Source organism: Entomohabitans teleogrylli (assembly GCF_001484765.1).
GTDB classification, from domain to species: Bacteria; Pseudomonadota; Gammaproteobacteria; order Enterobacterales; family Enterobacteriaceae; genus Entomohabitans; species Entomohabitans teleogrylli.
The window spans coordinates 1-57,501 of sequence record NZ_KQ947376.1 but is presented as its reverse complement, the minus strand read 5'-3'; the positions used below and the strand labels follow the sequence as shown (position 1 = coordinate 57,501).

The following is a 57,501-nucleotide window of genomic DNA, read 5'->3' as shown; positions in this document are numbered from 1 at the left end:
TACTGCGCACGCCCTGCGGGCTTTGTACCGGCACCAGCATGCCTCCCTGCTGTTCACAATGGACCGCAGCAGGATTAGGCATCCCCACCGATGGCGGCACAGGATCAGGCGAATCAGGCCCTGCGGAGTGGCAACCCGCCAGTAATACGGCGATAAACAAAGGTAGATATTTCACATCGCGCTCCTCAAAAATCTGGTCTCTGTCTGGTATACAGCATATTGACCACATCGCCACGCCCCTGTTCCCGGAATTCTGGCGTTGAGGTAAAGTTAAACCCTGCTTCAACTGCGTGCGGCCGGATGAGCACCTTCACATTTTCTCCATTATCCCCCCATGTTCTGTGCGTAAAGTAGCGCCTTGTTCTCCCTATTTCCCGGAGAACATCATTCCATAATCAACGAGTTTGACTTTGGCCCCCATCCCCCTGATCGGGGCCGCTTTTTTCACTATTCACCCAATACAAATCTCCGCCGGTCCGCTATCATTTCCTGCCTTTATAGTGAGGAGATTCTGTAATGCGAAAAATAACAATTATTGCGATTATCGTCGCCCTTGCGGTGTTTGCCTGGGACTACTTCGGAAAGTGACGTGATGCTTAGCGAGATACAAATACGCGCCGCCAGCCGGGATGACGATGATAGATTAATCGCACTCTGGCAACGCTCGGTCACTGCGACTCATCTCTTTTTGACCCCGGAAGATATTGACGGCCTGGCTCCCGTGGTTAGCTCCAGCCTTCCACTGCTGAATGTCTACGTCGCCGAAGACAGCAGTGTGATATCAGGATTTATCGCTATGGATGGCGAAAAAATTGAGATGCTGTTTATTGACGATTGCGCCCGCGGTAAAGGAATCGGTCGTTTGCTGCTGGATTTTGCCCGTCGTCAGTCTCCACAATTGAAAGTCGACGTTAATGAGCAAAACCCCCAGGCCAGAGGATTTTATGAGCACTACGGTTTTCATATCATCGGTCGTTCGTCCTGTGACGGGCAAGGCAATCCCTTCCCTCTGCTGCACATGGAATTAGGATAATTTATATCTGGCGCCTGCCGCCACGCAGGCGCCCGCAAAAATCCTTACGATTAAGGCGTTTCCATTATCGGTAATATCATGCCTTGCAAATACTTCTTTTGCTCATTTACATCATACAAATAAATTATTATTCGGTATTTCCTTATCAATGCAAAAAAATCTGAAAAGGATCAAATTTATACATTTCTTTAACATAAAAAATGCCCAATCCCGCTATACTTCTGACATACTTTGAAACAGTTTCCCCCTCTCTTTCCACGTCTTGTGGAATATTCTTATAAAAAGGAGATTTACCGCTATGTCTGTCTTTAACTCACCACAGCTACGCTATAAGTTTATTTACCTGACCAGTAACCCCTATCATGGTGTTGCCGTTGAATACATCCACAGTCAAACTTACAGCAATTCAGCCCTGCAGAAATTCCTTGGCGACGGGCTTCCTCTTTTTCTGACAGATAATTTGTTAAATGTTTATTTCTTCTGCCAGATACAGCAACTCTCTCAGGACATTCCCGGAGAACCGCGGCTCGATAAAATTACCATACAAATGAAAAACAGCGAGTTCAGAGGGAAAAGCCTGGATAATATATTGTTTTTTGTTGATATTTTTAATGCTAAAAACAACGCATTCCTTAGCCTTGACAGCATCAAATGCATCACCGGCGCAGAGCGGGCCATCCGCCAGTTTCTGAAACACTGCCTCTCCAGCCTGAAGAATGTTCAGGATCACTATAACAAACATCTGGTATTTTCAGCCCGGGAACAAAAAATTGGTTTTTTATTGCTACACGGTTTTTCTACCAGAGATATAGCAAGCAAACTAAATGTTAGTGATAAAAGCATTTATCGCGACAAAGAATTATTTCTTAAAAAGATACAGGAGCAGAGTAAAAGCTATGCCCGCTGTCCTCGCCGCACGGCGGCGCTTAACAATTAAAATAATTATCTATATAAATCTCATTTTCAACACCAGGGTTGCCCTCTTTATATTGCTATAGCAAAAAAGTCTACCCGGCGTGTGATATCAGCCAGGAGTCTGTTAATGTAAATGAATATCATTATCAGACTCTTTTTATTCATAAATGCAGAAAATTCTATATAATTATGTTTAAATTGATACAACCTGAATGCTGACTTTCATTTCTTTAAAAAAGAACAAGTAAATAAAGTTTACCTCAGTCATTATTACTCCACCAAAAAAATAGCCAATTAATTAACTCAGCACAATATTTAGAGAATTTCATTTGCTCACCAATTAAGGATAAAGGGAGTCATAGCCTATGATTGCATTTAACTCTCCCGGCTTGCGTTATAAATTTATCTTTCTTTAAAAAAATTACTACAGTGCTATTGCTATCGAATCATTGTATAAGTCAAGATATCAACAGTCTGCGCTCAGACAGGGGTTCAATGAGGATTTCCCGCTTTTCTTTATCGACAGCCTGAAGAGTATTTACCATTTCTGCGACAGCCCGGGTAGTATAACAAACCCGACGCTAAAGTCCGATCTATCTCTGTATGTGCGCTATGAAGGATTAAGAGAGGTCACTAATCTTCTGTTCTTTATTGATATTTTTGACATGAGGTATTCGTCCATTACTACCAGAATCACTTCCAATTTTTACCCATGATAAAGCCATGGGGCAATATCAGGGTTGTAAATTACGCCATCGGGCATAGACAGGCATGTTTATTTTTTGATACTGATGCGGTGTAGTATTTTCTACTTTATAAGAGGCTTTAAGCCAGGCATCGTTTGATGCAATCACTATGGTTCGCGAAACAGGTTCAATCAACGACATTTGCCGCAGCAATACATTAAGGCATTACGCGACGATCTGGCATGACTCCGTTCATATCCGCGGGGTTTCAGGGCAGGCAGCGAACAAAAGAGAGATCGTAAGCCGTTGCCAGCAAAGACAAAAAAATCACCATATGGGTAATCACACGAATCGTTTTGTCCATTGATACCTCCACAGTTCGTCAGACTGGCAGGTAGTGTACGACACTATTATGGAGAAACAATGGATATGGAGAACAACGAGCAAAATGCCGCATTCGCGGCATTTACGATCGATAACAAACTTCATCTCATTACCAAACTTACCAATATCACCAGAAATAAAACACGGAAAATCAATTTGTTGATTTCTGGCTGACACGCAAACGGCTGGCACAGCTTCTATTGATAGTTAATAGTAAATTCAACCGCCGAATCAGCCTTCCCCGCCGACATGGCAGTGTTACCGTTAATCAACCCATAACGGGCTTTCAGCGGTATAGTGTAACCAGAGATACGACTTAACAGACTGAGCCCGCTATCCGCTGCGACGCCTGAAAAAGAGCTGGTCAACACATTAGCGCCAGAGGCATTCTGGATTTCCAGGCATGCGCCTCCGGCCATGTCAGATGATGAGGTAAGTTTCGCACATTTACCGCCGCTGGCCAGGGTTTCATAGCCTTCAACAGGGTTCAGTAATACTTTTATCGCATTCGTTGTATCAGGCATTCCGGAAACCGGCTCCACCCCTTCCCCCAGCCACTGGTTAGTAGCAGAAGTAGGCACTTTGGTAGTCCTGTCATAGCGGCCGTACATAGGTGGGCAGCTCAGCAAATTGACTGAAAAATCCACCCAGCGAGTATTGACGACACTGCCGTCAATAGCATTTTGCCCCATAGGTACAACGACATCCGGCGTCTCGCAAGTGCCAGCAACCACATTAACACTCCCCGCAATATGAATTCTCAATCCATATTCTTTATTGACGCCCTGTGCTTCAGGCGCTTCACGATACATAATGATGGGTGGTAACGAGACAGGAACATTCCATACACCAGCCGGAATATCGCCGGTTTTAACGAAAACAATATCCAGAAAATAGTTGTTATAGTATCCAGCAGCCCCCTGCAAAGAGGACTGCGCGATGATAGAACCTGTCATTGAATAGGGGAAAGCGTAATTCCCGCCGGTACTTGTCGCCCAGATGATTGCCACCCCAATACCTGGGATCCCGGTATTATAAGCATTATGACCGGAATATGTCCCGGTAATAGCCGGCAGTGCACCTTCGGTAGTCCAGTATGTATATACCGGAGTTGTTTCCGTAGATTCGCTGTCTGTCCGGCAGTAAAACCCCAGTGGGGTAGGATCTACCATTTTGACTGTCTGGCGGAATAATACGCCACCAACCGGGAGATCTCTTAACGCGCTGATATTAACCCCTTCCGCTACCACTGGCGCATTGGTATCCAGAAAATCGGTACGCTGTGACCAGCTTCGGGTGCAAGTGATTGTCGCATGCAGCAATGATGACCACCCTGTTATGATTAATAAAAACACCACCGTGAATAGTTTCATATTTTCTGTCTCATCATTCCATCGATTTATACAACCTGGGATCGCCTGCGATGCTGGTTATCGTCCTCCGCCACAGTTATCTGAGCTTGCTACATTTCTGGCAAACGCGGATTAAGAATACGTTTTGGCGTGTTCATTTAGTCACGATAAAGAGTTCTCTTATTCCTTCGCAATATGGCGAACCACGTTATTCTGGCCATGGCATATCAGGGCTTAGATCAAAAATTCGTCAGATAAAATTGTATCAATAATTCGTCATTACCAGATGCAATGCATTATTAAAACTCTAATTAAGGAAAGGTAGAACAAATTTCCATAATTAATAGCGGCTGAATTTGATGTATCTTATCTGCATTTTAGGATTAATCAATAGTGATTCCCGCCAATCAATCAACCGAAAACGATGGAACAACCATGAAGTCCTTCCGTTTCCTTTCTATAACAATACAATTACAACACATTGATATAAAACGAAAATATAAAAATAAAGCCCCAAAAAAAGCCCCTCAGAATCCAAATAATGCAGAGCACTCCCACCAGAGAATCACTTCAATAAGTCACCACGTTGCAGATGATTACATCAATCAAAATAAAGAAAGCGATATTTAAAATCACCATGTGTTTTATGCTAAGTGATAAATTTTAATATTTTATTTAAAATAGAAACTCAGTATTTTTCGGAAAAATTCTTAACCGGATAATAAATGTTAAAAGGTAAATAATTCCTGGAAATAAATTAGTCGCAAGAGAATATCAGGCACTTATTGCAGGGAGAGGTAAGAAAAGGGATTAATTTTTATCACTACCGTCTATGTGGATTAAAAAATATTGACGCAAAGAGCATCTTTCCAGCCAACGGGAATCGCCCGGATTCAATCTATGCCGTTCATCACTATTACTGTCGTAGTGTTTATACACTGCCTGGCCTCCTGACAGGATAGCGCGCCCTGTAAAAACAGGGCGCGCTGCGATGATTGAAGGTTTAACACAGGGTGTTGAAATTCATCCAACCGCAACTGACCATATCAATACAATGAAACTTCGCCCACCGGTCGGGTTTTGAAGCGCCGGTGAACCCACAGATACTGCTCAGGGGCGCGCATGATCTCTTTCTCTATCACATGGTTGATGTACCCGGCAGCCTTAATACCATCTTCTTTCGGATAGTCCGCCATCGTTTCACTGATATGCAGACGGTAACCTTTTTTATCCTCTTTACGCACCATGCTGATGCAGAGCAAATCAGCGCCCGAGAGACGCGATAGAACCCAGGTTCCGTTGGTGGTGGCGGCGTGGGAAACCGAAAAGAAAGGCGCAAATACGCTGCCCTTTGGACCATAATCCTGATCGGGAGCAAACCAGACAGCCTCACCGGCTTTCAGCGCCTGAACCAGGGCACGCAGATTATTACGATCAATCATTGCCTTGTTGGAACGCAGTCGCCCTTTAGTCTGCACCCACTCCATTAACGGGCTATTATGTGGGCGATAAGTCGCCATCATTGGTCGGCATAGCCCCATCACACGCCCGCCCAGTTCCAGAGACATGAAGTGTATCCCAACCACCATCACGCCTTTTTTCGCGCTCAGCGCACGAGTGAGGTTGTCATAACCTTCGACATCAAACCATTTTCTCACCCGGGCATCGCTCCAGAACCACGCCATCCCCGTCTCGATCAGCCCCATCCCGAGTGAACTGAAGTTCTGCTCAACCATTTTTTCCCTGGTGGTCATATCCATATCGGGGAAGCAGAGCTCAATGTTTCTGAACGCGATTCTCTCCCTTCTTTTCAAAAAGAATCTTGACGCTTTGCCGAGGGAAGAACCAATAAAAGAGAGAACCGGGTAAGGCAACTGGACCAACAGCCAGAGAACCCCCAGACCAAACCACGTCAGCCAGTTTTGCGGACGAAGCAATTTTTTGTCGAATTTTTTAGACATCATTTTTCCTTGAACCATGGCAGCCAGGTAACGCGTAAGGAAAAACGAGTCCACTCATCAGTCTCTATGCGGTACGTATGAACGTCAGACAGCATTGCAGACTATAGATTCCCACTTTGTCGCTTTTATTGCTGTCGGAAAAATAAAAAGCGCTGGAGGAGAGTCTGGAACGCGGTAACCTTCTGAATAACATCCTACATTTGAAAAAGCGCAATAGTGTATTTATTTGTAAGAATAAGAAAATTCCAGCGAACTTTCCTATACCAGAAAATATCACCACTGGGTATCTGGTTAATCCTGATAACACTTGACATAACTGTCATTATCTTAAAACTTTGCAGGATTTTACAAAATGCAGCAAAGATCTCCCTTGCTATTAATAAAAACTTCATTTTTGAACAAGCGTCATGGTATAGCGGATTTAACGTAGTTGAAACCCTTACCTGACAAAGGGGCACTGGCGCGTTTTCCGGTCCTCGGCAAAGGACAAAATCAGCGTTTCCTTTACATACTTTTAGTAAATACTCATACAGCGAAATGATTATATCATCTAATATCCCAGATATCACAGCCCACCAGCCCCGGGTATTAAAATACATGATATCCTGTCTGTTTTCCTGTTGGCTGGAATTGTATCCATCCACTACCCCGGGAATGCATCATGAAAGGTGCATTTAACCATTATATAGCAGCTCCCCGGTTGCTTTTGGCAGGATATTATTAAGCCATCATAAAGCCGTAGTTAATATTGTGAGATTCTAAAAAACACCTGGTAGTGAGCGCGTTTATGCGCTTATCTCCCTGAGTAAACCTCTTTCGCCAGCATTTGCAATATCGTCTTGAGCCATTTCGTTGCGCCTCGTTCACCACTGCGCTTATGTGAATAAATCTTTACTTCAAACGGGGGGATATCAAACGGCAATGCAAAAATCTTGATATTCGCTGCCGCAATTAATTTCTCAGCGGCAAAACGCGGAATTGCCATCAGCAAGTCGCTTTCGGCAATAATAAATGGCGCACTAAGCATGGACGGCGTTTTGATGGTTGTTTGTCGTGTATAACCCATCTGCTCAAGCTGTAAATCCACAACCCCCTGCTTCTCATTCCAGGGCGTTACCACCAGATGGCGGGCGGCGAGATAATCCTCCAGCGTCAGTTGTGTTCGGTTTTTGTTACTGATGACGACATACTCATCTGCGAACCAGGTGATCTCTTCCAGTTCCGGATGTCGAATATCATCCGAGGCGCTGAATCCAAGCGCCAGGTCCACTTCCCCCGCCAACAGTTCTGTTAACGCCAAACTGTGCGGCAAGTAGAGTAACTCAAAACGCAAACCGGGTGCTTCATGTTGTAGTTTGTGCATGAGGGCCGGAAAAATACAAAACGCAGTAAAATCGGTAATCGCCATCTGTAAACGCTCTGTACTACTGGAAGCTTCAAACTCCGGCTGCGGCGTCAGCTCCTGGTTAAGGAGTTTCAGCGACGAAGCAATTGAAGGCGCGAGCTGTGTAGCATATACGCTGGGACACATACGGTGGCCTTCCCGGTAAAATAGCGGATCATTAAGGGTGATACGTAGCCGGGACAGCGCATGGCTGAGCGCCGATGTGCTCATCGCCAGCTCATCCGCCGCCAGCCGAACGGAACGATGACGATAAATCGCATCAAAAACAGGCAGGAGGTTCAAATCAAGACGTCTCAGTACAGGATGCATAATATTCATCATTTAGTGATTTCATTGCACTTAATTCGCCTGACAATAACCCTTATGCTTAACACCATCAATGTCTACACCATACAGAAATGACAGGAAAGTTAATGAGCATGACGATTCGCCAGGCCCGCCCGGAAGATGCTGCGGCAATTTACGATATGATCTATGAGCTGGCGGTGTATGAAAAAGCGCCGGAAGAAGTGGTCACAACACCCGATGAGATCCGGGAAACCCTTTTTGGCGCAGGCAGTAAGACCGAAGCATTGATCTGTGAAATTGAAGATAAAATTGTAGGGTATGCCGTTTTCTTTACCAGCTATTCCACATGGCTTGGACGTAACGGTATCTATATGGAAGATTTGTACATTTCTCCTGCTTATCGCGGTAATGGTGCAGGAAGGGCAATGCTGAAAAATATCGCACAGTGTGCCGTCGAGCGACAGTGCGGCCGTCTTGAATGGAGCGTGCTGGACTGGAATCAGCCCGCCATTGATTTTTACCGGAGTATTGGTGCGTTGCCGCAATCTGAATGGGTACGCTATCGCCTTGATGGTGAAGCGCTGCTGAAATTTGCCGAATAGCGCCTTTACAGGCCCCCGCAGGAGTGGCGTTTTGTGATCTTCCCGGCAATAGTGGATATGCAACTCAGTGAGTGAACTCTCAGGCAGAGCCATCTCTCCCCACTAAACCGTGCCGGGCTAAACTGGAGTAACCGGTCTGTTTTTGATCTTGCCGGAAGGAATATCCACCATGAAAAAGACCCGTTATACCGAAGAACAGATAGCACGAGCTGGTCTGCCACCCAAACGAGCATGCGCGCTATCGCTATTGCACTTAATCGTGGCCTTTCGACGATCTCACGAGAAATTCAGCGCAATCGTGTCAAACGCGATTACAAAACCGTTGACGCTGATAATCCTGCCAACAGGATGGCTAAACGACCAAAGCTGTGCTTGCAGCCTGCCTTTATGCAATACAGAGCACCGTAGGCGCCATGTTTGCTTTCCCTGTTTCGGGTAAGAATAATGGTTTCATTAAATCATTATTCTGGCTGATTTTTCATCATTTCAGGATACTTACAATTAAAGAAACTCATCTTTATGCTGATATCTGTATTCCTGAGTGATGCCGGTATAACCATAAGAAGCGGCTTTGCAGTCAATGACATGTACATTTGAATGTGGGTGTAAATTACCGATAATGCTGTTCATTGCCTCATAAACAGCTTTCTGATACTCCGCTTTTTGCTCTTTAGTACACGTTTCATCAACCACTGTGACTTCAAGTCTGAATGAGTTCCTCCCCCAGTCTGTGAGGCTTTTCCCATCAATAAACCAGTCATCGTAATCGACATACCTGACGATGACCATGGTATTAGCTTTGCTTTTGTTAAAAATCCTGCAAGTTAAATCTGTCGCTAAATCAACACATTTCTGAGTGAGTACGGCGTTTTTATCGCCTGATAATGTCAATGTGATTCCGGGCATTTTTACCTCCAGCGCTTCAGTTCTTTCTGGTTTTATCAGATGGTTATTTTTTGATCAATAAAGTTCTGACCCTGGCAGCAGATAGCGCCAATATGCTGGTTATGACGTTGTACGAGTATAAACACATACAATCTCCTGGCTAAAAACGTGTAAACTACCTTTGGTATATGAAAGACACGAGGAAATCATGGTTGTTAAGCGGTTAAGAAAAGAGGACCGACGAGCACAGTTGCTTGAGGTTGCGCGCGGGATCGTACGCCAGCAGGGCACCGAAGCGCTGACGCTCGGCTATCTGGCGGAACGGGCTAACGTCACTAAGCCGATTACCTACGATCACTTTGGCGATCGTGAAGGATTATTGATGGCGTTATATCAGGATTACAGTGATGCCCAGATAAAAAAATTTCGTGAAACCTTGAGTATCGATAATCAAACGCTGGAAAAGACAATTCACTTTTTCAGCGTTGCCTATATTGATTGCGCCATCAGCAGCGGGCCCGAAACCGGCCCCATTGCCGCCGCCCTTTCCGGTTCCCGGGCACTACTGGAATTTCGTGAGATCTGTGTCGCCAACTGTGCGGACTGCCTGCGTGCGGTGTTATCTCCCTACATTACCCTGAAAAGCGTTCGGGGAGAGGCGGCGCTAACGGCCATTATTGGCGCGGCGGATGCGCTGAGCACAGCCGCCAGTAATGGTGCTCTCGCCCGTAATGTTGCGGAAGATATGCTTAGCGGTACGATTTCCGGGATCCTGAGCGCCTACACTGACAGCTCAAAATAATCACTGCAGACAGATTGACAGATAAGTTACCAACGGTAATATATAAGTTACTAATGGTAAGTTAACGTCCGTCCTGAGGTTATTATGTCTAAAACAAATGCAGTAAAAAATGTGCTGATCGTAACGGCACATCCGGTCGCCAGTTCATTATCCCATTTTCTGACAGCGCAAATTGCAGAACACCTGCGTGAACAAGGCGCCCAGGTAGAAGTTGCCGATCTCCACGCTGAAGCCTTTATGCCTGCCATGTTGCATCCCGATCTTGAGGTTTATCATGGCAATGCCAGTGCGCTTCCTGCAGATATCCTGCGTGAGCAGCAGCGCATTGATCGCGCTGATATGCTGGTATTTGTCTTCCCGGTATATTGGTGGTCGGTACCTGGCTTGCTGAAAGGTTGGTTTGATCGTGTACTCACCCTGAACTGGGCGTACAAAATGGCAGAAGATGGCGGGATTACTGGCAATATGCGCGATATCCCGGTACGCCTTGTTGCGACTGCGGGTAGCGACCTTAAAGGCTTCGATAAACACGGCTATTCGCAGGCGATCCAGACCCAGGTAGTTGAAGGTGTTTTCGGTTTTTGCGGCATGAAGGACGTCAAGCTCGATATCCTCTATCAGGCAGATTCAGCCACGCCAGAGCAGGTTGAAAATTTTCTGAAAAATCTCGCCATCATCGTATAAACAATCCCTATTAACCGTACTGCAACGCGATCCTGCGAGCATTAAAAACGTCCGGGAGAGCTGAAAGAAAGGGCGTTATTCATATAACGTCCGATTCTGGCACAGGCTGTGTGAAAACTCGGTTTTTGCAGTATCTGAGTATGATCTTACCCAGCATTAGTGGACACACGACTAAGTGAGTAAACTCTCAACCAGAGGTGACTCATGACAAAACCATCATCAATCAATAAGAAGCCACGTAAGCAACACACGCCTGAATTTCGCAACGAAGCTTTGAAGCTTGCTGAGCGCAGCCGCAGCCCGGGAACTCAGCCTGTATGAATCACAGCTTTATGCCTGGCGCAGCAAACAACAGCAACAAATGACTTCGTCAGAGCGTGAAAGTGAACTGGCTGCGGAAAATGCCCGCCTTAAGCGCCTGTTGGCTGAACGTGATGAGGAGCTGGCCATTCTCCAGAATGGCCGCGACATACTTCGCGAAGCGCCTGAAATAAAGTATGTCTTCATCGAAAATCATCAGGCTGAGTTCAGCGTCAAAGCCATGTGCCGGGTGCTGCGAGTTGCCCGCAGCGGCTGGTATGCCTGGCGTCTGCGCCGCCATCAGCCAGGTCCACGCCAGCAGTTCCGGCTCATCTGTGATGCTGCTGTCCGTCAGGCCTTCACTGAGGCAAAACAGCGTTATGGTGCGCCCCGTCTTGCTGATGAACTGCCGGAGTACAACATCAAAACCATTGCCGCCAGCCTGCATCGTCAGGGATTACGGGCGAAAGCCACCCGGAAGTTCAGCCCGGTCAGCTACCGTGAACATGGTTTTCCTGTATCGGAAAATCTGTTGAATCAGGAATTCAGTGCCAGTGGTCCGAATCAGAAGTGGGCAGGTGACATCACGTATCTGCGCACGGACGAAGGCTGGTTGTATCTGGCTTGTGGTCGCGGGCCGTTATTGGCTGGTCAATGTCGCCGCGTATGGCAGCACAACTTACCTGCAATGCACTGCAGATGGCACTCTGGCGGCGTAAACGCCCGGAAAATGTCATTGTTCACACGGATCGCGGTGGCCAGTACTGTTCATTGGATTATCAGGCCCTGGTGAAACGCCATAATCTGCGTGGGGGAGTATGAGCGCAAAAGGCTCCTGCCATGACAATGCTTGCGTGGAAAGCTTCTTTCATTCACTGAAGGTGGAATGTATCCACGGGGAACGCTTTGCCGGCCGGGAAATAATGCGAACAACAGTGTTTAATGATATCGAGTGTGATTACAATCGCTGGCGTCGCCACAGTGCGTGCGGCGGTCTCAGCCCGGAACAATTTGAAAACCAGAACCTCGCTTAGAAGCGTGTCCATATTACGCGGGTAGGATCAGCCCGTCTCTGACCAAATAGACATGTTCGCGCTACAGTCTCACCACAGCGATCGCTGTTTTCAAAGGATGAGACTCATGACGGCATACGGAACGGAGTTTTTCTCAATGAACGACGTAAACCAACCAGGATCCCTCAGGACGTTATCGACCGTCGTCTTACCACATGTCTTGCAGCCACCCGGCTTGAGATCTCTGACAACCGCGGAGGCTTTTTTACCGTACCGGCAGTCGAGTTCAACAGCCCAGAAGCGATCCTCGTATGACTGCATAAATAAATTCCTGAAAGTCCAGGAAATCGCCAGCATCCCCTGTGGCTCCCGCATTATGGTAAGCCTCACGTACGGCCCCAAAAAGCCTCTGTCGCGAAGTGATTTTTTGTCTTTATGTGCATTCTGGTTTATAGTGCTTTTCATTTTTGACTGGGTGTCAAGATGAAAATAATTTTTACTATGGATGTGCCTGTTGGTTATGGGGGTATGGAAGCGGTGACATCCAGGGTAGTCCGGCTATTAAATTCAACTGACAATATTGAAGCCTCAGTTTTTCTGTTTGATGAAGGGGAAGAACAGGATCGGCAGTGGTTACATGGCATTTCATACACTATACATAAATCATCAATTCGTAATCATAAGTTAAGACGGATTGCGCATGCCTGTGCTTTAGCTCGTTATATTATTAAGGTAAAACCTGATATTATTATTACATTGAACACCATTCCTTGTCTGATCTCCAGACTGGCAATTCGTTTTTCTTTACAAAATATAAAGCTGTTGTCATGGATGCATTTACCTCCGTTGGATCGCTATCGCCCTTATTATTTAATGAAGGCTGATTATCATCTGGCGATTAGTAGTGAGATTAGCCGTCAGTTGATGGAATTAGGTGCAGTGGGAGAAGATATTGCGATTGTATTTAATCCGGTAACTCATAGTGATGTCTGGGCAGAAAAAGCGCCAGTGGCACGTTTTATTTATATCGGACGAGTGCATTTCGAGGATCAGAAAAGATTAAAGGACCTGCTGTCAGCGTGCGCTTTATTGAACGGAGAGTGGCATCTTGATGTGATTGGCGATGGTCCCGACCGGGAACAGTGCCAGGCCTATGCTGTCGCTTGTGGGGTGAATCAAAATATCACCTGGCATGGATGGCAACAAGATCCCTGGCAATATACGCGGGAAAATGTCGGGAATGTTTCTGCTTTGCTGCTTACCTCGGCTCATGAAGGTTTTCCTTTAATACTGCTGGAGGCTTTATCCCGGGGTATCTGGTGTATTAGTTCTGATTGTGTCAGCGGTCCTGGCGAAATAATTCAGCCAGGGTTAAATGGCGAGCTTTTCCCTCCCCGCGATACGACAGCTCTGGCCCGTAAGATGCAGGACATTATTGAGGGATGCCAGTTGCCGCCGCCAGCTGTTATTCAGGAAAGCGTCGCCCGGTTTTATGATGAGAATTACCTGGCGCATCTGCTGACGGTTCTTAAAAACGTGGTTCACCAAAAATAATCCTCTGAACACGTGCCCCATCTGCTATCTGGCGATGGGGCGTGTAGTATTTACTGACCGGTAATAAGGCGGTTGATCGATTGATAAACACCCTGCGGCTGAATCGCCATATTATAATTAGTTCTGGATTTTAATACCTGCTGATTTTTTCCGTATCCGCCAGTTCGCGCGCTACGTTTTCCAGGCTCATGCGCGACATCACATCAACGTACAAAAATCCCTTAGCCCGCGGTACTTCATGGGGCGTTCCCCACGGAAAACAGGCGATCGAATTGGTTGAAATCTTCAGGAGTTTTATGATTTTTGGCCAGTTTGTCAGCCTGAGCCTGCAATTGTTTTTCATCCATAAAGCAACCCGCTTTTGATGTTGTATTGAACATATCGAAATCAGGCAATTGCACAAATTTATGTACAGGCTCAACATTCTGAAAGGCCACTTCTTAGCGCGGGCCTTCTATCAATGCTCAGCCCATGCCGTGAACACCAGCGGCGAACCATAGCCAGATCGTCGGTATTCCTTATCTGAGTTATACGGCCAGTAGAATTGCCGACAAGTGCCAGTATTGACTCCTGTTGAAACTACTTTTAGCGCACCAGCCACAGCCTCCGGATAGTGTAGCGCGGTCGTGGCGTAGCTCGTCACGCTCTGATAATACTCGCCCGCAGTTGTCATAGAATCCAGATCGGTGCCTGCTGCTATCGTGGAAATGGCATGCGGCACAGCGCCGACATCAGCAGCGGTAAGAGAGCTTTTAGTCGAAAGATTACCCAGCCCCAGGCTCAGACGAGCTGCTGCCTGAGCGCTTGCCCCATTGGCCGAGATCTCAATTAAATTTTTGCTGATAGACAGATAGACTTCAGGTGCTATCACTTCCGTGGCCGCCACAGTTACAGACCTGGTAGCGCCGGAACTGGCCCCCGTCAGTGTCAGCGTGGCAGTACCGGCGCCGTAAACATCAAGCACTCCGGCACCCGATAACGAGGCGACACTGCTATTTGACGATGACGCCAGAACGGTCTCAGTATATCCAGTTGGCGAATAGGTGATCGGGACGTTATACGTATTCCCGACAACCAGACTCGACGGAATAGTGCCAATTGTGATGCTGGTTAACCAGATATCCTGTCTAAGTGTGGCCACGGCTGTCAGCCCTGTAGAAATTGACGCAATGATTGTCTGCATTCCGCTGGCAGAATTAGCTGTGTAGAGTCCGTCTGGGTTGATTGACCCGAGCGCCGCATCAGCTACGGACCATGAGATCGGATAATTTCCTCCAACGTTGGACGGCACGATAATCGCTGAAAACTGGCGCGCCTTTCCTGCTTCGATACTGTCTGTAGCTGGAGTGATAATAATAGCGGTCGGTCCGGCCTCTCCTGTATCAGCTTTGGCCTGGTCGGTTTTGATGATAATCATGCAAAATGTGTGATCAGGTTCCGCCACCGGCGCCCCAGCGGTCCCGTCAATGTTGCGCCAGTTCGATGATCCAGTTGTATTTCCTGATTGCTGGTTTGGCACCTGTTCGCTTTTAACGCGATTCTGATCGCCAAAAACCCCCTGGCCTTGGTAGGATTCACTGCTCCAGTCATCGCCCCGCAACGGGAGATAGATGTCGTCGCCCTCAGATCCGCTGGCTCCAGAAAATTTCGACGTCAGATGATAGTGCTCCAGCGATGTTCCTGCGCCATTAGTCCCGATCAGTGATTTATCACTTGCGGCCTTTGGATAGCGGTCGCGTAGGTCAGGTAATCGCCCGGACGGATAAACAGCGGTCAGTTTTGGGTTCTCTGTTGTACTGAATGTCTGTCCGTTGGCCTCCAGCCAGCCGTCAGGCGGAGTGTTCGTAAACCACAGCATCCCGCCACCTACCGGCACTGTGTACGGTTCAATAGCAGTAAACAGCTCCTGATCCAGTTTATCGGCCAGTGACCTCACCCGCCGCGGCGTCATCGCCTGGGAGGATCCGGTGCCGTCCAGTGCTTCTTGCTCCGTTGCTTCGCGCTGAATGTATGGCTGCCATTTCGTTGTATCAGTGCCGGGTGTGGCTGTGTTACCAGCCATCAGCGACAGATAAAGGGCACCGTTATAATTCACCACTACACCAGCGTCATAGCCGAACGCGCTGCCGTTATTGTCTGCTGCCGTAACCCACTCCGGGTATCCGTTCGTCTGGTACTGCCTGATAGCGCCGGTGATAGCGTTCAGTACACCATTCATCACAGCACGTTCAGGGTTTTTGGCGTTGGCGTCGGTTTTAGGGTTGCGCTGGTAGTCCGGCCCCCAGCCGCTGGGATAACTCACTGACCCGTCGGCCGGTACAGTCTCGGAAATGCTGGTGCGGTCCCCGCTGGCTGCCCAGGGGATTCGAAAAAATTTCTGTTCCATTTTTTTACCTTAATAATCGGAGGGAATTAGGAGGTGTAAAAATATTCCTGTGCATACCATGGCTCAGTCGGTGCTCCGTCATTCACCTCAGCAGGCGCGATCGGGTATTCTGGCAGACCCGTTGTAATTGTGTCCTTTCCGCGAGTTAACTGAGTTATTTCTCCCGTTTCAGGTTTGATCAGGTGCGTGGGTGGAGTTGCACAAATCAGCCAGATTGCAACAGATGGCGGAACGTTGCCATCTGCTGACACATAGTCTGTTCTCATAACGTGTGGAACTATTGTTCCGTCCTCCAGGCAGGGCAGTTCTCTCAACCAGGCCCGGAAGGACACATTCGTGTCACCGGCGGTTGGATATGACAGTGTCACCTGCGTTTTCCAGTAAACACTGCTACCCATGTGCCCGCACGCACGCGCGGCGGATTTGATGTCAGGGTAACCAAACGAAAGGTTTCCACCGCCTGTCCCCCGCTTCCACGTCTTAGCTGGTATATAGGGCGCCTGAATCTGGCTCACGGTTACTGCTGGTGCGCTGGTATCATATGGTCGCCAGAATACCCATTCCGTGTATCGATCCCGGTTCAGCACATCCGGCATTATTCCAGATACATAAACATATTCACCGGTTTCCCCAGGGTAAATCGTGATATATGCGGTCGTTGTGGTACCCGTTAACGATCCCCCTGTCAGGTTGTAGGTTGTCGAGGTAGGCACCTTAATGTCTGAGGGGGTGGAGAATCGCGAATACGCCAGATTCGAAAATTCCAGAAGTGTACGATTGCCACCGCTGACAGTGATCTCAACAGGTGGCAGCATCCCGTCTTTGCCGTCTACACCATCTTTCCCGTTGGTGCCGTCAGCACCAGCAGGAATCAGTGCTTTAATCTGGTTTACCGTGGCTGCTACGGTTTCGCCTCCCTGAACTGCAGCGAACTTTTCACTGCCTGTTAATACTTTTGCTGAACCTAATTCAGATATTTTAATTCCACCACTCATATTATTTACTCCAGACATTTAAAGTCATAATGAAGCCCATCTCCCCACCAGAACGGCGCATTATTAAAATTCATATTGTACGGACCAAAACCGAACGGTTCATATTCCAGTACCCGAAATTTAATACCCACTGTCGCCGGGCGTGGCAGCAGGTCATATTTAGCCAGGATGACAGACAGGTCATCGCTGGGTTGTTCTTCAAAAACGTACATGATGTATGACATGTCATTAGGGTCGAGGGCGTAAGCGCCGTTTTCCTCTCCGAACAAGTCTTTCAGAATACCGTTAATCTCAGGAATGGTGCTACGGGTGATCAACTGGTAATACCGTAGACGACACACCAACCGCTTTTGTTTTGTTGTCAGGGATAAATTTGGACAATCCTGAATAGTGAACGATATCCCCAGAATTCTGGCCCAGATATTTAATCCGAAATCGTTCGCGGTTCTGATATCAAACACATCACGGAACCAGTTATTCCAGAAATGCTCGTGGGCCTGATTATACCAGTCCTGTTTTTTCTCTATCAGAGTCTGTATGTTGCTGCCATCGGTCTGCCAGATAATATTTCGTAGCAGGTTAACGCTGTTGTTAATTTCCGGGATAGTCTCTGCCATAATTTACCTATGAAAAAAGCCACTACTGAAGGTTTTCATTTCATGATTATTTAGCCGATCAGTTGTTAAGCCTGAAAATTTTTTCGGGTTTAACCTGAGCGAATAGTGCTGTCTTATTTGTGGTAATTCAGAATAGTTTCTGCATTGTATTTTATTCCCATCAACAGCAGCAAATCAGGCGATTACCCGGTAACCACGCTGATATTCTGCACTTCTAAAACCGGAATTTCATTCTTGAGAATTTCGAGCTCACTGGCCGTCAATAGTTGATCATCGCGAGCAATCAGAATATTACGAATAAAGATTCCGGGATAAATAATGTTAATAGCACCGGACAATTCAAACGGACTGACATTCATTCCTGTCACAAAACCATGTTCACCCTCGATTTCACCACTGGCGTACCGCATGAGCGCCGCAACGATCGCCTCTTTAAGAGAAACGGTACTTTGCCCCTGTCGGGCAGATACCTCGACACGAATTGGAACTTCCGTTGGGCGATCAAACAATACCGTATACGGAATACTTGCGTTAGGTTCCGTTACCGAGACAGAGACTTTACCATTCCACCCGGCACCAGCGGTTTTATTGTTGAGCAAACTCATGGCGATGTCATCATCAGTGCCTCCGTGCACGCAAGCCCAGACGCTGTGTGGCTTCATAACAACGCCTTCTATGGTCTGGTATTCGTGGCTTATATTTTCCAGGAACGTCAATGATTTTACCCCCGCGACAGCATACAAATTACTAATCTGCGCCTCAACGGTGGAAGTCCCCTGCCCGGCTAGCCGTAACTCTCGCTGCAGGCGTAACGCTTCATCGCTCTGTGGCGCATCACCGGGTATAGCAGCATTATCGTTATGAATGGTTTCCCATCCCAGGACTGAATCGACTATCGTTGTCAGCCCCCCAACCGGACAGACTAAAGCGCCGGTTTCAAGTGCAACAAAATCCACCTTACCGCGCCCTGCGCTATCCAGTACGATGGTACGTGTCGTCATATACAAGTCACCATCAACACTGCGGGCCCTGGAACCTGTTGGGATTTCCACCAGTGGAATGCCGCCCAGTGTTACGCTGGCGATTGTAGAGACGCTTTCTGCTTTACGCTCAATACCCAGCCAGGCACAAATTGACTCCAGAAAAATGCCAGTAGCCAGATCTGGGTTAACCTGGTTGGCTAACAGCGCATTATTTTCTGCCACAGCGCGACGGGCGGATGTTTCGCCAGCGATCAGTCGCCCCTGGGGAGTATCGTCCGCGGTGGACATATTCTCGCCCAGCGCGGATTTAAACTCCCGCTCAATGTCACTTTTAATATCGGCAGTGTCCGGCACAATCGCGCCGGTACTGTCGACATAGTTATACAGTTCTGCCATTACTGATTGCTCCTGTTCCCCATTCCGTAACGATAACGGCGGTATAGCTGAATTCGTTCTCACTGCGATCGACAGAGAATGATTCAACGCGAAGTACACCTGACACATTCTCAATTGTGGAAATGGCTGCCGCCTGGAATTGTGCTGGTCGATAGTAATCCCAGAGGGTTTCCCGGTTTGGCAGCCCACGGTCCATCGCATAAATCATCTCATTCCTTTGTGCCAGCATCGCGGTTTCACAATTTTGCAGGCAGGCGGAAAGGCCGGTTTTTGTTGCCAGGTTTCCGGCAACATCCAGATATAAATTACGCCCGGACAATGCCAGGCTAAGTGTTTCAGTCATTGTGTTACTCCGGTTGATCTGTGGAACTGCCGCCGCGCTCTACGCCCGGGTGGGTGTGTGTACTGCCAATATTTTTACCATTGTGGGTAAAACCATCGGCAGACAGACTCAACGTCCCGTTACCAGCATTTAGCGTGATACGCTCTTCTGTCACAACAACAGAGGTTTCCCCCATCCTCAGTTCCAGCGATTTTTCACCCAGCAGCAGTACTGACTCACCAGCTTTATGCTGGATAACCAACGCATCATCGTGGCCATCCGGCAAATCATAGTCCGCCATCAAATCGGGGATGAAACGCCCATCGGCGAAATCATGCAGCCGTAGCGTATTGGGTCTGGCCACTTCATCGGCCTGTAGAAAAAGCGAAATATCCCGATCGCTGGATTCTATCCAGCCGCGGTCTCCGGTCTTAAGCGGGAACGTGATCCCAAAATCTCCCCCGCCCAGTGCCAGAACCGGGACGCTGGCGATCGACGCGCGCTCGACACGCTCCCCGGCAGTCGTGATACGTGTAATCAGAGGACGAACCGTGGCGCGGTTCGTTTTACGGTCATAGCTAATGATTTCAGCAGGGAGCTGCCCGTCAATGCTCTGAATCATTTTTTTGAACGCGTATTCGATAACCCCGGCAAGCGTTGCGGATTGTGCGGGGTCCGCGTCAGTTAAATTTGTGCTTGCCATAATCCCAGCCTCCGGCATTCTGCAATCGTGTACCATGAGGTTTCCCGGTTGCAGACTTCAAAATTAATTTTATAAATAACAAATGACCCACTGGTGACCGGATTCAGCTCGCTTTCTACCGTGAGTCTGGCTCCAGGGCGACTCTCCGGATCCAGCAAGTATTTCACTTTAATCCCCTGCTCGGTGATTTCCGGCATACCAATCATGCCGGTGTTTTTATTCAGGGTGATTGCGAGATTCTCCAGCGGCGCATCGGCATTTTTTATGATTAACCGGTCATCATCAACATAAGCATTATAACTCCCGGCTTCTGCCAGTTTATTCACTTGCTGAAGTTTCGCGCCCGAGTAGTTGTAATTACTGACCAGCTTATCCCTGGCCTGAAAATTCAGGGTTAACCCCATCCCGGAGGCTGTATCCCGGGCTATCGTATTGAGGGATGTCGGGCCGGCATAACTGTTGGTCGTTGACTCACTCATAAAGTACGCACCGGTTTTTGCTTTTATCGTCAACATAACGTCAGGAGGCTGCGAGGGCGTACAGCTCAGAATATCTCCTTCAAATAACTTAAAGGAGCCATAGCTCTGACGCCCGGCGTAGAGAACGATGCGCTTTCGTTTTCGCGGCAGATTATAAGGGGAAGTCTCCGTTATCAAATAATGACGAACTGGCTTTGACAGGTTGCCAATTTTAATAGTGCATTCATTCTGCAGTGTATTCGCTGTTTTCTGACCTGACGCCTGAATATAGACCTCCTCATAAACATGCATTTTACCGTCAATTTCAATTTCACAGCACAGCAGACGGGGGTCAAAATCAGACATTTTATGCCTCCGGTATAAAATAAAATTCATGACCGTTATTAAATTCGGTATAATACGGATAAGTTTCATCGGGTGTAATAAATATGAAATTCCCGAATCCCCGTGCATGGTGTGATGGAAGCAAGGGAATTCCCGCTACTATCCGCATATTCTGAATCAATGTGACATTGTCTCGGACAATCGTCGCAGCCATCAGGTTATCGCTGATACAGATGATCCGTATTTGATAACGGTTATCGGCGAGGCGAATAGTGAAGGACTGATTGGGTAACGCTTCCAGCTTTATTGAAATAACAGACTCAATGGTTGTTTCCATCACCGCCCTCCGGATTCTATAATTTTATCCGCTGTTTTTTCTGGCTTCTTATCCCCGGTTTGTTCACCCCGGTTAACCGTACACTGGTCCCGTTGGCGCTTCACTTTATGAGCAGGTAAAGCCTGATACTGTGTTGTTACCAGCCGAACTTCTTTAAAAGTCAGCGCCATCTGAATAACATCAGCCTGAGTCGGTGTTTCATCGTGAGGCATTGCCGCAAACGCCATTGACTTAAAAGAACCTACCTGGGTATGAATCGTAACCAGCTCGCTATTCAGCCAGGCCTGATTAATCTCCCGATATAGTGATTGATAATAGTTTGCTGGTAATAATACCGACAGTACAATTTCCACCGGTTTGAATATACGATGATCGCTGATAGTACTGCCATCCTCAAGCGGATGCTCCATCAGCATAGCATTTCGGGTTATCGTTGCTTTCAGATAAACCATGTTTTCAAATTTCAGGGAAAACTCATCGCCGTAGATACCATATACTTCTGTTTGTTCATCCATAAATCACCCTGAAAACCCGTTAGCAAAATGATCCGTTGTGGATTTAAGCACGGCGTTCTCAAAATCGTCTACAATACTCTGAGGATCGCTGGCCTGAGTATTTATTTCAACCTTTCCAAAGTTAAAATTATACTCTTTATTATCCATATGGCTGGCATTATTAACGGCATTACTGGTCTGCGCATTTATTGGATTTAACGATATCTGTCGCCAATACTCATTACCGCCGTAAGTGAGAGACTTTGGAATATCGTAACCAAGATAGGAAGTGTTACTACTCGCTCCAATATTCGACGACTCTTGCGTATCTCCAAAGCCAAACCAGGCCTTGACACTACTCCATGTGTCTTTGATATCATTAAACCCGTTCAGCGCCTGCGCCAGTACATCGCTGATAAGCTTTTTCAGTATTTCCCAGAGACCGGTTAAATTCTCAACACTGGCGCTGATAAAATCCATAACTGTTGCACCAGTATCCTCACCGAATACCAGATCAAGAGCCTCAAGGAGAATCTTCTTTAATTTCCCTAACAACTCGTATAAATAATCCACACTGGCACCAATAGAATTCATAATCGATTCGCTGGTACCTTCACCGTAGATCAGATCAATAAACTCCATCAGGCTATTTTTTAACAGCCTCAGCATTTCCAGAGGATTAGCAAACAGATATAGCAGCGTTGCGCCAAACCCGATAAATTGCGCCTTCAGCACTTCCAGGAATCGCCCCGGATCAGTCAACAGAAAAACCAGTGCATTCCAGCATTCAAGCACAATATCTTTAATGATATTTAGCACGCTGCCCAGCAAGGGGAATTGTTTGACCAGGTCGCCGGTCACAGAATCCATTCCCCTGAAATAACCAATGACATCAGATATCACAAGCGCTACTGCAGCAAACGCCGCAGCAAGGAGTAACATTGGCCACACAGCCGCCAGTGAGGCAAGGCCTGCGCTGGCCATCGCCGGTAAGTAATACGCAGTGACGACAGTTGCCAGAGAGAGAAAAAAATCACTAAGCGCTTCTTTATTTTCTTTTACCCAGTCAGATGTTTCGCTCCAGATATCAAGCAGAACTTCAAAAACGGGGAGTAATGCAGTACCAATTCCGGATCTGACATTTTCAATTTCAGCGGTGAAATCGCGCCATTTCCGGTTAAAACGATCTGCCAGCTCTACCTGTTCCTGCGTTACAACGCCCTGCTCTTTTTGTTTCTGGACCAGAGCTACAACACTTGTACTACCCTGACGCAATAATTCTATTGTAGATTCATCCAGACCGAGCATTTTTCCGGTATTCAGGGCTTCCAGTTTCCCCATCCCTCCCAGCGTTTGGCTCATACGCAGCAACGCCGCTTCGGGATCGAGAAATTGTTGCGCTAACTTACCCAGAGTATTGGTGAAGGCATCTGCATCACCGCCGCTCGCCGTCACGGCTTTACGCCAGGCATCCAGTACGGAAACATTAATACCCACCATTTCGGCTTGCTGGCCCAGCACACTGGTCGCTTCCGCTGTCTGTACTGTCAGCTCCGCTAAACCGGCCAGATCGAGTTGTATATTAAGAAAATTTGCCGCGTTATCCGCCAGACTCAGAAATGTCTTTCCCAGTTTATCGGATTCATCTTTAAGGTTGATGACGCTTTTTGTTAACCCGGAGGCCGTTTTATCGGCCTCCGTAAAAGCGAGGAGCAAAGGTTCAGCATCCACATCAACGGTGTAATAAAACGTCGAAAGTACACTCATCTTCTGCTATTCCTCTCAGCGTGTTGAACGGCTAAAGCCTCGTTAGCGCGCCGAATTGCGATTATCTCGTACATATCCAGCGCGTCCTCCAGGGTGTAGCGTTCTTTCAGTTCCCGGAGGGTGGCGAGACCTTCCCCGATAATTGCCCCAATAACTCCATCAACGTTTTTGTAATCGAGCCAAGGAACCGCGCTTTGAGAGAATCGAGGGAGCGCAAGGCGCTCCCGTTCCTGAAAAAAGAGCAGTTGTACTCCATCATCGCCCATTCAATTTTGAGTAAGGTTTCAAAATCCGGAACATGGTTATTCACTAGTTCCTGTGTCACAAGCTCTGTGGGGCCGTTGGGGGTATCGACGGCAACATAGGCCATCAACTTAAGCATTAGCGCCTCATTGGTTTTGTACTCACCTATCTTCGGCGCGCCAGTAATCGGATACTGCGTGACAATCTCTCGTCCGGCAATCGCCGGGAATTTTGAGAGAATGAACGTTTTTTTCGTACCGTCAGCGCAGGTAAACTCTTTATTAAATGGTTCAAGCATTAGACAATTACCTGATTTTCAAATTTAAAGGCATAGCTTTTGGTTTTAAGCCTGCCGCTACTGGTTACACCGTTACCAATCATGGCATCGACAATCGTACCTCCAGTCAGCATGCGCGTTTCACCTGATGGGTAATAAATCGTCATGGTAATACTGTCATTGGTTGACTTTTTACCCTTCGCCACACGGTTCGCCTCCGCAAGGATGCGTAAATTCTTATCATCATCGCTATTAGGCAGGATATTCAGCGTCACCGGGATGGCATTTAGCGTGCGCCAGCTAACCATATCGCCATTCAATCCGATGGCCGCATCACCCAGTTTCAAAGAAGCACTATCCAGCGGATCAGCATCATCAGCAAATTGAGTAAGAGTAATACCCGCCGGAAACATAACGGATGCCCGCAGCGTTACGCGCAGGCCAAAACCTGAAATATCATTAGTCATTTATTTATTCCTTAGATCAGTACGTGGGTGCCGGTGATTTTGCGGATCGCATCGTCCTTACCATAAATCAGTGTATAAACGATCTGATATTCAGTTTCACCGCTGTCGGTGATGTAACTATCCACTACCGCATTAAGCCAGTAACCTGCGGTCTGAATCGTAGTCCACGCCGTGTCATCACCGGTAATTTGAGTGATGTAATTCTTCTGAAGCATTGTCAGGGTTTTTCCTCGGCTGATGACTCCGTTATTCAACGCCAGGGACATCGGCTCATCCTGAAGCGCGCTAAGCACCAGGTTGATCCCCGTTTCATTAGCCGGAATGCGCTCAAGAGCCAGTTGCAGACTCAACAGTACGGAGGCACAGGTGTCTTTTAACCATTGTTCATTAGCATGAACGTTCATCGCAGTAGGGTATGCTCCTCCGCCCATCAACGATCCGCGCTGGTAAAAGTCGATGATGTTTCCGGCATTCTGGGTACGCCCGTAATAATTGATACGCAGCGCATCATATTTTTGAGCATCGGAAGTCGTCGTAATTTTCGGCGTAACATTCGCTACCTGCTTATACATGTAGTTAATTGCGCCATTTGTGCGGGTGTAATCCGTAGCGGCCATCAGAATACCCGGGATTTGCTCATCAAACTCGGTGTTAAGAACATCCACCAGCGTTACCCCGACACTACCAATAGGCAAAAGAGCGGCGTTGTATTCTTCAGCCTGCGACAAAGTACATCCGGCCAGATACATGAACTGAACATTTTTAGCTGCGTTGGCCCGCGCAAGATCAACGACTTGCTCCAGCATCAGAGAACGCATAAACAGGAACGAGCCATAGTTATTTGAGATATCGTCGGCAATGGCGACGCTTTCCGCTTCAGTCAACGGTGTGACCACACCAGCGATGGATTCCCCCCCAATCAGCGCCAGCGCTTGTGCCACCGCGCCGCCGGTAAACTTAACCACGACATCAGCATCCGCACCGCCGGTAAACCGGAAACGCGCCAGCAATGGATCATAATCCACAGTGGACGTTTTTAACGCTTCATCGCTCAGTGCGCGTAGTGCGGATGTCGCCAGCGAAGCGACATCCGCCAACGAGGAGACAGAGGACAGGTCGACGCTGGCAGTCGTAAATGTTTGTCCCCCAATCGTTCCCTCCAGCGTACCGCTGATCGTTTTCAGTTCAGAGACGCTCCAGGTTGTGGACTGCCCCAATACCATCGGTGGGGAGGTTTCATCCTGATCGCGGCAAAATCCCAGCTTTGCAGGGGTTGTAATAGATGGCGAAATATAACCAAAATAATAAACAGCACGCCGATATTCCTCTGAATCATAGCCGAAATAGGCTCCCACGCCATCAGCGCTGGTGAACTCCAGCACACTGTCAGGAGAGGTTAGCTTATTCGGGGTAAACAGGCGCAGAATAAGGTCGCGCTGACGTACGTGCGCAACACTGCCAACACCCGACGTGATTTTCACGTAGTGATCAATTGCAATAGACATAAATTATAATTCCTCAGATACGTTCTATTCGCAGTCCTGTGCTGGCCACGAACGGAATTTCAATGACAGATATATCTGTATAATTAAGTGAGAATTCGAAAAAAGGCAGAACCTCGCGCCCTGCGTATTCATCAGCCACATCAGCGCTTTTTATCGTGCCTACGCGAAGAAAATTAACTCCAGAGGCAATTAGTGACGCCTGAAAACGACGCGACTGCATCGTCGACGCCGTCTGCTTAAGCAAATCCTGAGCGGTTATGGCTCCCGGATTGCTATCTACACCCGGAACTCTGGCCGTAATCTGCAACGTGGCGATCATTACCTGAGTCAGGGTTTCACGCATGACTTGATCAACCTTGTCCATTTCCTCGTGTACCCCAGGGAAGCCGGTACGAACATCGGCCGTTTTATGTAAATAGAGAGTGGGTACCGCAGGTGTATCAGACGATGTTTGTAGGCTGATTTTTTGAACATCAGGAACTGACGCCCCGGTTAGCTCAAACTCTGATAATAAGCAGGTGCGAAGTAGTACAAACAAGTCGTTATCCGTCATGGTCTCTCTCCGGTACCAACCCGACATCCGCTTCAGTAAGCAGTGGATAGCCGCTTTCCGTCAGCAGAAAGAAACCAGATTTAATCGGGATATCCGGCTGGGGAATAACACTCTGGCGGGTATTAGACAGATCGGGTACGAGAACAAATTTCACATAGCGATTGCGATCTATCGGCATTATATTTCACCTCCCAATCAGCATCACAGAGAGCCAGCTCTACCCTGAGACCGCATGATATGCACTAATGCAAATCACACGCGCCTCCGGTACGTGGCATGCTCATATCTCGCAGTGATAAACACAGGCCGGGGCCGATTATCCCCGACGCAATATCCCACAGGCCGACACTTGATATCATTCAATTGTCTGAATTCACAGACCGTCTTGATAAAGCAGCATCATTCAGTGGTTTAATTGAAACGGAGATGAGCATATAGCTGGTGCAGCATTGCATACACCTTACCAGTATGTTACTCATCCATTTTTGATACCCTGAGCTTGCGAGTAGTTACCGGCTACGGCCACAAGGGTACCATCCTGTAGATAGCAGGTAATGGTGACGGTACTCCACACGCAAAACCTGTTTAAAACATGATGTTGGATTCGCTTTTCAGCGACGTAGGACCTGAGTCCATTGTATAAAGAGCAAATTGACTTGAACCGCCAGACAACCAGGCATGTTAAGTAACTATATCTGTAGATAACCGTAAAAGTTATACTACGGAGTTGATTATAACCCTAGTTATTCATCGTGTCTATAACTTTTTTTATTTGAATGTTAATAACAGAAGTTATACATTTGCTATATGAAAACACTTGCTGATCGTCTTAACCACGCCATGCAGTCGGCGGGGATCTCACAAAGCCAACTGGCAGAGCTTGTTGGCCTTTCCCAGCCTGCAATTCAGAAAATGACATCGGGTAAAGCCAGTAGCAGTCGTAAAATTGTTCAGATCGCATCCGCTTTGGGTGTCAGGCCCGAGTGGCTTTCTAATGGAACAGGTTTACCCGATACCATCTCAAGCTTCGAACCTTCAAATATACGTGAGTCAAGGCTGAAAGCCTCTGTCTGGGAAGATATGGACAAAGACGAACAAGAATTTGTGGAGATCCCACTATTGAATGTCTCTTTAGCCGCCGGTGATGGAAGCAGTGAAATCGAAGAGTCTTCGGAGTTTGCACTGGTGTTTCGGCGTCATTATCTAAAACGAATGGGTGTCCCTGAAACCGCCGCTAAACTGGTCAGAGTCAGCGGTCAGAGTATGGAGCCGACGCTACATGATGGGGATGTAGTCGGTGTAAACATACAGGATACTGTAATTCGCGATGGCAAAACGTACGCGATTTGTCAGGCCGACTTATTGAGAGTTAAAACACTTATTGCAACACCGTCGTCAGTCATTATCAGGTCGATAAACAGGGAAGAATACCCCGACGAAGTACTGGACAGAGACGAGTTTGTCAGTAGTGTGAGAGTCATCGGCAAGGTGTTCTGGTCGTCTCATAGCTGGTAAATCCAGGGTTCTATAGCCCGGTGGGCACCGGGCCAAATCATCCGATCATGGCTGCCTCTGCTCTTACTGCGAATTCCTTAAGTTATAAATCTGTTGTTATTTTTCAATCAAAATAATACTTATGTTATTGACCACATTTATAGCATAAGTTATAATTATATCGTTTCGTCAATAACCAATGACGATTCGAACTGAAAAATTTGCTTCATCTGTACCAGCACAACAGAAATAACAGGAGGTATTTATGCCACGCAGAACAGCGTTTAAGGGCTCAGCCTCGGGACGTCGGCGCAACCGTCGTTTACACCTTCAACCCCTAAGTAATACCGACCCCCTTCAGGCAGAGCAGTTAACCATGTTACGCCCCACCCCATCTAAAGCAGAACTGGCATGTAAACGGCATTCCAGCCGTACTGATAAGGCCCTTAACCCCATAGATTTGACACTACTGGCCGAATATCGGGCACAAATAGAAAAACACGCCGCAAGACTGGAACGCAAAAACAGACGGATAAGGTATAGCTCCCCCAGAACAGAATCGGGATTGACATGTTCCGGAAAAGAGAAATTTAAATCCAGGCCGATTTCTTTAATCTGAAAACCAGCCGTCTGCAGCAGAACGAGTAAAAATGACCACCAGCAAGTGGCGGCAGATATGAAAAAGGCCCGCATAAGCGAGCCAGTATTTCAGGCAGTGGAATTCAGTGATCAGCTAACAGGCGTGAGTCGGCCAGCTTCTTTACCTCAGCTACCGTCTGTTCAAAGCGTTCGGTTTCCAGCTCCACGCCTATACCCCGACGACCCACAGAGCCATTGCAGCTTTCTTCAGTAAGGCACGAGATAAGGCGGGTATTAACTGGGGAGCAGGAACGCCGGCGACATTTCACGAGCAGCGATCATTATCTGAACGGCTTTATAAGCAACAAGGTATTGATACCCGGAAATTGCCCGGACATAAATCACAGCAGCAGACAGATCGCTATCACGATGACCGCGGTAAGGACTGGACAGCCATCGCGATCTAACCCGCCAGGAGGGGGTTTTGATAACTTATTTTGATAATATTTTGATAACCGCTCGAATTCACATAATAAAAAACGGGAACTATTAAGCTCCCGTTATCTTTCAGCCAGAAAGCAGATTACATGTTCGCGATAATCGCGTCGCCAAACTCGCTACATTTCAGCAGTTTAGCGCCTTCCATCAGGCGTTCGAAATCGTAGGTCACGGTCTTAGCGGCGATGGCGCCTTCAGTACCTTTAACGATTAAATCAGCCGCTTCGAACCACTGCATGTGGCGCAGCATCATTTCTGCGGAAAGAATAACCGAACCCGGGTTCACTTTATCCTGGCCGGCATACTTCGGCGCAGTACCGTGGGTCGCTTCAAACAGCGCACACTCGTCGCCAATGTTGGCGCCCGGAGCGATACCGATACCGCCAACCTGAGCCGCCAGGGCGTCGGAAATATAGTCGCCATTCAGGTTCATACAGGCAATAACATCATACTCCGCCGGGCGCAGCAGGATTTGCTGCAGGAACGCATCGGCAATCACATCTTTAATCACGATGTCTTTGCCGGTATTCGGGTTCTTCACCTTCAGCCACGGACCGCCATCAATCAGTTCACCGCCAAACTCTTCGCGCGCCAGCTGGTAGCCCCAGTCTTTAAACGCCCCTTCGGTGAATTTCATGATGTTGCCCTTGTGCACCAGGGTCACTGAATCACGGTCATTGGTGATAGCATATTCAATCGCCGCGCGTACCAGGCGTTTAGTCCCCTGCTCGGAACACGGCTTAATGCCGATACCGCAGTGTTCCGGGAAGCGAATTTTCTTTACGCCCATCTCTTCGCGCAGGAATTTGATCACTTTCTCTGCGTCGGCGCTGTCGGCTTTCCACTCAATCCCGGCATAAATGTCTTCAGAGTTTTCGCGGAAAATCACCATATCGGTCAGCTCCGGGTGCTTAACCGGACTTGGCGTGCCCTGGTAGTAACGTACCGGACGCAGGCAGATATACAGATCCAGCTCCTGGCGCAGGGCAACGTTCAGAGAACGAATCCCACCGCCAACCGGCGTCGTCAGCGGGCCCTTAATCGCCACGCGGTATTCGCGGATCAGATCAAGCGTTTCCTGCGGCAGCCAGACATCCTGACCATAAACCTGAGTGGATTTTTCACCGGTGTAAATTTCCATCCAGGAGATTTTACGTTCGCCTTTGTAGGCTTTTTCCACGGCCGCATTCACCACTTTCAGCATTGCCGGGGTGACATCCACCCCGATACCGTCACCTTCAATAAAAGGAATAATCGGATTTGCAGGCACATTCAGCTTGCCGTTTTGCAGGGTGATTTTCTGACCTTCCGTCGGAACAACTACTTTGCTTTCCATTCACCTCTCCTTCGAGCGCTTCTGGTTAAAACTGATTTTTGTTAATGTTTTGTAATGATCTTGTCAATAGTACCGGATTGTTGTGCGCCATGCCAGACACGATTGATTTCCGCTATAATGCGGCAATCACTCCCTTCTGAAAACACTATGTCGAGAACTTCTTTTAGAAATCACAGAGTTGAGCGATTCAGCCAGCAGCGTACTGCCAGAACGCGTCGCCCGTCTGGTCCAAAACGCCTCGTTCTGTTTAATAAACCCTACGATGTGCTGCCGCAGTTCACCGACGAAGCCGGGCGCCGGACGCTCAGGGATTACATTCCGATTGCAGATATTTATGCCGCCGGTCGGCTGGACAGAGACAGCGAAGGGCTGATGGTATTAACCAACGACGGCGCGCTGCAGGCAAAATTGACTCAGCCGGGAAAACGTACTGGCAAAATCTACTATGTGCAGGTAGAAGGCGAACCCGATGCGCAAGCGCTTGCCGCGCTGCGTAACGGCGTGACGCTAAAAGACGGCCCCACGCTGCCCGCCGGAATAGAAGCCGTAGCGGAGCCCGACTGGCTGTGGCCGCGCCAGCCGCCGATTCGTGAGCGGAAATCCATCCCTACCGCCTGGCTGAAAATCACTCTCTATGAGGGACGCAACCGTCAGGTTAGACGCATGACGGCGCATATCGGCCACCCGACGCTGCGCCTGATCCGTTATGCGATGGGCGGCTACACGCTGGATAATTTACAGCCCGGAGAGTGGCGCGAGATAACCGATCTCCCCACAGTGGCACGTTGATATTCCGGCAGCGCTTACCGGAAGCAACACAAGGAATCGCTATGTTCAAACCTCATGTCACCGTCGCCTGCATCGTACAGGCGCAAAATCAGTTTCTGGTAGTGGAAGAAACCATTAATGGTAAAGCGCTGTGGAATCAGCCCGCCGGCCACCTTGAGGCCGACGAAACGCTGTTGCAGGCCGCCCGGCGTGAATTATGGGAAGAAACCGGTATTGAGGCGCAGCCGCAGCATTTTCTGCAGCTACATCAGTGGATTGCCCCGGATAACACCCCTTTTCTGCGCTTCCTGTTTGCCATCGACCTGCGCAGCCCGCTCCCCACCAGCCCCCACGACAGCGACATCGACCGCTGCCTGTGGCTGGCGCCGCAGGACATCATGACTGCCGCTAACCTGCGCTCGCCGCTGGTCGCCGAAAGCGTGCGTTGCTACCTGGCGGGAGAACGTTACCCGCTGTCGCTGCTGTCCGCTTTTAACTGGCCGTTTACAGAAGGTGCCTAACGCGGCGTCGCGTGCTAGAATACGCCGCCCTGAAGTTCGTTCAATGTTGTGAGTCGTTTCATGTCAGATAATAGCCAGAAAAAAGTGATCGTCGGTATGTCCGGCGGCGTCGATTCCTCTGTTTCCGCCTGGTTACTGCAGCAGCAGGGCTATCAGGTGGAAGGCCTGTTTATGAAAAACTGGGAAGAGGACGACGGCGAGGAGTACTGCACGGCGGCGGCGGATCTGGCGGATGCGCAGGCAGTGTGCGACAAACTGGGTATCGAATTGCATACCGTCAATTTTGCCGCGGAATACTGGGATAATGTTTTTGAGCATTTCCTGGCGGAATATAAAGCCGGTCGAACTCCCAACCCGGATATTCTGTGTAATAAAGAAATCAAATTTAAAGCCTTTCTTGAATTTGCCGCGGAAGATCTCGGGGCCGATTATATTGCCACCGGCCATTATGTACGCCGCCAGGATGTGGATGGCAAAAGCCGCCTGCTGCGCGGTCTGGACGGCAATAAAGATCAAAGCTATTTCCTGTATACCCTGAGCCATGAACAAATTGCTCAAAGTCTGTTCCCGGTCGGCGAACTGGAAAAACCCGAAGTGCGACGCATCGCCGAACAACTGGACTTAGCCACCGCCAAAAAGAAAGATTCCACCGGTATCTGCTTTATCGGCGAACGTAAGTTCCGCGAATTCCTCGGGCGTTATCTGCCTGCCCAGCCGGGTAAAATCGTCAGCGTTGATGGCGACGAGGTCGGCGAACACCAGGGGCTGATGTACCACACCCTCGGCCAGCGCAAAGGGCTGGGGATTGGCGGGACGAAAGACGGTAGCGAAGAGCCGTGGTACGTGGTGGATAAGGATGTCGAAAATAATATTCTGCTGGTCGCCCAGGGGCATGACCATCCGCGCCTGATGTCCACCGGACTTATCGCGCAACAGTTGCACTGGGTCTCCCGGGAGCCGCTCACGGCGCCACTGCGCTGTACAGTGAAAACCCGCTATCGCCAGGCCGATATTCCGTGCACCGTCACGCCGCTGGGCGACGATCGCCTTGAAGTGCGTTTTGACGAGCCGGTCGCCGCGGTGACTCCCGGCCAGTCGGCGGTGTTTTACAGCGGCGATATCTGCCTGGGCGGCGGCATTATTGAACAGCGCATTCCGCTATCGCTCTGATTAAGACTGCACACAAGACAGGAGTTTTCGTGGCCAAAAACTATTATGAGATTACGCTGGCGCTGGCGGGCATCTGCCAGTCGGCCCGCCTGGTCCAGCAGCTCGCGCATCAGGGACACTGTGATTCCGACGCCCTCCATGTTTCCCTTAATAGCGTCATTGACCTGAACCCGGGTTCAACGGCCGGCGTTTACGGCGGCAGCGAGGCCAACCTGAAACTGGGGCTGGAAACGCTGCTCGGCGTGCTGAATGCCAGCAGTCGCCAGGGCCCGGGGGCAGAGCTGACGCGCTATACCCTCAGTCTGATGGTGCTGGAACGCAAGCTGGCCGCCAGCAAAGGCGCGATGGATACCCTCGGCGAACGCATCGCCGGTCTGCAGCGCCAACTGGAACATTTTGATCTCGAATCCGATACGTTGCTCAATGCCATGGCTGGCATTTATGTCGACGTCATCAGCCCGCTGGGGCCGCGTATTCAGGTCACTGGCTCCCCGGCAGTCCTGCAAAGCCCGCAAATTCAGGCCAAAGTACGCGCCACGCTGCTGGCCGGTATCCGCTCCGCCGTATTGTGGCACCAGGTTGGCGGCGGCAGACTGCAACTGATGTTTTCCCGTAATCGCCTGTCCACGCAGGCCAGACAAATTCTCGCTCATTGTTAACCTCCCGGAGTTTTCACTTATGGAATTATCCTCACTGACCGCCGTTTCCCCCGTTGATGGACGCTATGGCGATAAAGTCAGCGCTCTGCGCGCCATTTTCAGCGAATTCGGCCTGCTGAAATTCCGCGTTCAGGTTGAAGTACGCTGGCTGCAGAAGCTGGCGGCGCACGCAGCGATCAAGGAAGTTCCTGCTTTTGCCGCCGACGCAAACGGTTTCCTCGACAGTATCGTCGCTAACTTTAGCGAGGCCGACGCCGCGCGCATCAAAACGATTGAACGTACCACCAACCATGACGTCAAAGCCGTCGAATATTTTCTGAAAGAGAAAGTGGCGGATATCCCGGCGCTGCACGCGGTATCAGAATTTATCCACTTCGCCTGTACATCTGAAGACATCAATAACCTCTCCCACGCCCTGATGCTGCAGACCGCCCGTCAGCAGGTGATCCTGCCCTGCTGGCGCCAGATCATTGACGCGGTGAAAGATCTTGCTCGCCAGTATCGCGACATTCCCCTGCTGTCCCGTACTCACGGCCAGCCGGCGACGCCGTCAACCATGGGTAAAGAGATGGCCAACGTGGCGTGGCGTATGGAGCGCCAGTACCGTCAACTGGAACAGGTGGAAATCCTCGGCAAAATTAACGGCGCAGTGGGGAACTACAATGCGCACCTGGCCGCTTACCCGGAAGTGGACTGGCACCAGTTCAGCGAAGAGTTCGTGACCTCTCTGGGAATTCAGTGGAACCCGTACACCACCCAGATCGAACCCCATGACTACATTGCCGAGCTGTTTGACTGCATGGCGCGCTTCAACACTATCCTGATCGATTTCGATCGCGATATCTGGGGTTACGTCGCCCTCAACCATTTCAAACAAAAAACTATCGCCGGGGAAATCGGTTCATCCACCATGCCGCATAAGGTAAACCCGATCGATTTCGAAAACTCCGAAGGCAACCTCGGCCTGGCTAATGCGGTACTCAACCATCTGGCCAGCAAACTGCCGGTTTCCCGCTGGCAGCGCGACCTGACGGATTCGACCGTATTGCGTAATCTCGGGGTTGGCGTGGGCTATGCACTGATCGCCTACCAGTCCACCCTGAAAGGGATCAGCAAACTGGAAGTCAACCGTGAGCGTCTGCTGGACGAGCTGGACCATAACTGGGAAGTTCTTGCGGAACCTATTCAGACGGTGATGCGCCGCTACGGTATTGAAAAACCGTATGAGAAGCTGAAAGAGCTGACTCGCGGCAAACGCGTGGACGCCGAAGGGATGAAAGCCTTTATCGACTCTCTGGCGCTGCCGGAAGAGGAGAAAACGCGCCTGAAAGCCATGACCCCAGCCAATTACATTGGCCGGGCCATCACCATGGTTGATGAGTTAAAGTGATCAACCCGAACTGATGTTGATTATCCCTCTCGCGCCACCTGAGGGTGGCGTCAGACTGCTGGCAGTCAGGAAAAAGCGTGGTTGTTCCTGACATGGCGTTATCAGCCGAAAATCAATACATTGATTTTCCCTGGTTGTTATCGGGTAATACCGGCAAGTTTGATAATACGATTGGGTTTGTCATCCATCTCGCGCCACCTGAGGGTGGCGTTTTTATTTGCGGCATATCATGATCAATATGTTGATGAATAAACAGGAGCCACGCTAATGAAACGCTACCTCGACTGCAGCGCCAGTGAACTGGCGGCGCTGGATAAACAACAACTGCTCCATGCGATCCGCGCCAGCGAAGGGCGTATTCTGGTGAGCGAGTGCATTGGTGCTACCCAGCCGCTGCTCAACAACATCACTAATGCCGAACTGGCCGCCAGCCAGGGGGCGGATATCCTGCTGCTCAACCTTTTTGACACCGCCAGCCCGGCCATCGCCGGTATGCCGCAGAGCATCACCCCGCAAGAGACGCTGCGCGAATTACAGCGCCTGACCGGCAGAATCATTGGCGTCAATCTGGAGGCCGTCGACCCCGCTTTCGCCAGCGATCACAATGAGTTCTGGAAGATGACCGCCGGGCGCGCCGCCACGCCGGAAAATGCCCTGCGGCTCCGGGACATGGGAGCCCGTATTGTGGTGCTGACCGGCAACCCCGGCAATGGCGTCAGCAATCAGGCCATCGCCGACGCCATGAAGGCCATCCATGCGGTAGCCGGCGATACGCTAATCCTGATCACCGGGAAAATGCACGGCGCCGGCATCGTACGGGAAAGCGGTAGCCAGATCATCAGCGAACAGGATATCGCGCTGTTTGTCGACAATGGCGCTGATGTGGTGCTGCTGCCAGCACCGGGCACCGTTCCCGGTATGTCCCAGGAAAAAGTCAGCCAGTTAATCGCCTTTACCCAGCGCCTTGGCGCGCTGGCGATGACCGCTATTGGCACTTCTCAGGAAGGGGCGGATCGCCAGACGCTGCGCCAGATCGCGCTGATGAGCAAAATGGCCGGCGCCGATCTGCACCATATCGGCGATACCGGATATCTGGGCCTGGCGCTGCCGGAAAATATTTTTACCTACAGCGTGGCGATCCGCGGCGTACGCCATACTTACAGCCGGATTGCGCGTTCTGTAAACCGTTGATAATGATTTAACTCAGGTTTGCCCCCGCCAGGCGTAAATCGCGTTACACTAACTGGGACAATGACGGTTATGAGGAATTACCATGCGCGTTTTGGTCGTGGAAGACAATGCGCTGCTGCGCCACCATTTGCAGGTGCAGCTACGCGAGCTGGGGCATCAGGTTGATGCAGCGGAAGATTCAAAAGAGGCGGACTACTTTCTTAATGAGCATACGCCGGACATCGCTATCGTCGACTTAGGCCTGCCGGACGAAGACGGAATGTCAATGATTCGCCGCTGGCGCGGCCATGATGTGACGCTGCCGATCCTGGTGCTTACCGCCCGCGAAGGCTGGCAGGACAAAGTGGAAGTACTGGGCGCCGGCGCCGACGACTATGTCACTAAACCCTTCCATCTCGAAGAGGTCGTGGCGCGCATGCAGGCCCTGATGCGCCGCAACAGCGGCCTGGCGTCGCAGGTGATTTCCATGGCGCCGTTCCAGTTGGATTTGTCGCGGCGCGAGCTGTCGATCAACGATATGCCAATTAAACTGACGGCGTTTGAATACACCATTATGGAAACCCTGATCCGCAACGCCGGGAAAGTGGTCAGCAAAGACGCCCTGATGCTGCAGTTGTATCCCGATGCCGAACTGCGCGAGAGCCATACCATTGATGTGCTGATGGGTCGGCTACGCAAAAAAATTCAGGCGCAATTCCCCGGTGATGCCATTACCACGGTGCGCGGTCAGGGCTATCGATTCGATCTGAAATGAAAAAGCTGTTGCGTCATTTTTTACCGTTATCGCTGCGAGTGCGTTTTCTGCTGGCGACAGCGGCAGTGGTGATGGTGCTGTCGCTGGCGTACGGCGTGGTCGCTCTGGTGGGCTATAGCGTCAGCTTTGATAAAACCACGTTCCGCCTGCTGCGCGGCGAGAGTAACCTGTTTTATACCCTCGCCAGGTGGGAGAACGGCCGCATCAGCGTCGACCTGCCGGAAAGCCTCGATCTGCAAAGCCCGACGCTGGCGCTGATCTATGACAACCATGGCAACCTGCTCTGGGCGCAGCGCGATGTTCCTCTGGTAGTGCAGCAAATCAGAAAAGAGTGGCTGGCGACCAACGGTTTCCACGAACTGGAAGCCAGTTTCACGATCAGCAGCGCGCTGGTAGGCGATAATCACGACTACCAGGAGCAGCTCAGGGATATCCGCGAACAGGACAGCGATAGCGAAATGACCCACTCGGTGGCGGTAAACCAGTACCCACCGACCGAGCGCATGCCGGCGCTGACCATTGTGGTCGTGGATACCATCCCTATCGAACTCAAGCGCTCCTATATCGTGTGGAGCTGGTTTGTCTATGTGCTGGTGGCCAACCTGCTGCTGGTGATCCCCATGCTGTGGATCGCCGCCTGGTGGAGCCTGCGGCCTATCGAAGCGCTGGCCCGCGAAGTCCATGAGCTGGAGGAGCACAACCGGGAGAGCCTGAACCCGGAGACCACCCGCGAGCTTACCAGCCTGGTGCGTAACCTGAACCAATTACTGAAAAGCGAACGCCAGCGTTACGATCGCTATCGCACCACGCTTACCGATCTGACCCACAGTCTGAAAACCCCGCTGGCGGTGCTGCAAAGTACCCTGCGCGCCCTGCGCACCGATAAGCTGACCGTGGAACAGGCGGAGCCCGCGATGCTCGAACAGATCAGCCGAATCTCCCAGCAAATAGGCTACTACCTGCACCGGGCCAGTATGCACCGCGACAGTACCCTGCTCAGCCGCGAACTACACCCGGTAGCGCCATTGCTCGACAGCCTGACATCGGCCCTTAACAAAGTTTACCAGCGTAAAGGCGTGTCCATCACGCTGGATATCTCACCGGAAATTACCTTTATCGGCGAGAAAAACGATTTTATGGAAGTGCTCGGTAATGTGCTGGATAACGCCTGCAAATATTGCCTGGAATTTGTTGAGGTATCCGCCCGCCAGACCGACAACGCCCTGTATTTAATCGTTGAGGACGACGGCCCGGGTATTCCGCAAAGCCAGCGCAGCCGGGTATTCGATCGCGGCCAGCGGGCCGACACGCTGCGGCCAGGCCAGGGCGTTGGGCTATCCGTGGCCCGGGAAATTGTCGAACAATATAACGGCGAGATTGTCACTGACACCAGCGAACTGGGGGGGGCGCGTATGGAAGTCATCTTCCGCCGCCAGCAACCGCCTTCCGAAGAGCGCCGGACATAAAAAAAGCGCCGCCGGGATGCCGCCCCGGGGGGACAATCCGCTATAATCCGGGACAGGTTACTCAGCCGGACATCAATATGGACTATCACTTAGAGTTAGACTGGGCCGATTTTATACAGCGCTACTGGCAAAAACGCCCGGTAGTGTTAAAACGCGGCTTTAAGAATTTTATCGACCCCATTTCCCCGGATGAGTTGGCGGGGCTGGCGATGGAAACGGAAGTAGACAGCCGGCTGGTCAGCCACCTTGACGGTAAATGGCAGGTGGCCCACGGCCCGTTTGAAAGTTATGACCATCTCGGTGAGAGTAACTGGTCGCTGCTGGTACAGGCGGTGAACCACTGGCATGAACCCACTTCCGCCCTGATGCAGCCGTTCCGCGCCCTGCCCGACTGGCGTATTGACGATCTGATGATCTCCTTTTCGGTACCCGGCGGCGGCGTCGGGCCGCACTTCGATCAGTACGATGTGTTTATTATTCAGGGCGTAGGCCGCCGCCGCTGGCGGGTCGGGGAAAAAACGCCGATGAAACAGCACTGTCCCCACCCGGATCTGCTGCAGGTGCCGCCTTTCGACGCCATCATTGATGAAGAGCTGGAGCCAGGCGACATCCTCTATATTCCGCCCGGCTTCCCCCATGAAGGCTATGCGCTGGAAAACGCCATGAATTACTCGGTGGGCTTCCGCGCCCCCAGCGGCCGTGAACTGATCAGCGGTTTTGCCGATTTTGTACTGCAGCGCGAACTGGGCAGCCAGCGCTATGGCGACGCGGAACTGCCGGAGCGCCAGCATTGCGCCGATATTGTGCCGCAGGAGGTAGACAAACTGCGCGCCATGATGGTGGATATGATCAACCAGCCGGAACAGTTTAATCAGTGGCTCGGGGAGTTTATCACCCAGTCACGCCATGAGCTGGACATTGCACCGCCGGAACCGCCCTACCAGCCGGACGAGATTTATGATGCGCTCAGGCAGGGGGATAATCTGGTGCGGCTCGGCGGTTTACGGGTGCTGCGCATCGACGAAGAGGTGTTTGTTAACGGCGAGAGGATAGACAGCCCACACCGCCCGGCGCTACAGGCGCTGGCGAACCACATCCGCCTGACTGACGCCATGTTCGGCGATGCGCTGGAAGATCCCTCTTTCCTGGCGATGCTGGCGGCGCTGGTCAACAGCGGCTACTGGTATTTCGCTGATTAGAGATAACAACGCCACCTGCCCGGCAGGTGGCGTAATCAATTTACATCAATAACCTGCCTGCGCCGGCTACTGACGCTCCGCGGTCAGTTGCGCGATACGCACAATCACCTTAACCGCTTTTTCCATCCCTTCCAGGGTTACAAACTCATGTTTACCGTGGTAGTTGTAGCCGCCGGTAAAAATATTCGGACAGGGCAACCCTTTAAACGACAGCTGAGCGCCATCGGTGCCGCCGCGGATCGGTTTCATATCCGGTTCAATACCGCAGTCGCGCATCGCCTGCTGAGCGATATCAATAATGTGCGGATGTTCAATCACCTTATCGCGCATATTGTAGTAGCTGTCTTCAATCACCAGCTCAATATAGCAATCCGGATGCAGCCCCTTGCCGACTTTTTTCGCGATATCCATCATCTGCCGCTTGCGGGCTTCAAAGCGGTTGCGGTCGAAATCGCGAATAATGTAGTGCATATCCGCCCGATCCACCGTTCCCTTCATACTGGTCAGATGGTAAAAACCCTCATAGCCGTCGGTGCGCTCCGGGCTTTCCCCGGCGGGCACTTCGGCATGAATCCGCGCCGCCAGCGACAGCGCGTTGACCATTACCCCTTTCGCAGTGCCCGGATGCACATTGTTGCCGACGATTTTGATAGCCACCGACGCCGCGTTGAAGTTTTCAAACTCCAGTTCCCCGACCCCGCCGCCATCCACGGTATATGCCCAACTGGCGTCAAAAGCCTCAACGTCGAAATACTTCGCGCCTTTACCAACTTCTTCGTCCGGGGTAAACGCCACCCGGATATCGCCGTGGGGGATATTCTTGCCTTTCAGCACCGCCAGCGCGGTCATGATCTCCGCCACGCCGGCTTTATCATCTGCCCCAAGCAGCGTTTTCCCGTCGGTGGTGATCAGCGTCTGGCCCAGCAGTTGGTGCAGAACCGGGAACATCACTGGTGAAAGCACTTCATCACCAATGCCCAGCGCGATATCGCCGCCGCGATAATTTTCCACAATCTGCGGGTTAACGTTCTTGCCGGAAAAATCCGGCGATGTATCGACATGGGAAATAAATCCAATAGCCGGTACCGGCTTATTCACATTAGAAGGCAGCGTTCCCATAACGGTTCCGTGCTCGCTCAGCGTCACATTCTCCAGCCCCATCGCTTCGAGCTGCTCTTTGAGCAGATGCAATAATTTCCACTGTCCTTCAGTACTGGGCACCTGCTTAACCCCGGGTTTAGACTGGGTATCCAGTGAGACATAGTGCAAAAAACGCTCAAGTAATTTATCCATGTAGCCACCCTCTGTTTCTGTGAGCTCATTATCATTAAGCGCGCCGCTACATATATTGCGTCAGGTCACTTTTGCCCGGTATCGCTGAAATTATTCCCCTGACGCGCCGGGAGGCTTACAATAAGCGGCCTGCGAACCTTAATTAAACGTAGCTGAAACATGCCAGGTATTCACCGCGGATATGCGATGGAGCATTGGCGATTACAGCGCTTTGCCGTAGAATGCTGGCCCTTAATCGTGTGTCGAACCCCAAGGTGGTTAATCACAAACCCCGCATCCGATATGCCATCCGATGCGTCATTGATGGGACAGAGTAAAAAATTGAATACACAAACACGTTCGCTTTCTCCGCTGGTTCAACTGGCGGGAATCCGTAAGAGTTTTGATGGCAAAACTGTTATATCTGATTTCTCCCTGACCATTAACAATGGTGAATTCCTCACACTTCTTGGCCCCTCCGGCTGCGGTAAAACCACCGTCCTGCGCCTGATCGCCGGCCTGGAAAATGTCGACAGCGGCCACATCACGCTGGAAAACCAGGAGATCACGAACGTTCCGGCCGAGCAGCGCCACGTCAATACCGTTTTTCAGAGTTACGCGCTTTTTCCGCACATGACAGTTTTCGAAAACGTCGCGTTTGGTCTGCGGATGCAAAAGACCCCGGCGGCTGAAATCACCCCGCGGGTAACGGAAGCGCTAAAAATGGTGCAACTGGAAGAGTTTGCCCGGCGTAAGCCGCATCAGTTGTCCGGCGGCCAGCAGCAGCGCGTCGCTATCGCCCGGGCGGTAGTCAATAAGCCGCGCCTGTTACTGCTGGATGAATCGCTTTCCGCGCTCGACTACAAATTGCGCAAGCAGATGCAGAACGAACTTAAAGCGCTACAGCGCAAGCTGGGAATTACCTTTGTCTTCGTCACCCACGATCAGGAAGAAGCCCTGACCATGTCCGACCGGATTGTCGTAATGCGCGATGGACGCATTGAGCAGGACGGCACGCCGCGCGAAATCTACGAAGAACCGGAAAATCTGTTTGTCGCCAGTTTTATCGGCGAAATCAACATTTTTGACGCCACGGTGATTGAGCGGGTTGACGAACAGCGGGTGCGCGCCAGCGTTGAAGGACGCGAATGCTTTATTTATGTCAATTTCGCCGTCGCTCCCGGCCAGTCGCTGAAAGTGCTGTTGCGCCCGGAAGACCTGCGCGTTGAAGAAATCAATGACGCCCGCCATGTCGACGGCCTGATAGGCTATGTGCGGGAGCGCAACTATAAAGGGATGACCCTGGAATCCAGCGTGGAACTGGAAAATGGCAAGATGGTGATGGTCAGCGAATTCTTTAATGAAGACGATCCCGACTTCGACCACTCGCTGGATCAAAAAATGGCGGTAACCTGGGTTGAAAGCTGGGAGGTAGTGCTGGCAGATGAAGAGCTCGCGTAAATTCCAGAATGTGGTGATCGCCACTATCGTCGGCTGGCTGGTGCTGTTTGTTTTCCTGCCAAATCTGATGATCATCGTAACCAGCTTCCTGACCAAAGACGACGCAAACTTCGTCAGTCTCGACTTCACGCTGGATAACTACCTTCGCCTGATTGACCCACTGTATCTCGATGTCCTGCTGCATTCGCTGAATATGGCGGTTATCGCCACGCTGGTGTGTCTGGCGATCGGCTTTCCCTTCGCCTGGTTTCTGGCGCGCCTGCCGCAAAAAGTCCGTCCGCTGCTGCTGTTTTTGCTGATCGTTCCCTTCTGGACCAATTCACTGATTCGCATTTATGGCCTGAAGATTTTCCTGAGCACCAAAGGCTATCTCAATGAGTTTTTGCTGTGGTTGGGGGTTATCGATACGCCCTTTAAGATAATGTACACCCCCAACGCGGTAATCATTGGCCTGGTGTATATTCTGCTGCCGTTCATGGTGATGCCGCTCTACTCCAGCATTGAGAAGCTCGACAAATCGCTGCTGGAAGCCGCGAAGGATTTAGGGGCCAGCAAACTGCAAACCTTCACCCGGGTGATTATTCCCCTGACCATGCCAGGCATTATCGCCGGCTGCCTGCTGGTGGTTCTGCCGGCAATGGGACTGTTTTACGTTTCCGATCTGATGGGCGGCGCAAAAAACCTGATGGTCGGTAACGTCATCAAGAGCCAGTTCCTCAATATTCGCGACTGGCCGTTCGGCTCGGCAACCAGCATTATGCTGACGCTGGTGATGGGTCTGATGCTACTGGTGTACTGGCGCGCCTCGCGTCTGCTGAACAAAAAGGTGGAGCTGGAATGACGGGACGCCTGCTGCGCGGCGGCTTTATGTCCGCCATTTATGCTTTCTTATATATTCCGATCATTATTCTGATCGTAAACTCTTTTAATCAGTCGCGCTTCGGCATTAACTGGCAGGGCTTTACCACCAACTGGTACACCCTGCTGATGAATAATGACAGCCTGCTGCAGGCGGCTCGTCATTCATTGACAATGGCGGTGGTTTCCGCCACCTTCGCCACCTTGATTGGCTCCCTGACGGCGGTGGCGCTATACCGTTATCGCTTTCGCGGCAAGCCCTTCGTCAGCGGCATGCTGTTTGTGGTCATGATGTCGCCGGACATCGTCATGGCCATCTCACTGCTGGTGCTGTTTATGCTGCTCGGCATCTCGCTGGGTTTCTGGTCGCTGCTGTTTTCGCATATCACCTTCTGCCTGCCGTTTGTGGTCGTAACGGTCTACTCGCGGCTCAAAGGGTTCGATGTACGGATGCTTGAAGCGGCAAAAGACCTTGGCGCCAGCGAGATAACCATCCTGCGTAAAATAATCCTGCCGCTGGCGATGCCCGCCGTGGCCGCTGGCTGGCTGTTGAGCTTTACCCTGTCGATGGACGATGTGGTGGTTTCCTCATTCGTCACCGGCCCGAGCTATGAAATTCTACCGTTGAAGATCTATTCAATGGTGAAGGTCGGCGTTTCCCCCGAGGTGAACGCGCTGGCCACCATTCTGTTAGTACTGTCGCTGGTTCTGGTCATTGCCAGCCAGCTAATCCTGCGAGACAAAACCAAAATTCAGGGGACGTTAAAATGAAACAATGGTCACGCCACCTGCTTGCCGCCGGCGCCCTGGCGCTGGGGATGAGTGCTGCTCATGCGGATGATAGCAAAACGCTCTATTTCTATAACTGGACCGAGTATGTACCGCCCGGACTGCTTGAACAGTTCACTAAAGAAACCGGTATTAAAGTCATTTATTCGACTTATGAGTCGAACGAGACCATGTACGCCAAACTAAAGACCTACCGGGATGGCGCCTATGATCTGGTGGTTCCCTCCACCTATTTTGTCTCCAAAATGCGCAAAGAAGGCATGCTGCAAAAGATCGACAAAAGTAAACTGAGCAACTTCCACAACCTCGATCCGGCAATGCTCAACAAGCCGTTCGATCCGAATAATGATTACTCGATTCCCTACATCTGGGGGGCGACGGCCATTGGCGTCAACAGCGACAGTATCGATCCCCATAGCGTGACCCGTTGGGCCGATCTGTGGAAGCCGGAGTACAAAGGCAGCCTGCTACTGACCGACGATGCCCGCGAAGTGTTCCAGATAGCGCTGCGCAAGCTGGGCTACTCGGGCAATACCACCGATCCGCAGCAGATTGAAGCGGCATATCGTGAGCTGCAAAAACTGATGCCCAACGTTGCCGCGTTTAATTCCGATAACCCGGCCAATCCGTATATGGAAGGCGAAGTGAACCTCGGGATGGTATGGAATGGCTCAGCATGGGTAGCGCGCCAGGCCGGCACCCCGCTGGAAATTATCTGGCCGAAAGAAGGCGGGATTTTCTGGATGGACAGCCTGGCGATTCCGGCCAACGCCAAAAACGTCGACGGCGCCCTGCAGTTGATCAACTTCCTGCTGCGCCCGGAAATCGCCAAACAGGTGGCTGAGACCATCGGTTATCCGACGCCAAACCTGGAAGCCCGTAAGTTGCTCAGCAAAGAAGTGGCCGATGACAAATCGCTCTACCCCGATGATGCGGTTTTGAAAAACGGCGAATGGCAGGATGATGTTGGCGATGCCAGCGCAATCTACGAATCTTACTACCAGAAACTGAAAGCGGGACGCTGAGCATATTTTCTCCCCCGTCTGAGGCCCCATCACGGGGCCTTGGTCTTTTTTTCAGAAATGATTTAGTTACCCGCTGACGGTCAGCCCTTATCCTGATGCCTGTTATTCCAGCCAGGGTTGGCCTATGAACGTCGGTGAAAAGATTTCTCTGTTTTTTGCCATCACTGGACTCGCTTTTATCATCAGCGCCGTGGGTGTGGCGTGGCATTACCAGCAAACGCTGGACAGCAGCCATCATTCACGGGGCATTATTGTTGGTGTGGAAGAACGCGTCCACTCGCGCAATCAGGGAACAACTACCAGCGGCTTCTATCCGATTATTGCCTTCCGGGCAGACAACCGGACCTGGATCTTCGAATCCCCGGTCAGTAGCGATAGCTACCGGCGCGCCACAGGAAAAACCCTCAATATCTACTGGCCTCCCGGCCAACCGGATAAAGCGGCAGTCAATGACAATACCACGCGCTTCAGCCTGCCGATTTTCCTGGCCGTCATGGGCAGCGGCTTTCTGCTACCCGGGGCTTTTTTACTAATATTCGACAGATTACGCCAGCATAAACGGCGTCAACGCCGCTATTCCGGTAGACGGAGAAAATCATCCTTATGATAAGTTTCCGGATACTTGCCTGCGTAATACTCATTCTGGTCGCGGGTCTGGCTTCAGGCGCCGCAGCGGCGCACGTCATTCCCCTACCGCAGTTTGAACAGCGGCTCAACGAATTTAAACAGCAAACCGGCGTCACACTGTGCCTCCACAGCACTTCCGATAGTGAAAACCAGCAATTCAACGCCTATGAGCGCCACCTGCGCAGCCACCAACCGGCGCGTTCGCCGACACTACTGCTGCTGATTATCACCGACAGGCGGCAACTAATGGTATACCCGGATAACCCGCAGCTTAATGACCTGATCGCCCGTCATGCCCATCCCTTTATTGCCCACGGACTGTGGTTTCAGGGGGTTCATACCGCGGTTGATATTGTCCAGTCGTCTCTGCTACACCAGCCGCTACCGCCGCTGCGCTGGTACCCGGAAAATCATCAGGATCCGTGGCAAACGTTACCCATCAGCGACTGGAGAATAGTGAATGGCTTACTGTGGATCGTGGTTTTCTTCTTTACGCCGATACTGAGCAGCGGGCGACTGCTTTCTGCCGTTCAGAAAGGGGCGGTAATGGGGCTCGCCAGCCTGATTTACCAGATAGTCTGGGTTGTTCTGCACGCCGGGGAATACACCATGAACCAGGTCTCTCCGCTGTGGGCCGTGACGATTGCCTTCAGCGCTTTTTTCGCTCAGCTCATTATCTGGCGAGCGCCCCGCCGGATGATAACTACTTGCGGGGAGTGATATCAATTTCCGATACGTAATGCTGATATTTTCTTCTGCGTCTGGCCTGGCGAAAATTACGCAGGCAGTAACGATGTTTGACGATAAAGCCGACCGCCAGATAGAGAATGCTGAATAAAATAAACCCGCCGGCAAGGCGCAGCGCACCAGAAAGCAACGGCTCCCCCAGCGTCCACTGGCAGAGCAAATCAAATAACGACAGAAAATAACCGGAAAAGATGAACATCAGACACATCAGCCACAACGCGTGACCGGATAACCAGAAACGTGAGACCAGTAATACCAGTATTATCGCTACCGGTAGCGTGACCAGAATTATCAATGTTGTGGTATTCATGTCCGGTCCTTCAGCGTAATAAATGTATCCTGCCTGATTGCGTTACCAGAGACCTTTTTTTACTGCGATAGTTCCCCTTATTGTGCTGAACAAATTCTGAAAAACGCCCCTGCGTCCATCATCTGTCAATGACGTCATATTCCTGTCATTTTCACACTGTGAATATTATTTAGATAACTAATATTTTATTTTTCTTTGAATTTTCATAACCACTGAAAAACTTTATCCAGTACAGAAAATAGTGAGTTCAATAAAAGCAAAATAATATAGACGCACCCTATACCCGGAAAAACTTCCCCTGAAGCTTTTCCCCAAATAAAAGCCGGCAAAGCCCGTCAAAGAGCAGAAAAAAACACTAACCACGCCAGTAAGGCCACACAGCAAAAAGAAATAAATCTGAAATGAAGAATGACGCGAAAAATAGCCAGACAAGACAGCCAGCGGCTATAGCCACACCAATAAACCACTATTCACTTATCCCTGCTATTTTTCCTGGCGATCACTTTCCGGCACCATTGCCATAAACGACTTAACCGTTCTGCGGCCTGGTTGATAAAATAGAATACCGCCAGTAAAAAAATCGCCAGGGCAATCGCTGAAATAAAACCTGGCACGCGCGCGCCATGGGTAATAAAAATCCATAGCATAGCAAATGTTTTACTTAATCCAATTAGCGCGACTAATACCAACGCCGCCATAAAATAAAAGTCTCCCTCTTCATCACGTAGCCAAAGACGAGCAGCCAGTCCGGCAATGAATAAACCCAACGCGATATAAAGCATCCTGATTCCCTGGTTATTTATACGACGGAATTCCTTTTCCGCCGTTTAGCTTTCGATTACAACGATTTTAATACTTTGCCGATAAATTCCGGTACGACCTGACTCGCAAGTCCGTAATATTTTTCTTCAAATTCGCTACCCACCTGACTGGGCTCAAGATTCAATTCCACGGTATGGGCGCCATGCAGACGCGCTTCATGAACAAAACCGGCGGCGGGATAAACATGACCGGAAGTGCCAATGGCAATGAATAAGTCCGCGCCAGCCAGCGCATGATAGATATCATCCATTCCCAGCGGCATCTCGCCAAACCACACCACGTGCGGACGCAGCGGCGCCGGAAACTGGCAGCAGTGGCAGCGGTCATCCGGATTAACATCGCCCGGCCATTCCAGCACCTGGCCGCTGCGCGCGCAGCGCACTTTCAGCAATTCGCCATGCATATGAATGACCCGCGTATTACCGGCCCGTTCGTGTAAATTATCAATATTCTGGGTGACCAACAGGAAACGATCCCCGAGGGCTTCTTCCAGTTTTGCCAGCGCCAGATGCGCGGCATTCGGCGCCACTTCCGGCGCCTGCAATTGATGGCGGCGGGCATTATAAAATGCCTGTACCAGCGCCGGATTGCGGGCGAATCCTTCCGGGGTAGCCACATCTTCCACCCGGTGTTCTTCCCAGAGTCCGTCCGCCGCCCGAAAAGTTTTGATACCCGACTCGGCAGATATGCCGGCCCCGGTGAGTACCACCACGTTAGGTTTTTCCATCACTTCCGGCCCCATTCTGTCTGTGAAAAATATCCGTTGCCGCAACCGCTCGCGCAGCCGGCGTTTATTTCTTCGAAAACGGCTTAACCGATGTAAACGACGCGATTGCATGGCACCCTCAGATTTCAGCTAACGTGTTAAATGCAAAAATGCTGCGCCGCGCATCCCGCCGGCATCACCGTGTCGCGCCCTGGCGATGCGCGGAACCCGCGCCACCGGCAACAGATGCGGCGGTAAACGGGCCGGCAGCGCCTCCACCAGCAAAGGGAACTGCGACAAACCGCCGCCGATGACCACCAGATGCGCATCCACCATGGTCAGCCAGTTTCCCAGGCAAACCGCCAGCAGGTCAAGGAAACGTTCCACATGCTCCCGCGCCTCAGGCTCCCCCTGATGATAACGGGCGATAATTTGCGGCGCCTCAAGGCTCTGATGATAGAAATGCTGGTATAGCCAGGCAAAACCGCGTCCTGACAGATAATTCTCAATACAGCCATACTGGCCGCAGCCGCAGCGGGTGACTGGAATATCCTGGCCCAGCACCGCCAGCGCATCCACTGGCAGGCGCATATGACCAAACTCGCCGCTGATATAGCTGCATCCGGAAAGCGGTTTGCCGTCAACGATAATCCCGCCGCCAACGCCGGTGCCGAGAATCAGCCCTATCACCACCGGATAATCGCAGAAGGCATCATCCCAGGCCTCCGATAGCGCAAAACAGTTAGCGTCATTATCCATACGCACCTCGCGTCCCAGCCGCCGGGTAAGATCGGCCCTGACGGGGCGACCGCTGGCGGCGGGCAGATTCGCTGCGTACAGCGTCCCGTCCGCGGTTTGCGGAATTCCCGGAATCCCGATCCCCACGCTACCGACGCAGGCGCAGCGGCTGTCCGCTTCCTGGACCAGCGCCGCAATGCATGCCACAAAGCGCTCATAGCTGTCATGCGGCGTCGGCACACGCTTTTCCCACACCTGCCGGCGGCGCTCATCGTAAACACCAAGGGCGATTTTGCTGCCGCCGATATCAAAGCCGTAATACATCTGCCCGCCCTTTTTATTGCCCGCTCAACACCCGCGCCGGATCGATATTACTGGCCCGCCGCGCCGGATACCAACTCGCCAGCAGGCTGAGCACCAGCGCCGTCGCCAGTACATACGCGACATCCAGCCAGTGCAACTCCGAAGGCAGGAAGTCGATAAAATAGATATCGCCGGACAAAAACTGGTGGCCGATCAGCGTTTCAAGAGCGCGGATAATGGCAGTCAACTGCCAGGAGGCGATCACCCCCACCACCGCGCCAATCACACTACCCAACAAACCGGCCAACAGCCCGTACCAGACAAAAATCGCCCGTATCAGGCCATCTTTCGCCCCAAGGGTGCGCAGCACGGCGATATCGCTACTTTTGTCTTTCACCGCCATCACCAGTGTGGAAACGATATTGAAGCAGGCTACGCCAATCACCAGCACCATCGCCAGATACATGATGGCGCGAATCATCTGAATATCGCGGTACATGTAGCCATAGGTAGTTATCCAGCTCTTGATATATACATAGGCGTTAGTCACTTCCCCGGCATCGCGCACCAGGCGGCTGGCGTTAAACACATCGCCCATTTTCAGGGCGATACCGGTAACGCTGGCGCCAAGATCCAGGTATTGCTGGGCATCTTCCAGCGGTACCATCGCAAAGCTGTGATCGAGCTGACCGCTGAGGGCCAGAATCCCGGTGACGTGCAGGCGTACCCGCTTCGGCTGCAACAATTTATTCTGGCCGTCTGAGTTAGGGATCATGATGGAGATCCAGTCGCCCTGTTGCACTTTCAGGGCTTCGGCTACCCCCTGCCCCAGAATGATCTGCTGCTCGCCGGCTTTAAACGATTGCCATGCTGACCCCTGAACAAAGCGCGGCAAAGCGCTGAGACGCGTCTCCTGCTGCGGATCCACCCCTTTGATCTGTACCGCGCGCAGATTAACGCCGCTCTCCACCAGCCCGGTAAAATTCACATACGGCGCGGCGGCCACAATGCCGTTGACCTTTTCAATGCGCTGCAGCGCGCCATGCCAGTCTTTCCACGGTTGATTAACCGGTTCAATTTCCCCGTGCGGCACCACCGCCAGAATGCGGTTATTCAGTTCCCGTTCAAAACCGTTCATGGCGCTCAGGCCGACGATCAACACCGCGACGCCAAGGGCAATCCCAAAGGTCGAGATCACTGAAATCAGCGAAACCATACCGCTGCGCCGCCGCCCGCGGCTAAAGCGCAGACCAATCAATAAAGAGAGAGGCGACGCCATTAACGGGCCTCCATCAGCGTCAGATCCGGATTCAAATGGCCGTCGCGCATTTCCAGCTGTCGCGACATACGGCGCGCCAGTTGCAGATCGTGGGTAACCACCAGAAACGCCGTCCCCTGCGACTGATTCAGTTCGCCGAGCAGCGCAAACACGCTTTCGGCATTGCGCGCATCAAGGTTACCGGTCGGCTCATCGGCCAGCACCAGGCGCGGATTGTTGACCAGCGCCCGGGCAATCGCCACTCGCTGGCGCTCGCCGCCGGAAAGCTCGGACGGCCGGTGGTTTGCGCGATGCTCAAGGCCGACCGCCGCCAGCATCGCCCTGGCTCGCTGCTCCGTCTCCGCCCCTTTATGGCGGCCAATCAGCAGCGGCATCGCCACATTTTCCATGGCGGTAAAGTCCGGCAGCAGATGGTGAAACTGATAGATGAATCCCAGTTCACGGTTGCGCAGCTCCGCCTTCGCGGAGGCGGAAAGCCGGCTCAGCGGCTGGCCGCGAAAGATAACATCGCCAGAGGTCGGGGTATCCAGCCCGCCCAGCAGATGCAACAGGGTACTTTTGCCGGAGCCGGAGCTACCGACGATCGCCATCATCTCGCCTTCCCCGATACTGAAGCTGACATCGTGCAGCACATCGGTCTGCACCTTCCCCTCCTGGTAGCGTTTGCACAGGTTGTCGCACTGCAACAGGACAGAATTACTCATAACGTAAAGCCTCAGCGGGTTGCGTGGCGGCAGCCCGCCATGAAGGATAAAGCGTGGAAAGCAATGCAATCGCCATCGCCACCAGGGCAATCGCGACAACCTGGAAAGGTTCGATGGCGACCGGCAGGGCCGCGCCGTCAAGCAGCGCGCCAATGATCGGCATCAGATTATTCAACTGACTGGCCAGCAGCGCCCCCAGGCAGGCGCCCAGCAGCGCGCCGATAATACCGGCGCTGGCCCCCTGGACCATGAACACCGCCATAATCTGCCGGCGGGTCAGGCCCTGGGTCTGGAGAATCGCGACTTCGCCCTGCTTTTCCATCACCATCAGCCCCAGTGAAGTGATGATATTGAACGCCGCAACGGCGACAATCAGGCTCAGCAGCAGTCCCATCATATTTTTCTCCATCCGTACGGCCTGGAACAGTTCGCCTTTGCGATCGCGCCAGTCTTTCCAGACCGCGCCCGGCGGCAGCGTTTGCTGGCTGAGGGTATCCACCTTCAGCGGCTCATTCAGCCACAGGCGCCAGCCGGTAATATTCCCCGCCGGATAGCGCATCAGGCGCGAAGCGTCCTGCTGATTCACCAGCATCTGGTAACCGTCGACCTCGCTATTAGCGGCGAATGTCCCGATAACGTTGAACAGCCGCTGGCTGGGCAGGCGCCCCATTGGCGTAAACTGGCTGGCGGAAGGCACCATAATGCGGATCGTGTCGCCGACATTAACCCCCAGTTGCCCCGCGAGCTGTTCACCGAGGATCACATTGTACTTACCCGGCTCCAGCGCGCTCTGCTGCACGTTGACCAGGTAGCGCGTCAGCGGGTCTTGCTCACCGGGCTCAATACCCAGCATCACGCCCACCGCCACACTGCGTGGACTTTGCAGCACCACATCTCCGGTGGTCAGCGGCGCAGTACGCGAGACGCCCTGTAGTTTCAGCGCCGAAGAAGGCAATTGCGCCGGGTTGACGGAGCCCTGCTCCGTGGTGATGAGAGCCTGGGGCATCAGCCCCAGAATATTGTTCTGCAGTTCGCGTTCGAATCCGTTCATCACTGATAACACAGTGACCAGCGCCATCACCCCCAGCGTAATGCCGATGGTGGATAGCCAGGAAACAAAACGCCCGAAACGGTCTGCAGCTCGCCCACGCATATAACGCAGGCCGATAAATAGCGCGACAGGTTGATACATGAAATCCGTCTTGTGCGGTTTTACAAAGTGATCACGGAGTATATAAGCGATACCGCAGTAAGTAAATGAAACGTAACGGCTTTTGGCACAGTGCAAACCACAGGAAAACCGAGCGCAATCAACCAGATACCGCTATATTTCCGGCATCCGGCACCCGTCTCGCCGGCGCCGCGCCGCTTACAATCTGTCCACTACGCCGGCGGAGAGTTGCTTAACAGAAACGATCGAGGATAATAACCCCATACCTTCAGGAATACAGCCCGTGCTGTTGTCGGGTAACAGCCCGGCTCAACGACAGAGATCCCGACACGCGTTATGTCACAACAATACCGTTACGACCTGCCCGCCAAACCGGGCGATACGCGCCAGCTTGGCGAATTAACCGGCGCGGCCTGCGCCTGTGAAGTGGCGGAAATCGCCGAACGCCACCATGGTCCGGTGGTACTCATCGCGCCCGACATGCAAAACGCGCTGCGGCTTCACGATGAAATCCAGCAATTTACCGATAGTCTGGTTATCCATCTGGCCGACTGGGAAACCCTGCCCTACGACAGTTTTTCACCGCATCAGGAAATTATCTCCACGCGCCTGTCTACCCTTTATCAGCTTCCGGGGATGCAGCGCGGCGTTTTAATCGTCGCGGTCAGTACTCTGATGCAGCGCGTCTGTCCGCACAGTTACCTGCACGGTCATGCGCTGGTAATGAAAAAAGGGCAGCGCCTGTCACGGGATACGCTGCGCGCCCAGCTCGACCAGGCGGGGTATCGCCATGTCGATCAGGTGATGGAACACGGGGAATACGCCACCCGCGGCGCGCTGCTGGATCTCTATCCGATGGGCAGCGAGCAGCCCTATCGTCTTGACTTTTTTGATGACGAGATCGACAGTCTGCGGATTTTTGATGTCGACAGTCAGCGTACTCTTGAAGAGGTGGAGGCAATCAATCTGCTGCCAGCCCATGAGTTTCCGACTCATAAAGCGGCGATCGAGCTGTTTCGCAGCCAGTGGCGCGATCGCTTCGAGGTGAAGCGCGATGCCGAACATATCTATCAGCAGGTCAGTAAAGGCACCCTGCCCGCCGGTATCGAATACTGGCAGCCGCTGTTCTTCAACGAACCGCTGCCGACACTGTTCAGCTATTTCCCGAAAAACACCCTGCTGGTAAATACCGGCGATCCGCAGGCCAGCGCCGGGCGTTTCTGGCAGGAAACCGAGTCGCGTTTCGCCAGCCGCGGCGTGGATCCGATGCGCCCCCTGCTGCCGCCGGAATCGCTGTGGCTGCCGGTAGATAGCCTGTTCAGCGAACTTAAACAGTGGCCGCGAATCCAGTTGAAAACCGATTCGCTGGCCGGGAAAGCCGCCAACACCAATCTGGGTTACCAGAATCTGCCGGATATCGCCGTCCAGGCCCAGCAAAAGGCGCCGCTGGATAATCTGCGCAAATTTCTTGAATCCTTCAGCGGGCCGGTGGTGTTCTCGGTTGAAAGCGAAGGCCGGCGCGAAGCCCTTTCCGATCTGCTGGGGCGTATTAAGCTGGCCCCGAAACGTATTCTGCGTCTTGATGAGGCCATTGATAGCGGTCGCTACCTGATGATCGGCGCCAGCGAGCGCGGTTACATCGATACCCTGCGTCAGCGGGTACTGATTTGCGAAAGCGATCTACTGGGCGAACGGGTCAGCCGCCGCCGTCAGGACAGTCGCCGGACCATCAACCCGGACACCTTAATCCGCAACCTGGCGGAACTGCATCCAGGGCAGCCGGTGGTACATTTCGAACACGGCGTCGGCCGCTATGCCGGTCTGACCACGCTGGAAGCCGGCGGCGTGAAAGCTGAGTACCTGATGCTCACCTACGCCAATGACGCGAAGCTGTATGTGCCGGTCTCCTCTCTACACCTGATAAGCCGCTATGCCGGCGGCGCCGATGAAAACGCCCCGCTGCATAAACTGGGCGGCGATGCCTGGGCCAGAGCGCGCCAGAAAGCGGCGGAAAAAGTGCGCGACGTGGCGGCGGAGTTACTGGATATCTACGCCCAGCGCGCCGCTAAAGAGGGCTTCGCCTTTAAACATGACAAAGCCCAATATCAGTTGTTCTGCGACGGTTTCCCGTTTGAAACCACGCCCGATCAGGCCCAGGCGATTAATGCCGTGCTCAGCGATATGTGTCAGCCGCTGGCGATGGACCGCCTGGTGTGCGGCGATGTTGGCTTCGGTAAAACTGAAGTCGCGATGCGCGCCGCCTTCCTGGCGGTGGAAAACCATAAACAGGTGGCGGTGCTGGTGCCGACCACCCTGCTCGCTCAGCAGCATTTTGATAATTTCCGCGACCGTTTCGCCAACTGGCCGGTGCGGATTGAAATGATCTCGCGCTTTCGCAGCGCTAAAGAACAGACTCAGGTGCTGGAGCAGACCGCGGAAGGCAAAATCGATATTCTGATCGGCACCCATAAACTGCTACAAAACGACGTTAAATGGCGCGATCTCGGGCTGTTGATCGTCGATGAAGAACACCGCTTCGGGGTGCGCCACAAAGAGCGCATCAAAGCGATGCGCGCCGATGTCGACATTTTGACCCTGACGGCGACACCGATCCCGCGTACCCTGAATATGGCCATGACCGGTATGCGCGATCTGTCGATTATCGCCACCCCGCCCGCCCGCCGTCTGGCAGTGAAAACCTTCGTGCGCGAGTACGATGAGCTGGTGGTGCGGGAAGCGATTCTGCGTGAAGTACTGCGCGGTGGCCAGGTCTATTATCTGTATAACGATGTCGAAAACATTCAGAAAGCGGCGGAACGGCTGGCGAATCTGGTGCCGGAAGCGCGTATCGCCGTTGGCCACGGCCAGATGCGCGAGCGCGAACTGGAACGGGTGATGAACGATTTCCACCATCAGCGTTTTAACGTACTGGTGTGCACCACCATCATCGAAACCGGTATCGACATTCCGACCGCTAACACCATCATTATCGAACGCGCCGACCACTTCGGGCTCGCTCAGTTGCACCAGTTACGCGGCCGGGTCGGGCGTTCCCATCACCAGGCCTACGCCTGGCTGCTGACGCCACATCCGAAGGCCATGACCCAGGATGCCCATAAGCGTCTCGAAGCTATCGCCTCGCTGGAAGATCTGGGCGCCGGATTCGCGCTGGCGACCCATGACCTGGAAATTCGCGGCGCCGGGGAACTGCTGGGGGAAGAACAGAGCGGCCAGATGGAAACCATCGGCTTCTCACTGTATATGGAACTGCTGGAAAACGCCGTGGATGCCCTGAAGTCCGGACGCGAACCATCGCTGGAAGATCTCACCAGTAGCCAGACGGAAGTGGAACTGCGTATGCCGTCGCTGCTGCCGGACGATTTTGTACCGGATGTCAATACCCGCCTGTCGTTCTACAAACGCATCGCCAGCGCCCGCGACAGCGATGAGCTCGACGATCTTAAGGCTGAGCTGGTCGACCGCTTTGGCAATCTACCCGATGCGGCGCGCAATCTGCTGGATATCGCCGCTCTGCGCCAGCAGGCGCAAAAACTGGGAATTCGCAAAATCGAGGGCCATGAAAAAGGCGGCGTGATCGAATTCGCCGAGAAAAATCATGTCGATCCGCTGTGGTTGATAAGTTTACTTCAGAAACAGCCCGACCACTTCCGCCTCGACGGACCGACACGCCTGAAATTCATTGAGGATCTCGAAGAACGTAAATCCCGCATGGACTGGGTACGCCAGTTTATGGCGCGGCTGGCGGAACACGCCGTCGCCTAATGACTGTCAGCGCCCTCTGTGCCATGCAGAGGGCGCGCATAACGGCAAAACTTACAAAGCATTGCACTTTACCAGGATTACCTTACAAATAGCCCCGCCATAATTCTTGTTTACCGTTTGATAACCCCCGTCTTACAGGCATGGAGTTTCATGTAAAATGCGTACAACCTTAGCGCGCCTCAGTCAGTGGACTTGCGGCGCCGTGATGGCGTTTGCCCTCTCGCTGCCGGCGCTGGCCAATAGCTGGCCGCTTCCGCCTCCGGGCAGCCGCGTAGTCGGTGAGAACCGTTTCCATATCGTCGAAAACAACGGCGGCTCGCTGGAGGCTATCGCCAAAAAATACAATGTCGGTTTTCTGGCGTTAATGCAGGCCAACCCCGGCGTCGATCCTTATGTGCCGCGTCCGGGCAGTATCCTCACCATTCCGCTGCAAACCCTGCTGCCGGATGTTCCCCGTCAGGGGATTGTCATCAACCTCGCCGAACTGCGTCTTTACTACTATCCCGCCGGGGAGCAGCGAGTGATTGTCTTCCCGATCGGCATCGGCCAGTTAGGCGGCACCACCGTGACGCCAACCATGGTCACCAGTGTGTCAGAAAAACGGGCGAATCCGACCTGGACCCCAACGGCGAACATTCGCGCCCGCTATAAAGCCCAGGGTATCGATTTACCGGTTGTGGTACCGGCAGGGCCGGATAACCCAATGGGCCATCATGCGATTCGTCTGGCGGCCTACGGCGGCGTTTATCTGCTGCACGGCACCAACGCCGACTTTGGGATCGGCATGCGCGTCAGCTCCGGCTGTATTCGCCTGCGGGATAACGATATCCAGTGGCTGTTCGATAATCTGCCGGTCGGAACTAAAGTCAACATTATCAATACGCCAATTAAAGCCTCTGTTGAGCCGGATGGCCGCCGTCTGGTGGAGGTCCACCAGCCGCTGTCACGGGCCATTGAAGACGATCCGCAGACCCTGCCCATCGTACTCAATGACACCATGAAAGCTTTCCAGGCCTCCCCCGGCACCCAGCAGCAAATCATGAATCAGGCGATGGAGTTACGTTCCGGTATGCCGGTCAACGTAACTAACTACCACAGTCTGGCGCCGCAGGCGCTGTAATAACAATAAATATCCTCCGGCATAGCCGGAGGTTTTTCTGATGCGCCTA

The 57,501-nt window shown here is 51.7% G+C and carries 56 protein-coding genes and 3 pseudogenes (1 of these 59 only partly in view); 30 read left to right on the top strand and 29 right to left on the bottom strand.

Annotation, left to right across the window (positions count from 1 at the left end; translation table 11 throughout):
- Positions 1–154 carry the 5' portion of a putative hemolysin gene (locus AQ981_RS00285; protein WP_420809735.1) on the bottom strand. It extends 65 nt beyond the left edge of the window, so the window shows 154 of its 219 coding nt (coding positions 1–154); the start codon lies at positions 152–154; its stop codon lies beyond the left edge, outside the window.
- Positions 155–592: 438 nt separating this feature from the next.
- On the opposite strand from AQ981_RS00285, the gene AQ981_RS00280 reads away from it, so the two are divergent.
- Positions 593–1,033, top strand: a complete 441-nt coding sequence (locus AQ981_RS00280; RefSeq protein WP_058909758.1) for an acetyltransferase — start codon at positions 593–595, stop codon at positions 1,031–1,033.
- Between the two features lie 298 nt (positions 1,034–1,331).
- On the top strand, positions 1,332–1,970 hold the full coding sequence (locus AQ981_RS00275) for a helix-turn-helix transcriptional regulator (protein ID WP_058909757.1): 639 nt from the start codon (positions 1,332–1,334) through the stop codon (positions 1,968–1,970).
- A 1,245-nt stretch (positions 1,971–3,215) separates the two neighbouring features.
- Here the strand turns inward: AQ981_RS00275 and AQ981_RS00270 are convergent.
- Positions 3,216–4,391, bottom strand: coding sequence for a fimbrial protein (locus AQ981_RS00270; protein WP_154675887.1), 1,176 nt, complete (start codon positions 4,389–4,391; stop codon positions 3,216–3,218).
- Positions 4,392–4,805: 414 nt separating this feature from the next.
- On the opposite strand from AQ981_RS00270, the gene AQ981_RS27530 reads away from it, so the two are divergent.
- Positions 4,806–5,000 (top strand): hypothetical protein, encoded by a 195-nt coding sequence (locus AQ981_RS27530; RefSeq protein ID WP_154675886.1) that lies wholly within the window; start codon positions 4,806–4,808, stop codon positions 4,998–5,000.
- 416 nt (positions 5,001–5,416) lie between these two features.
- On the opposite strand, the gene lpxP is transcribed toward AQ981_RS27530, so the two are convergent.
- Positions 5,417–6,331, bottom strand: coding sequence for a kdo(2)-lipid IV(A) palmitoleoyltransferase (gene lpxP, locus AQ981_RS00265; protein ID WP_058909755.1), 915 nt, complete (start codon positions 6,329–6,331; stop codon positions 5,417–5,419).
- 793 nt (positions 6,332–7,124) lie between these two features.
- Positions 7,125–8,057, bottom strand: coding sequence for a LysR family transcriptional regulator (locus AQ981_RS00255; protein ID WP_058909753.1), 933 nt, complete (start codon positions 8,055–8,057; stop codon positions 7,125–7,127).
- 92 nt (positions 8,058–8,149) lie between these two features.
- On the opposite strand from AQ981_RS00255, the gene AQ981_RS00250 reads away from it, so the two are divergent.
- Entirely contained in the window at positions 8,150–8,626 is a 477-nt protein-coding gene (locus tag AQ981_RS00250; RefSeq protein ID WP_058909752.1) for a GNAT family N-acetyltransferase, read from the top strand.
- Positions 8,627–8,825: 199 nt separating this feature from the next.
- Positions 8,826–9,001, top strand: a pseudogene (locus AQ981_RS27960) (helix-turn-helix domain-containing protein); the annotation flags it as partial.
- 126 nt (positions 9,002–9,127) lie between these two features.
- Here AQ981_RS27960 and AQ981_RS00245 read toward each other — a convergent pair.
- Positions 9,128–9,532: a tautomerase family protein gene (locus tag AQ981_RS00245; protein ID WP_058909751.1), complete on the bottom strand. Its 405-nt coding sequence runs from the start codon at positions 9,530–9,532 to the stop codon at positions 9,128–9,130.
- A gap of 187 nt (positions 9,533–9,719) precedes the next feature.
- On the opposite strand from AQ981_RS00245, the gene AQ981_RS00240 reads away from it, so the two are divergent.
- From AQ981_RS00240 to AQ981_RS00215, 4 genes and pseudogenes are all read left to right on the top strand, one after another.
- Positions 9,720–10,313, top strand: a complete 594-nt coding sequence (locus tag AQ981_RS00240) for a TetR/AcrR family transcriptional regulator (RefSeq protein WP_058909750.1) — start codon at positions 9,720–9,722, stop codon at positions 10,311–10,313.
- Between the two features lie 84 nt (positions 10,314–10,397).
- Positions 10,398–10,997, top strand: a complete 600-nt coding sequence (locus AQ981_RS00235; protein WP_058909749.1) for an NAD(P)H-dependent oxidoreductase — start codon at positions 10,398–10,400, stop codon at positions 10,995–10,997.
- Positions 10,998–11,201: 204 nt separating this feature from the next.
- Positions 11,202–12,331 (top strand): annotated as a pseudogene (locus AQ981_RS25595) (IS3 family transposase).
- A gap of 462 nt (positions 12,332–12,793) precedes the next feature.
- Complete coding sequence (locus AQ981_RS00215) at positions 12,794–13,864, top strand: glycosyltransferase (RefSeq protein WP_071608773.1); 1,071 nt, start codon at positions 12,794–12,796, stop codon at positions 13,862–13,864.
- 457 nt (positions 13,865–14,321) lie between these two features.
- Here the strand turns inward: AQ981_RS00215 and AQ981_RS00210 are convergent, their stop codons facing one another.
- The 15 genes from AQ981_RS00210 to AQ981_RS00140 all read right to left on the bottom strand — a co-directional run bounded on the left by AQ981_RS00210 (position 14,322) and on the right by AQ981_RS00140 (position 26,890).
- A complete protein-coding gene (locus AQ981_RS00210; protein WP_058909746.1) occupies positions 14,322–16,250 on the bottom strand; it encodes a tail fiber protein in 1,929 nt (642 codons plus the stop codon).
- A 26-nt stretch (positions 16,251–16,276) separates the two neighbouring features.
- On the bottom strand, positions 16,277–17,245 hold the full coding sequence (locus tag AQ981_RS00205; protein WP_058909745.1) for a hypothetical protein: 969 nt from the start codon (positions 17,243–17,245) through the stop codon (positions 16,277–16,279).
- A 5-nt stretch (positions 17,246–17,250) separates the two neighbouring features.
- Complete coding sequence (locus AQ981_RS00200) at positions 17,251–17,862, bottom strand: baseplate wedge 1 family protein (RefSeq protein WP_058909744.1); 612 nt, start codon at positions 17,860–17,862, stop codon at positions 17,251–17,253.
- Between the two features lie 182 nt (positions 17,863–18,044).
- Positions 18,045–19,241, bottom strand: coding sequence for a baseplate J/gp47 family protein (locus AQ981_RS00195; protein WP_058909743.1), 1,197 nt, complete (start codon positions 19,239–19,241; stop codon positions 18,045–18,047).
- Positions 19,225–19,584, bottom strand: a complete 360-nt coding sequence (locus tag AQ981_RS00190) for a hypothetical protein (RefSeq protein WP_058909742.1) — start codon at positions 19,582–19,584, stop codon at positions 19,225–19,227. Before AQ981_RS00190 ends, AQ981_RS00195 begins: the two co-directional genes overlap by 17 nt.
- Before the next feature lie 4 nt (positions 19,585–19,588).
- A complete protein-coding gene (locus tag AQ981_RS00185) occupies positions 19,589–20,266 on the bottom strand; it encodes a Gp138 family membrane-puncturing spike protein (RefSeq protein WP_058909741.1) in 678 nt (225 codons plus the stop codon).
- Positions 20,248–21,090: a baseplate hub protein gene (locus AQ981_RS00180; RefSeq protein ID WP_058909740.1), complete on the bottom strand. Its 843-nt coding sequence runs from the start codon at positions 21,088–21,090 to the stop codon at positions 20,248–20,250. The genes AQ981_RS00185 and AQ981_RS00180 overlap by 19 nt, the downstream gene beginning before the upstream one ends.
- Position 21,091: 1 nt before the next feature.
- The gene (locus tag AQ981_RS00175) at positions 21,092–21,406 is read right to left on the bottom strand and encodes a phage baseplate plug family protein (RefSeq protein ID WP_058909739.1); all 315 of its coding nucleotides are present in this window, start codon (positions 21,404–21,406) and stop codon (positions 21,092–21,094) included.
- Positions 21,406–21,921 carry a phage baseplate protein gene (locus AQ981_RS00170; RefSeq protein ID WP_058909738.1) on the bottom strand — a complete coding sequence of 172 codons (516 nt, stop codon included), beginning with the start codon at positions 21,919–21,921 and terminating at the stop codon, positions 21,406–21,408. The genes AQ981_RS00175 and AQ981_RS00170 overlap by 1 nt, the downstream gene beginning before the upstream one ends.
- Positions 21,922–21,924: 3 nt before the next feature.
- Complete coding sequence (locus AQ981_RS00165) at positions 21,925–23,667, bottom strand: phage tail tape measure protein (protein ID WP_058909737.1); 1,743 nt, start codon at positions 23,665–23,667, stop codon at positions 21,925–21,927.
- Positions 23,668–23,773: 106 nt separating this feature from the next.
- Positions 23,774–24,208: a hypothetical protein gene (locus tag AQ981_RS00160; RefSeq protein WP_058909736.1), complete on the bottom strand. Its 435-nt coding sequence runs from the start codon at positions 24,206–24,208 to the stop codon at positions 23,774–23,776.
- Positions 24,208–24,654, bottom strand: coding sequence for a phage tail fiber protein (locus tag AQ981_RS00155; protein WP_058909735.1), 447 nt, complete (start codon positions 24,652–24,654; stop codon positions 24,208–24,210). Before AQ981_RS00155 ends, AQ981_RS00160 begins: the two co-directional genes overlap by 1 nt.
- Before the next feature lie 11 nt (positions 24,655–24,665).
- A complete protein-coding gene (locus AQ981_RS00150) occupies positions 24,666–26,159 on the bottom strand; it encodes a DUF3383 family protein (protein WP_058909734.1) in 1,494 nt (497 codons plus the stop codon).
- A 13-nt stretch (positions 26,160–26,172) separates the two neighbouring features.
- Positions 26,173–26,712 carry a phage gateway protein gene (locus tag AQ981_RS00145; RefSeq protein WP_058909733.1) on the bottom strand — a complete coding sequence of 180 codons (540 nt, stop codon included), beginning with the start codon at positions 26,710–26,712 and terminating at the stop codon, positions 26,173–26,175.
- A complete protein-coding gene (locus AQ981_RS00140) occupies positions 26,702–26,890 on the bottom strand; it encodes a hypothetical protein (RefSeq protein WP_058909732.1) in 189 nt (62 codons plus the stop codon). The genes AQ981_RS00145 and AQ981_RS00140 overlap by 11 nt, the downstream gene beginning before the upstream one ends.
- A gap of 629 nt (positions 26,891–27,519) precedes the next feature.
- Between AQ981_RS00140 and AQ981_RS00135 the strand changes: the two genes are divergently transcribed.
- From AQ981_RS00135 to AQ981_RS25580, 3 genes and pseudogenes are all read left to right on the top strand, one after another.
- Positions 27,520–28,227, top strand: a complete 708-nt coding sequence (locus AQ981_RS00135) for an XRE family transcriptional regulator (RefSeq protein ID WP_071608772.1) — start codon at positions 27,520–27,522, stop codon at positions 28,225–28,227.
- 244 nt (positions 28,228–28,471) lie between these two features.
- Positions 28,472–28,825, top strand: a complete 354-nt coding sequence (locus AQ981_RS28640; RefSeq protein WP_476701389.1) for a transcriptional antitermination N peptide — start codon at positions 28,472–28,474, stop codon at positions 28,823–28,825.
- A 223-nt stretch (positions 28,826–29,048) separates the two neighbouring features.
- A pseudogene (locus AQ981_RS25580) lies at positions 29,049–29,252 on the top strand (site-specific integrase); the annotation flags it as partial.
- 116 nt (positions 29,253–29,368) lie between these two features.
- Here AQ981_RS25580 and icd read toward each other — a convergent pair.
- On the bottom strand, positions 29,369–30,619 hold the full coding sequence (gene icd, locus AQ981_RS00130; protein WP_058909731.1) for an NADP-dependent isocitrate dehydrogenase: 1,251 nt from the start codon (positions 30,617–30,619) through the stop codon (positions 29,369–29,371).
- 117 nt (positions 30,620–30,736) lie between these two features.
- Here icd and rluE point away from each other — a divergent pair, with 117 nt between their 5' ends.
- The 10 genes from rluE (at position 30,737) to AQ981_RS00085 (ending at position 39,737) form a co-directional block, all read left to right on the top strand.
- On the top strand, positions 30,737–31,408 hold the full coding sequence (rluE, locus tag AQ981_RS00125; RefSeq protein ID WP_058909730.1) for a 23S rRNA pseudouridine(2457) synthase RluE: 672 nt from the start codon (positions 30,737–30,739) through the stop codon (positions 31,406–31,408).
- Between the two features lie 41 nt (positions 31,409–31,449).
- A complete protein-coding gene (locus tag AQ981_RS00120) occupies positions 31,450–31,908 on the top strand; it encodes an NUDIX hydrolase (RefSeq protein ID WP_058909729.1) in 459 nt (152 codons plus the stop codon).
- A gap of 60 nt (positions 31,909–31,968) precedes the next feature.
- On the top strand, positions 31,969–33,078 hold the full coding sequence (gene mnmA, locus AQ981_RS00115) for a tRNA 2-thiouridine(34) synthase MnmA (protein WP_058909728.1): 1,110 nt from the start codon (positions 31,969–31,971) through the stop codon (positions 33,076–33,078).
- 29 nt (positions 33,079–33,107) lie between these two features.
- Positions 33,108–33,737, top strand: a complete 630-nt coding sequence (hflD, locus tag AQ981_RS00110) for a high frequency lysogenization protein HflD (RefSeq protein ID WP_058909727.1) — start codon at positions 33,108–33,110, stop codon at positions 33,735–33,737.
- 19 nt (positions 33,738–33,756) lie between these two features.
- Positions 33,757–35,127 carry an adenylosuccinate lyase gene (purB, locus tag AQ981_RS00105; protein ID WP_058909726.1) on the top strand — a complete coding sequence of 457 codons (1,371 nt, stop codon included), beginning with the start codon at positions 33,757–33,759 and terminating at the stop codon, positions 35,125–35,127.
- A 77-nt stretch (positions 35,128–35,204) separates the two neighbouring features.
- Entirely contained in the window at positions 35,205–35,360 is a 156-nt protein-coding gene (locus AQ981_RS27525; protein ID WP_154675885.1) for a hypothetical protein, read from the top strand.
- 34 nt (positions 35,361–35,394) lie between these two features.
- Positions 35,395–36,318: a DUF7916 family protein gene (locus tag AQ981_RS00100; protein WP_058909725.1), complete on the top strand. Its 924-nt coding sequence runs from the start codon at positions 35,395–35,397 to the stop codon at positions 36,316–36,318.
- Positions 36,319–36,400: 82 nt separating this feature from the next.
- Positions 36,401–37,072 (top strand): two-component system response regulator PhoP, encoded by a 672-nt coding sequence (gene phoP, locus AQ981_RS00095; RefSeq protein ID WP_058909724.1) that lies wholly within the window; start codon positions 36,401–36,403, stop codon positions 37,070–37,072.
- Positions 37,069–38,538, top strand: a complete 1,470-nt coding sequence (gene phoQ, locus AQ981_RS00090; protein WP_058909723.1) for a two-component system sensor histidine kinase PhoQ — start codon at positions 37,069–37,071, stop codon at positions 38,536–38,538. The genes phoP and phoQ overlap by 4 nt, the downstream gene beginning before the upstream one ends.
- Before the next feature lie 77 nt (positions 38,539–38,615).
- Positions 38,616–39,737 (top strand): ribosomal protein uL16 3-hydroxylase, encoded by a 1,122-nt coding sequence (locus AQ981_RS00085; protein WP_058909722.1) that lies wholly within the window; start codon positions 38,616–38,618, stop codon positions 39,735–39,737.
- A 66-nt stretch (positions 39,738–39,803) separates the two neighbouring features.
- On the opposite strand, the gene pepT is transcribed toward AQ981_RS00085, so the two are convergent.
- Positions 39,804–41,030 (bottom strand): peptidase T, encoded by a 1,227-nt coding sequence (pepT, locus tag AQ981_RS00080; protein ID WP_058909721.1) that lies wholly within the window; start codon positions 41,028–41,030, stop codon positions 39,804–39,806.
- 303 nt (positions 41,031–41,333) lie between these two features.
- On the opposite strand from pepT, the gene potA reads away from it, so the two are divergent.
- From potA to AQ981_RS00050, 6 genes are all read left to right on the top strand, one after another.
- Entirely contained in the window at positions 41,334–42,470 is a 1,137-nt protein-coding gene (gene potA / locus AQ981_RS00075) for a spermidine/putrescine ABC transporter ATP-binding protein PotA (protein WP_058909720.1), read from the top strand.
- Positions 42,454–43,311, top strand: a complete 858-nt coding sequence (potB, locus tag AQ981_RS00070; RefSeq protein ID WP_058909719.1) for a spermidine/putrescine ABC transporter permease PotB — start codon at positions 42,454–42,456, stop codon at positions 43,309–43,311. The genes potA and potB overlap by 17 nt, the downstream gene beginning before the upstream one ends.
- Positions 43,308–44,099 carry a spermidine/putrescine ABC transporter permease PotC gene (gene potC / locus AQ981_RS00065; RefSeq protein ID WP_058909718.1) on the top strand — a complete coding sequence of 264 codons (792 nt, stop codon included), beginning with the start codon at positions 43,308–43,310 and terminating at the stop codon, positions 44,097–44,099. The genes potB and potC overlap by 4 nt, the downstream gene beginning before the upstream one ends.
- Positions 44,096–45,142, top strand: coding sequence for a spermidine/putrescine ABC transporter substrate-binding protein PotD (gene potD, locus AQ981_RS00060; protein WP_058909717.1), 1,047 nt, complete (start codon positions 44,096–44,098; stop codon positions 45,140–45,142). Before potC ends, potD begins: the two co-directional genes overlap by 4 nt.
- A gap of 124 nt (positions 45,143–45,266) precedes the next feature.
- Positions 45,267–45,749 (top strand): DUF3592 domain-containing protein, encoded by a 483-nt coding sequence (locus AQ981_RS00055; protein WP_058909716.1) that lies wholly within the window; start codon positions 45,267–45,269, stop codon positions 45,747–45,749.
- Complete coding sequence (locus tag AQ981_RS00050) at positions 45,746–46,489, top strand: hypothetical protein (RefSeq protein ID WP_058909715.1); 744 nt, start codon at positions 45,746–45,748, stop codon at positions 46,487–46,489. The genes AQ981_RS00055 and AQ981_RS00050 overlap by 4 nt, the downstream gene beginning before the upstream one ends.
- Here the strand turns inward: AQ981_RS00050 and AQ981_RS00045 are convergent.
- The 7 genes from AQ981_RS00045 to lolC form a co-directional block, all read right to left on the bottom strand.
- Positions 46,473–46,826, bottom strand: coding sequence for a hypothetical protein (locus AQ981_RS00045; protein ID WP_058909714.1), 354 nt, complete (start codon positions 46,824–46,826; stop codon positions 46,473–46,475). The genes AQ981_RS00050 and AQ981_RS00045 overlap by 17 nt on opposite strands.
- Before the next feature lie 470 nt (positions 46,827–47,296).
- On the bottom strand, positions 47,297–47,608 hold the full coding sequence (locus tag AQ981_RS00040; protein WP_058909713.1) for a hypothetical protein: 312 nt from the start codon (positions 47,606–47,608) through the stop codon (positions 47,297–47,299).
- Positions 47,609–47,664: 56 nt separating this feature from the next.
- Positions 47,665–48,486 (bottom strand): Sir2 family NAD+-dependent deacetylase, encoded by an 822-nt coding sequence (gene cobB / locus AQ981_RS00035; protein WP_071608771.1) that lies wholly within the window; start codon positions 48,484–48,486, stop codon positions 47,665–47,667.
- Positions 48,487–48,504: 18 nt separating this feature from the next.
- Complete coding sequence (nagK, locus tag AQ981_RS00030; protein WP_058909711.1) at positions 48,505–49,416, bottom strand: N-acetylglucosamine kinase; 912 nt, start codon at positions 49,414–49,416, stop codon at positions 48,505–48,507.
- A gap of 13 nt (positions 49,417–49,429) precedes the next feature.
- Positions 49,430–50,674 carry a lipoprotein-releasing ABC transporter permease subunit LolE gene (gene lolE / locus AQ981_RS00025; RefSeq protein WP_058909710.1) on the bottom strand — a complete coding sequence of 415 codons (1,245 nt, stop codon included), beginning with the start codon at positions 50,672–50,674 and terminating at the stop codon, positions 49,430–49,432.
- Positions 50,674–51,378, bottom strand: coding sequence for a lipoprotein-releasing ABC transporter ATP-binding protein LolD (gene lolD, locus AQ981_RS00020; protein WP_058909709.1), 705 nt, complete (start codon positions 51,376–51,378; stop codon positions 50,674–50,676). Before lolD ends, lolE begins: the two co-directional genes overlap by 1 nt.
- Positions 51,371–52,570, bottom strand: coding sequence for a lipoprotein-releasing ABC transporter permease subunit LolC (gene lolC / locus AQ981_RS00015; protein WP_058909708.1), 1,200 nt, complete (start codon positions 52,568–52,570; stop codon positions 51,371–51,373). The genes lolD and lolC overlap by 8 nt, the downstream gene beginning before the upstream one ends.
- 315 nt (positions 52,571–52,885) lie before the next feature.
- Here lolC and mfd point away from each other — a divergent pair, with 315 nt between their 5' ends.
- A complete protein-coding gene (mfd, locus tag AQ981_RS00010; RefSeq protein WP_058909707.1) occupies positions 52,886–56,332 on the top strand; it encodes a transcription-repair coupling factor in 3,447 nt (1,148 codons plus the stop codon).
- A gap of 157 nt (positions 56,333–56,489) precedes the next feature.
- Positions 56,490–57,452: a L,D-transpeptidase LdtC gene (ldtC, locus tag AQ981_RS00005; RefSeq protein ID WP_058909706.1), complete on the top strand. Its 963-nt coding sequence runs from the start codon at positions 56,490–56,492 to the stop codon at positions 57,450–57,452.
- Positions 57,453–57,501 lie beyond the last annotated feature (49 nt).

Bases quoted from the DNA above. Each gene is read 5' to 3' on its own strand.
- AQ981_RS00280 (WP_058909758.1), top strand. From the start codon at position 593: ATGCTTAGCGAGATACAAATACGCGCCGCCAGCCGGGATGACGATGAT.
- AQ981_RS00275 (WP_058909757.1), top strand. From the start codon at position 1,332: ATGTCTGTCTTTAACTCACCACAGCTACGCTATAAGTTTATTTACCTG.
- AQ981_RS00270 (WP_154675887.1), bottom strand. From the start codon at position 4,391: ATGAAACTATTCACGGTGGTGTTTTTATTAATCATAACAGGGTGGTCA.
- AQ981_RS27530 (WP_154675886.1), top strand. From the start codon at position 4,806: ATGAAGTCCTTCCGTTTCCTTTCTATAACAATACAATTACAACACATT.
- lpxP (WP_058909755.1), bottom strand. From the start codon at position 6,331: ATGTCTAAAAAATTCGACAAAAAATTGCTTCGTCCGCAAAACTGGCTG.
- AQ981_RS00255 (WP_058909753.1), bottom strand. From the start codon at position 8,057: ATGATGAATATTATGCATCCTGTACTGAGACGTCTTGATTTGAACCTC.
- AQ981_RS00250 (WP_058909752.1), top strand. From the start codon at position 8,150: ATGAGCATGACGATTCGCCAGGCCCGCCCGGAAGATGCTGCGGCAATT.
- AQ981_RS00245 (WP_058909751.1), bottom strand. From the start codon at position 9,532: ATGCCCGGAATCACATTGACATTATCAGGCGATAAAAACGCCGTACTC.
- AQ981_RS00240 (WP_058909750.1), top strand. From the start codon at position 9,720: ATGGTTGTTAAGCGGTTAAGAAAAGAGGACCGACGAGCACAGTTGCTT.
- AQ981_RS00235 (WP_058909749.1), top strand. From the start codon at position 10,398: ATGTCTAAAACAAATGCAGTAAAAAATGTGCTGATCGTAACGGCACAT.
- AQ981_RS00215 (WP_071608773.1), top strand. From the start codon at position 12,794: ATGAAAATAATTTTTACTATGGATGTGCCTGTTGGTTATGGGGGTATG.
- AQ981_RS00210 (WP_058909746.1), bottom strand. From the start codon at position 16,250: ATGGAACAGAAATTTTTTCGAATCCCCTGGGCAGCCAGCGGGGACCGC.
- AQ981_RS00205 (WP_058909745.1), bottom strand. From the start codon at position 17,245: ATGAGTGGTGGAATTAAAATATCTGAATTAGGTTCAGCAAAAGTATTA.
- AQ981_RS00200 (WP_058909744.1), bottom strand. From the start codon at position 17,862: ATGGCAGAGACTATCCCGGAAATTAACAACAGCGTTAACCTGCTACGA.
- AQ981_RS00195 (WP_058909743.1), bottom strand. From the start codon at position 19,241: ATGGCAGAACTGTATAACTATGTCGACAGTACCGGCGCGATTGTGCCG.
- AQ981_RS00190 (WP_058909742.1), bottom strand. From the start codon at position 19,584: ATGACTGAAACACTTAGCCTGGCATTGTCCGGGCGTAATTTATATCTG.
- AQ981_RS00185 (WP_058909741.1), bottom strand. From the start codon at position 20,266: ATGGCAAGCACAAATTTAACTGACGCGGACCCCGCACAATCCGCAACG.
- AQ981_RS00180 (WP_058909740.1), bottom strand. From the start codon at position 21,090: ATGTCTGATTTTGACCCCCGTCTGCTGTGCTGTGAAATTGAAATTGAC.
- AQ981_RS00175 (WP_058909739.1), bottom strand. From the start codon at position 21,406: ATGGAAACAACCATTGAGTCTGTTATTTCAATAAAGCTGGAAGCGTTA.
- AQ981_RS00170 (WP_058909738.1), bottom strand. From the start codon at position 21,921: ATGGATGAACAAACAGAAGTATATGGTATCTACGGCGATGAGTTTTCC.
- AQ981_RS00165 (WP_058909737.1), bottom strand. From the start codon at position 23,667: ATGAGTGTACTTTCGACGTTTTATTACACCGTTGATGTGGATGCTGAA.
- AQ981_RS00160 (WP_058909736.1), bottom strand. From the start codon at position 24,208: ATGCTTGAACCATTTAATAAAGAGTTTACCTGCGCTGACGGTACGAAA.
- AQ981_RS00155 (WP_058909735.1), bottom strand. From the start codon at position 24,654: ATGACTAATGATATTTCAGGTTTTGGCCTGCGCGTAACGCTGCGGGCA.
- AQ981_RS00150 (WP_058909734.1), bottom strand. From the start codon at position 26,159: ATGTCTATTGCAATTGATCACTACGTGAAAATCACGTCGGGTGTTGGC.
- AQ981_RS00145 (WP_058909733.1), bottom strand. From the start codon at position 26,712: ATGACGGATAACGACTTGTTTGTACTACTTCGCACCTGCTTATTATCA.
- AQ981_RS00140 (WP_058909732.1), bottom strand. From the start codon at position 26,890: ATGCCGATAGATCGCAATCGCTATGTGAAATTTGTTCTCGTACCCGAT.
- AQ981_RS00135 (WP_071608772.1), top strand. From the start codon at position 27,520: ATGAAAACACTTGCTGATCGTCTTAACCACGCCATGCAGTCGGCGGGG.
- AQ981_RS28640 (WP_476701389.1), top strand. From the start codon at position 28,472: ATGCCACGCAGAACAGCGTTTAAGGGCTCAGCCTCGGGACGTCGGCGC.
- icd (WP_058909731.1), bottom strand. From the start codon at position 30,619: ATGGAAAGCAAAGTAGTTGTTCCGACGGAAGGTCAGAAAATCACCCTG.
- rluE (WP_058909730.1), top strand. From the start codon at position 30,737: ATGCGGCAATCACTCCCTTCTGAAAACACTATGTCGAGAACTTCTTTT.
- AQ981_RS00120 (WP_058909729.1), top strand. From the start codon at position 31,450: ATGTTCAAACCTCATGTCACCGTCGCCTGCATCGTACAGGCGCAAAAT.
- mnmA (WP_058909728.1), top strand. From the start codon at position 31,969: ATGTCAGATAATAGCCAGAAAAAAGTGATCGTCGGTATGTCCGGCGGC.
- purB (WP_058909726.1), top strand. From the start codon at position 33,757: ATGGAATTATCCTCACTGACCGCCGTTTCCCCCGTTGATGGACGCTAT.
- AQ981_RS00100 (WP_058909725.1), top strand. From the start codon at position 35,395: ATGAAACGCTACCTCGACTGCAGCGCCAGTGAACTGGCGGCGCTGGAT.
- phoP (WP_058909724.1), top strand. From the start codon at position 36,401: ATGCGCGTTTTGGTCGTGGAAGACAATGCGCTGCTGCGCCACCATTTG.
- phoQ (WP_058909723.1), top strand. From the start codon at position 37,069: ATGAAAAAGCTGTTGCGTCATTTTTTACCGTTATCGCTGCGAGTGCGT.
- AQ981_RS00085 (WP_058909722.1), top strand. From the start codon at position 38,616: ATGGACTATCACTTAGAGTTAGACTGGGCCGATTTTATACAGCGCTAC.
- pepT (WP_058909721.1), bottom strand. From the start codon at position 41,030: ATGGATAAATTACTTGAGCGTTTTTTGCACTATGTCTCACTGGATACC.
- potA (WP_058909720.1), top strand. From the start codon at position 41,334: ATGGGACAGAGTAAAAAATTGAATACACAAACACGTTCGCTTTCTCCG.
- potB (WP_058909719.1), top strand. From the start codon at position 42,454: ATGAAGAGCTCGCGTAAATTCCAGAATGTGGTGATCGCCACTATCGTC.
- potC (WP_058909718.1), top strand. From the start codon at position 43,308: ATGACGGGACGCCTGCTGCGCGGCGGCTTTATGTCCGCCATTTATGCT.
- potD (WP_058909717.1), top strand. From the start codon at position 44,096: ATGAAACAATGGTCACGCCACCTGCTTGCCGCCGGCGCCCTGGCGCTG.
- AQ981_RS00055 (WP_058909716.1), top strand. From the start codon at position 45,267: ATGAACGTCGGTGAAAAGATTTCTCTGTTTTTTGCCATCACTGGACTC.
- AQ981_RS00050 (WP_058909715.1), top strand. From the start codon at position 45,746: ATGATAAGTTTCCGGATACTTGCCTGCGTAATACTCATTCTGGTCGCG.
- AQ981_RS00045 (WP_058909714.1), bottom strand. From the start codon at position 46,826: ATGAATACCACAACATTGATAATTCTGGTCACGCTACCGGTAGCGATA.
- AQ981_RS00040 (WP_058909713.1), bottom strand. From the start codon at position 47,608: ATGCTTTATATCGCGTTGGGTTTATTCATTGCCGGACTGGCTGCTCGT.
- cobB (WP_071608771.1), bottom strand. From the start codon at position 48,486: ATGCAATCGCGTCGTTTACATCGGTTAAGCCGTTTTCGAAGAAATAAA.
- nagK (WP_058909711.1), bottom strand. From the start codon at position 49,416: ATGTATTACGGCTTTGATATCGGCGGCAGCAAAATCGCCCTTGGTGTT.
- lolE (WP_058909710.1), bottom strand. From the start codon at position 50,674: ATGGCGTCGCCTCTCTCTTTATTGATTGGTCTGCGCTTTAGCCGCGGG.
- lolD (WP_058909709.1), bottom strand. From the start codon at position 51,378: ATGAGTAATTCTGTCCTGTTGCAGTGCGACAACCTGTGCAAACGCTAC.
- lolC (WP_058909708.1), bottom strand. From the start codon at position 52,570: ATGTATCAACCTGTCGCGCTATTTATCGGCCTGCGTTATATGCGTGGG.
- mfd (WP_058909707.1), top strand. From the start codon at position 52,886: ATGTCACAACAATACCGTTACGACCTGCCCGCCAAACCGGGCGATACG.
- ldtC (WP_058909706.1), top strand. From the start codon at position 56,490: ATGCGTACAACCTTAGCGCGCCTCAGTCAGTGGACTTGCGGCGCCGTG.